Origin of the sequence: Roseivirga ehrenbergii (assembly GCF_001593005.1) — a bacterium.
Classification (GTDB): domain Bacteria; phylum Bacteroidota; class Bacteroidia; order Cytophagales; family Cyclobacteriaceae; genus Roseivirga; species Roseivirga ehrenbergii.
The window spans coordinates 173,015-230,685 of sequence record NZ_LQZQ01000051.1 but is presented as its reverse complement, the minus strand read 5'-3'; the positions used below and the strand labels follow the sequence as shown (position 1 = coordinate 230,685).

Annotated in this window: 51 protein-coding genes (2 of these 51 running past the window's edge); 26 read left to right on the top strand and 25 right to left on the bottom strand. The window is 38.7% G+C overall.

Translation table 11 applies throughout. The annotated features are described in order from the left end of the window. Together MB14_RS18325 and MB14_RS18320 are read left to right on the top strand one after the other, a co-directional pair. Window positions 1-1,067, top strand: partial view of a TonB-dependent receptor gene (locus MB14_RS18325; protein ID WP_062594194.1) — the final stretch only. Its footprint begins 1,897 nt before the window's first position; only the last 1,067 of its 2,964 coding nucleotides appear in the window; its start codon lies off the left edge, out of view; it ends in the stop codon at window positions 1,065-1,067. Window positions 1,068-1,173: 106 nt separating this feature from the next. Next, window positions 1,174-3,897, top strand: coding sequence for an outer membrane beta-barrel protein (locus MB14_RS18320; protein ID WP_172796120.1), 2,724 nt, complete (start codon window positions 1,174-1,176; stop codon window positions 3,895-3,897). A 6-nt stretch (window positions 3,898-3,903) separates the two neighbouring features. Here the strand turns inward: MB14_RS18320 and MB14_RS19030 are convergent, their stop codons facing one another. The 8 genes from MB14_RS19030 to MB14_RS18285 form a co-directional block, all read right to left on the bottom strand. Beyond that, on the bottom strand, window positions 3,904-4,092 hold the full coding sequence (locus tag MB14_RS19030) for a hypothetical protein (RefSeq protein WP_132644138.1): 189 nt from the start codon (window positions 4,090-4,092) through the stop codon (window positions 3,904-3,906). A gap of 71 nt (window positions 4,093-4,163) precedes the next feature. Then, window positions 4,164-4,922 (bottom strand): hypothetical protein, encoded by a 759-nt coding sequence (locus tag MB14_RS18315; RefSeq protein WP_062594190.1) that lies wholly within the window; start codon window positions 4,920-4,922, stop codon window positions 4,164-4,166. Between the two features lie 3 nt (window positions 4,923-4,925). Beyond that, the gene (locus MB14_RS18310) at window positions 4,926-5,312 is read right to left on the bottom strand and encodes a hypothetical protein (protein ID WP_062594188.1); all 387 of its coding nucleotides are present in this window, start codon (window positions 5,310-5,312) and stop codon (window positions 4,926-4,928) included. 33 nt (window positions 5,313-5,345) lie between these two features. Then, window positions 5,346-5,867, bottom strand: a complete 522-nt coding sequence (locus MB14_RS18305) for a hypothetical protein (protein WP_062594186.1) — start codon at window positions 5,865-5,867, stop codon at window positions 5,346-5,348. Window positions 5,868-6,184: 317 nt separating this feature from the next. Continuing rightward, entirely contained in the window at window positions 6,185-7,120 is a 936-nt protein-coding gene (locus MB14_RS18300; RefSeq protein ID WP_062594184.1) for a hypothetical protein, read from the bottom strand. Between the two features lie 44 nt (window positions 7,121-7,164). Continuing rightward, window positions 7,165-8,025 carry a hypothetical protein gene (locus MB14_RS18295; RefSeq protein ID WP_062594183.1) on the bottom strand — a complete coding sequence of 287 codons (861 nt, stop codon included), beginning with the start codon at window positions 8,023-8,025 and terminating at the stop codon, window positions 7,165-7,167. Between the two features lie 3 nt (window positions 8,026-8,028). Further along, complete coding sequence (locus tag MB14_RS18290; protein ID WP_062594182.1) at window positions 8,029-8,490, bottom strand: hypothetical protein; 462 nt, start codon at window positions 8,488-8,490, stop codon at window positions 8,029-8,031. 105 nt (window positions 8,491-8,595) lie between these two features. Next, window positions 8,596-11,553, bottom strand: coding sequence for a hypothetical protein (locus tag MB14_RS18285; protein ID WP_062594176.1), 2,958 nt, complete (start codon window positions 11,551-11,553; stop codon window positions 8,596-8,598). Window positions 11,554-11,826: 273 nt separating this feature from the next. Here MB14_RS18285 and MB14_RS18280 point away from each other — a divergent pair, with 273 nt between their 5' ends. Beyond that, the gene (locus MB14_RS18280) at window positions 11,827-12,948 is read left to right on the top strand and encodes a DUF4221 family protein (protein WP_062594175.1); all 1,122 of its coding nucleotides are present in this window, start codon (window positions 11,827-11,829) and stop codon (window positions 12,946-12,948) included. A 20-nt stretch (window positions 12,949-12,968) separates the two neighbouring features. Here the strand turns inward: MB14_RS18280 and MB14_RS18275 are convergent, their stop codons facing one another. The 3 genes from MB14_RS18275 to rocD all read right to left on the bottom strand — a co-directional run bounded on the left by MB14_RS18275 (window position 12,969) and on the right by rocD (window position 17,244). After that, window positions 12,969-13,586 (bottom strand): response regulator, encoded by a 618-nt coding sequence (locus tag MB14_RS18275; protein ID WP_132644139.1) that lies wholly within the window; start codon window positions 13,584-13,586, stop codon window positions 12,969-12,971. Window positions 13,587-13,674: 88 nt separating this feature from the next. Then, on the bottom strand, window positions 13,675-15,873 hold the full coding sequence (locus tag MB14_RS18270; RefSeq protein WP_165899501.1) for a tetratricopeptide repeat-containing sensor histidine kinase: 2,199 nt from the start codon (window positions 15,871-15,873) through the stop codon (window positions 13,675-13,677). A 135-nt stretch (window positions 15,874-16,008) separates the two neighbouring features. Continuing rightward, window positions 16,009-17,244 carry an ornithine--oxo-acid transaminase gene (gene rocD / locus MB14_RS18265; RefSeq protein WP_062594171.1) on the bottom strand — a complete coding sequence of 412 codons (1,236 nt, stop codon included), beginning with the start codon at window positions 17,242-17,244 and terminating at the stop codon, window positions 16,009-16,011. Window positions 17,245-17,320: 76 nt separating this feature from the next. Between rocD and MB14_RS19205 the strand changes: the two genes are divergently transcribed. The 7 genes from MB14_RS19205 (at window position 17,321) to glsB (ending at window position 24,135) form a co-directional block, all read left to right on the top strand. Then, window positions 17,321-17,482 (top strand): C1orf53 family protein, encoded by a 162-nt coding sequence (locus tag MB14_RS19205; RefSeq protein ID WP_165899502.1) that lies wholly within the window; start codon window positions 17,321-17,323, stop codon window positions 17,480-17,482. Continuing rightward, entirely contained in the window at window positions 17,479-18,015 is a 537-nt protein-coding gene (locus MB14_RS18260) for a PH domain-containing protein (RefSeq protein ID WP_062594169.1), read from the top strand. Before MB14_RS19205 ends, MB14_RS18260 begins: the two co-directional genes overlap by 4 nt. Further along, entirely contained in the window at window positions 17,996-19,504 is a 1,509-nt protein-coding gene (locus tag MB14_RS18255; protein WP_062594167.1) for a PH domain-containing protein, read from the top strand. Before MB14_RS18260 ends, MB14_RS18255 begins: the two co-directional genes overlap by 20 nt. A gap of 81 nt (window positions 19,505-19,585) precedes the next feature. Continuing rightward, complete coding sequence (locus tag MB14_RS18250; RefSeq protein WP_062594165.1) at window positions 19,586-20,692, top strand: PAS domain-containing protein; 1,107 nt, start codon at window positions 19,586-19,588, stop codon at window positions 20,690-20,692. A gap of 71 nt (window positions 20,693-20,763) precedes the next feature. Further along, window positions 20,764-22,122 carry a DNA recombination protein RmuC gene (locus MB14_RS18245; RefSeq protein WP_062594161.1) on the top strand — a complete coding sequence of 453 codons (1,359 nt, stop codon included), beginning with the start codon at window positions 20,764-20,766 and terminating at the stop codon, window positions 22,120-22,122. A 254-nt stretch (window positions 22,123-22,376) separates the two neighbouring features. Then, on the top strand, window positions 22,377-23,189 hold the full coding sequence (gene glsA / locus MB14_RS18240) for a 1-acyl-sn-glycerol-3-phosphate acyltransferase (RefSeq protein WP_062594159.1): 813 nt from the start codon (window positions 22,377-22,379) through the stop codon (window positions 23,187-23,189). 16 nt (window positions 23,190-23,205) lie between these two features. Continuing rightward, window positions 23,206-24,135 (top strand): glycine N(alpha)-acyltransferase GlsB, encoded by a 930-nt coding sequence (glsB, locus tag MB14_RS18235; RefSeq protein WP_062594157.1) that lies wholly within the window; start codon window positions 23,206-23,208, stop codon window positions 24,133-24,135. A 74-nt stretch (window positions 24,136-24,209) separates the two neighbouring features. Here glsB and MB14_RS19025 read toward each other — a convergent pair whose 3' ends face one another. Both MB14_RS19025 and MB14_RS18230 read right to left on the bottom strand, forming a co-directional pair. Then, complete coding sequence (locus MB14_RS19025) at window positions 24,210-24,347, bottom strand: hypothetical protein (protein ID WP_157716616.1); 138 nt, start codon at window positions 24,345-24,347, stop codon at window positions 24,210-24,212. 11 nt (window positions 24,348-24,358) lie between these two features. Continuing rightward, window positions 24,359-25,816 carry an NAD(P)/FAD-dependent oxidoreductase gene (locus MB14_RS18230; RefSeq protein WP_062594155.1) on the bottom strand — a complete coding sequence of 486 codons (1,458 nt, stop codon included), beginning with the start codon at window positions 25,814-25,816 and terminating at the stop codon, window positions 24,359-24,361. Between the two features lie 353 nt (window positions 25,817-26,169). Here MB14_RS18230 and rpmB point away from each other — a divergent pair, with 353 nt between their 5' ends. The 5 genes from rpmB to ftsY all read left to right on the top strand — a co-directional run bounded on the left by rpmB (window position 26,170) and on the right by ftsY (window position 29,535). Then, on the top strand, window positions 26,170-26,409 hold the full coding sequence (gene rpmB / locus MB14_RS18225; RefSeq protein WP_053224772.1) for a 50S ribosomal protein L28: 240 nt from the start codon (window positions 26,170-26,172) through the stop codon (window positions 26,407-26,409). 28 nt (window positions 26,410-26,437) lie between these two features. Then, window positions 26,438-27,910, top strand: coding sequence for an aminopeptidase P N-terminal domain-containing protein (locus MB14_RS18220; RefSeq protein WP_062594153.1), 1,473 nt, complete (start codon window positions 26,438-26,440; stop codon window positions 27,908-27,910). Window positions 27,911-28,167: 257 nt separating this feature from the next. Next, window positions 28,168-28,350: a 50S ribosomal protein L33 gene (rpmG, locus tag MB14_RS18215; protein WP_053224769.1), complete on the top strand. Its 183-nt coding sequence runs from the start codon at window positions 28,168-28,170 to the stop codon at window positions 28,348-28,350. Window positions 28,351-28,352: 2 nt separating this feature from the next. Beyond that, window positions 28,353-28,508 carry a DUF4295 domain-containing protein gene (locus tag MB14_RS18865; protein ID WP_082338205.1) on the top strand — a complete coding sequence of 52 codons (156 nt, stop codon included), beginning with the start codon at window positions 28,353-28,355 and terminating at the stop codon, window positions 28,506-28,508. A gap of 73 nt (window positions 28,509-28,581) precedes the next feature. Further along, a complete protein-coding gene (gene ftsY, locus MB14_RS18210) occupies window positions 28,582-29,535 on the top strand; it encodes a signal recognition particle-docking protein FtsY (RefSeq protein WP_062594151.1) in 954 nt (317 codons plus the stop codon). A 28-nt stretch (window positions 29,536-29,563) separates the two neighbouring features. Here the strand turns inward: ftsY and MB14_RS18205 are convergent, their stop codons facing one another. After that, on the bottom strand, window positions 29,564-30,658 hold the full coding sequence (locus tag MB14_RS18205) for a hypothetical protein (protein ID WP_132644140.1): 1,095 nt from the start codon (window positions 30,656-30,658) through the stop codon (window positions 29,564-29,566). 198 nt (window positions 30,659-30,856) lie between these two features. Here MB14_RS18205 and MB14_RS18200 point away from each other — a divergent pair, with 198 nt between their 5' ends. From MB14_RS18200 to MB14_RS18185, 4 genes are all read left to right on the top strand, one after another. Beyond that, on the top strand, window positions 30,857-31,117 hold the full coding sequence (locus MB14_RS18200) for a hypothetical protein (protein ID WP_062594149.1): 261 nt from the start codon (window positions 30,857-30,859) through the stop codon (window positions 31,115-31,117). Window positions 31,118-31,167: 50 nt separating this feature from the next. Next, window positions 31,168-32,478 carry a 30S ribosomal protein S12 methylthiotransferase RimO gene (gene rimO, locus MB14_RS18195; RefSeq protein WP_053224761.1) on the top strand — a complete coding sequence of 437 codons (1,311 nt, stop codon included), beginning with the start codon at window positions 31,168-31,170 and terminating at the stop codon, window positions 32,476-32,478. 82 nt (window positions 32,479-32,560) lie between these two features. Next, window positions 32,561-34,144: a bacillithiol biosynthesis cysteine-adding enzyme BshC gene (gene bshC / locus MB14_RS18190; protein WP_062594148.1), complete on the top strand. Its 1,584-nt coding sequence runs from the start codon at window positions 32,561-32,563 to the stop codon at window positions 34,142-34,144. Beyond that, window positions 34,141-34,710 carry a 5-formyltetrahydrofolate cyclo-ligase gene (locus MB14_RS18185; protein ID WP_062594147.1) on the top strand — a complete coding sequence of 190 codons (570 nt, stop codon included), beginning with the start codon at window positions 34,141-34,143 and terminating at the stop codon, window positions 34,708-34,710. The genes bshC and MB14_RS18185 overlap by 4 nt, the downstream gene beginning before the upstream one ends. Before the next feature lie 61 nt (window positions 34,711-34,771). On the opposite strand, the gene MB14_RS18180 is transcribed toward MB14_RS18185, so the two are convergent. The 6 genes from MB14_RS18180 to MB14_RS18155 form a co-directional block, all read right to left on the bottom strand. Next, window positions 34,772-37,741 carry a T9SS type A sorting domain-containing protein gene (locus tag MB14_RS18180; RefSeq protein ID WP_084376144.1) on the bottom strand — a complete coding sequence of 990 codons (2,970 nt, stop codon included), beginning with the start codon at window positions 37,739-37,741 and terminating at the stop codon, window positions 34,772-34,774. A 123-nt stretch (window positions 37,742-37,864) separates the two neighbouring features. Continuing rightward, on the bottom strand, window positions 37,865-42,163 hold the full coding sequence (locus tag MB14_RS18175; RefSeq protein WP_062594144.1) for a T9SS type A sorting domain-containing protein: 4,299 nt from the start codon (window positions 42,161-42,163) through the stop codon (window positions 37,865-37,867). Window positions 42,164-42,169: 6 nt separating this feature from the next. Continuing rightward, complete coding sequence (locus tag MB14_RS18170) at window positions 42,170-42,607, bottom strand: hypothetical protein (protein WP_062594142.1); 438 nt, start codon at window positions 42,605-42,607, stop codon at window positions 42,170-42,172. A gap of 80 nt (window positions 42,608-42,687) precedes the next feature. Further along, window positions 42,688-43,365, bottom strand: coding sequence for a tRNA (5-methylaminomethyl-2-thiouridine)(34)-methyltransferase MnmC2 (gene mnmC2, locus MB14_RS18165; RefSeq protein ID WP_062594140.1), 678 nt, complete (start codon window positions 43,363-43,365; stop codon window positions 42,688-42,690). Continuing rightward, on the bottom strand, window positions 43,366-43,842 hold the full coding sequence (ispF, locus tag MB14_RS18160) for a 2-C-methyl-D-erythritol 2,4-cyclodiphosphate synthase (RefSeq protein WP_062594138.1): 477 nt from the start codon (window positions 43,840-43,842) through the stop codon (window positions 43,366-43,368). It lies immediately after the preceding gene. Then, complete coding sequence (locus MB14_RS18155; protein ID WP_062594136.1) at window positions 43,839-45,083, bottom strand: M16 family metallopeptidase; 1,245 nt, start codon at window positions 45,081-45,083, stop codon at window positions 43,839-43,841. The genes ispF and MB14_RS18155 overlap by 4 nt, the downstream gene beginning before the upstream one ends. 99 nt (window positions 45,084-45,182) lie before the next feature. Here MB14_RS18155 and MB14_RS18150 point away from each other — a divergent pair, with 99 nt between their 5' ends. Beyond that, window positions 45,183-47,156 carry an alpha-ketoacid dehydrogenase subunit alpha/beta gene (locus MB14_RS18150; RefSeq protein WP_062594135.1) on the top strand — a complete coding sequence of 658 codons (1,974 nt, stop codon included), beginning with the start codon at window positions 45,183-45,185 and terminating at the stop codon, window positions 47,154-47,156. Between the two features lie 5 nt (window positions 47,157-47,161). Beyond that, window positions 47,162-47,530: a bacillithiol system redox-active protein YtxJ gene (ytxJ, locus tag MB14_RS18145; RefSeq protein ID WP_089082187.1), complete on the top strand. Its 369-nt coding sequence runs from the start codon at window positions 47,162-47,164 to the stop codon at window positions 47,528-47,530. Between the two features lie 263 nt (window positions 47,531-47,793). Here ytxJ and MB14_RS18140 read toward each other — a convergent pair whose 3' ends face one another. Together MB14_RS18140 and MB14_RS18135 are read right to left on the bottom strand one after the other, a co-directional pair. After that, a complete protein-coding gene (locus MB14_RS18140; protein WP_062594133.1) occupies window positions 47,794-50,172 on the bottom strand; it encodes an endonuclease MutS2 in 2,379 nt (792 codons plus the stop codon). A gap of 20 nt (window positions 50,173-50,192) precedes the next feature. After that, window positions 50,193-50,537: a DUF4296 domain-containing protein gene (locus tag MB14_RS18135; RefSeq protein ID WP_053224750.1), complete on the bottom strand. Its 345-nt coding sequence runs from the start codon at window positions 50,535-50,537 to the stop codon at window positions 50,193-50,195. A gap of 151 nt (window positions 50,538-50,688) precedes the next feature. Here MB14_RS18135 and MB14_RS18130 point away from each other — a divergent pair, with 151 nt between their 5' ends. From MB14_RS18130 to MB14_RS18115, 4 genes are all read left to right on the top strand, one after another. After that, window positions 50,689-51,567: a DUF58 domain-containing protein gene (locus MB14_RS18130; RefSeq protein WP_053224749.1), complete on the top strand. Its 879-nt coding sequence runs from the start codon at window positions 50,689-50,691 to the stop codon at window positions 51,565-51,567. Continuing rightward, window positions 51,560-52,459, top strand: a complete 900-nt coding sequence (locus MB14_RS18125) for a hypothetical protein (protein WP_062594131.1) — start codon at window positions 51,560-51,562, stop codon at window positions 52,457-52,459. Before MB14_RS18130 ends, MB14_RS18125 begins: the two co-directional genes overlap by 8 nt. Continuing rightward, window positions 52,452-53,501, top strand: coding sequence for a vWA domain-containing protein (locus tag MB14_RS18120; RefSeq protein WP_053224747.1), 1,050 nt, complete (start codon window positions 52,452-52,454; stop codon window positions 53,499-53,501). The genes MB14_RS18125 and MB14_RS18120 overlap by 8 nt, the downstream gene beginning before the upstream one ends. Before the next feature lie 146 nt (window positions 53,502-53,647). Continuing rightward, window positions 53,648-54,142 carry a hypothetical protein gene (locus MB14_RS18115; protein WP_062594130.1) on the top strand — a complete coding sequence of 165 codons (495 nt, stop codon included), beginning with the start codon at window positions 53,648-53,650 and terminating at the stop codon, window positions 54,140-54,142. Here the strand turns inward: MB14_RS18115 and MB14_RS18110 are convergent. The 3 genes from MB14_RS18110 to MB14_RS18100 are packed head-to-tail and all read right to left on the bottom strand — an operon-like array spanning window position 54,139 to window position 56,929. After that, a complete protein-coding gene (locus tag MB14_RS18110; RefSeq protein ID WP_062594128.1) occupies window positions 54,139-54,735 on the bottom strand; it encodes a DUF6992 family protein in 597 nt (198 codons plus the stop codon). The two genes, MB14_RS18115 and MB14_RS18110, sit on opposite strands and share 4 nt — an antisense overlap. A 2-nt stretch (window positions 54,736-54,737) precedes the next feature. After that, the gene (locus MB14_RS18105) at window positions 54,738-55,376 is read right to left on the bottom strand and encodes a LysE family translocator (protein ID WP_062594126.1); all 639 of its coding nucleotides are present in this window, start codon (window positions 55,374-55,376) and stop codon (window positions 54,738-54,740) included. Then, complete coding sequence (locus MB14_RS18100; protein WP_062594124.1) at window positions 55,376-56,929, bottom strand: GH3 family acyl-acid amido synthetase; 1,554 nt, start codon at window positions 56,927-56,929, stop codon at window positions 55,376-55,378. Before MB14_RS18100 ends, MB14_RS18105 begins: the two co-directional genes overlap by 1 nt. 116 nt (window positions 56,930-57,045) lie before the next feature. Between MB14_RS18100 and MB14_RS18095 the strand changes: the two genes are divergently transcribed. After that, window positions 57,046-57,671, top strand: the 5' portion of a protein-coding gene (locus tag MB14_RS18095; RefSeq protein ID WP_062594122.1) for a YggS family pyridoxal phosphate-dependent enzyme. Its footprint extends 52 nt past the window's final position; the window shows 626 of its 678 coding nt (coding positions 1-626); it begins with the start codon at window positions 57,046-57,048; its stop codon lies beyond the right edge, outside the window.

The window sequence follows — 57,671 nt, the reverse complement described above, 5'->3', positions numbered from 1 at the left end:
ACTTTCTTCCGAATGTCAATTACCGTTATAGTGTAGGTCGTACTGAAAACATAAATATTAGCTACAGAGCGAGTACGCAAGCTCCATCGGTAAGTCAATTGCAAAACGTAATTGATAACTCAAATCCGCTTTTCATTAGTGCTGGTAATCCAAACCTAGACCAAAACTACCAGCACAACGCAACAATTAGATATACTAAAACAAATACAGAAAAATCAACTACATTTTTCGCAACACTGAACACTACTTACTCTGATAACTACATTGGTAACAATACCATTATAGCTTCACGAGAAAACACAGTAGTGGGTGATATCACATTAGAGCCAGGAGCACAATATTCTCAACCAATGAATTTGGGAGGTTATTATAGTGTTAGAAGTTTCCTTTCATTTGGTCTTCCAATGGGCTGGGTTAAATCGAACTTGAACTTAACAGTTACTGGAAATTACAGCCGTACGCCTGAAATGATTAACTCAGTAATGAACCACTCTTCTTCTCCTAGTATAGGTTTGGGAGCAGTGTTTAGTAGTAACATTAGTGAGAAAGTTGACTTCACGCTTTCTAGTAATTCTAGCTATAGCACTACCAGCAATACGGTTCAAAGTCAGACCAACACTGAGGCTTTTACGCAATCAACACGCTTGAGATTGAACTGGATTTTTGGACCTAGCTTTGTATTCAGGTCTGAAGTAAACCATACCGCTAACCCAGGTCTTAGCGATGGTTTTAACCAGAGTTATTTGGTTTGGAACATGGAGTTTGGCAAGAAGCTAATTAAAGACAAAGCTGAATTGAAACTGACAGTATTTGACCTTTTAAAGCAAAATCAGCGCATTTCAAGAAGCATTAACGGATCTTATATTCAAGATAGTTACTCGCAAATACTTACCCAGTATGTTATGCTAACTTTCACCTTCAACATCAGAAGCTTTGGCAGTGGAACTGTTCCTAATCTTGAAGACAGACAGGGTTTTGATCCAAGACAGCGCTTCGGTGGAAATGAAGGAGGTGCTGGTGGAGCTAGAGGCGGCCGTGGCGGAATTGGAACAGGCGATATGTACTAAATTCAACCTTCGCAGGGAAGGATCTAAAAATTAAGTTTTAATTTTAACAAACTAAAATTTAAGTTTTCGAATATTAATAACTAGTTTCATGACAAGGTCACAATTCATGAAACTAGTTATTATTTTTTTATACTCAATCTTGTGCTTTTCATATTGCATATCTCAAGAGGCTACAGTTTCTGGCACAGTGCTAGACAGCGCAGAACAAAAGCCCCTTTATTTAGCCAATGTGATACTTCTGCAACAAAAGGACAGTACTTACAAAGCCACAACCACATCAGAACAAGGCGAATTTAAGTTTTCGAAACTGAGCCAAGGCACCTACAAAATCGACATTACCTATGTAGGCTTTAAGCCCTTCTCTAAAACCTTCGAGTTCAATAATGAATCAATCGATTTGGGTCGAATATTTCTAGGAGAAGACCTTACACTTCTTGACTCTGTAAGTGTGGAGGGCATTGCCCCTGCTGTAGTTTTGAAGCAGGACACCGTTGAATTTAACTCCTCTGCATATAAAACAACTTCCGAAGCCAACCTTGAGGATTTACTCAAAAAAATGCCTGGTTTAGAAGTAAAAGATGGAAAACTGACTTCTCAGGGAGAAGTAATCAATAAAATTATAGTAGACGGAAAACCCTTTTTTCAGAATAGTCCCGAATTTACATTGAAGAATTTACCAGCAGATATGGTAAGTAAAATTCAGGTGATAGATGAAAAAAGTAAGGAGGCAATCTATACAGGTCACGATGACGGTAAAAGAGAAAAAGTACTGAATGTAGTAACCAAGCCCGAAAAAAGAAGAGGCTACTTTTCCAATTTGGGTCTTACTTACAGCCCTCCTGAACGATATAATGCTAACGGAAACATAAATTTTATTCGAGGAAAAGATCGTTTTTCGATTACCGGTGGTTTTAACAACCTAAGTTCAGGCCTGAGCCAACAGTACATTGAAATGGACGGAGGAAGAACAATGGTGTCTGTAGGTGGACCAGGTGCTAGCGGAGGTATATCACAACAAAGTAATTTTAGTACCTATTATTATTCCGAAATTGTTCCAAAACTTACAGCAAATGCCTCCTACTCTTACAGAGGATCGATCACGAAATCCATTAACGAAACCTCGCAACAATACATTCAGGCTGCTGACTCGGGAAGGGTCTACAATCAAAGATCGGAGCGTGAATCCAATAACCTAGGCCATAGCGCATCGCTAAGCTTAGAATACAAACTCAATGATAATAATCGGTTTACGCTAAGACAGAGTTTTTCATTAAGCGAAGCCGAAAATTTATCGCACACCACAGGAAACACCTTTATGAATGGTGAAGAAATTAATAGTACCGACAACCGAAATTTTTCTGAGCGAGATGGAAATAACTTCGGAACTACCTTTAGCTGGTGGCATAAATTTGCAAAGAAAGGAAGAACCCTTTCTATAAACTCTAGCCTAAGTCAAAGCGAGTCAACCAGTATCGATTCTGTGCGGTCTATAAACCGCTTTAATACAGGTAATGTAAGTAACCAAGATTTCGATCAATTCAGCAAACCTCAAAGTTATAGTCAAAGGTTTTCAACACAGGTTTCTTACACCGAACCTATCGGAGAAAAACAGAGCTTGAAGATTGCTTATAGAAGAGAATTAGACAAAACGGATGACGAACGACTACTGCTTAATTACAATAATAACGAATCGAATTATACAGACATTGATACACTACGATCGAGTGACTTCGACAATCGAGTGACCAAGGACGAATTTAGTACGGGAATTCAGTTTAAAATCGGGGAAATCAATATTTCAACGAGCGCAAAATACCTTCTTCAAAGAATTGAAAACGACCAGATCTTTCCTACTTCAACTGCCTTTGATAGAGGTTTTCAAGGCTTTCTACCTAATATCAGCTTTTCTTTCAGAAATAAAGAAGGCAAACAAGTAAGGCTGAATTACTCTCGAAGCATGGGGATTCCGCAGGCCAGCCAATTACAAGATGTACTGGATAACAGAAATCCTTTATTTCTAAGAAAAGGCAACCCACAGCTCTCTGAAAGTTACTCTAACAGATTAGGACTAACCTATTCCTTATTCAATAGGGAAACTAAATCTTATATTTCTCTCAACGTATCTGGAGGAACCACTGAAAACAGCATTGTAAATAGTACGATAATTGGGAACGGAACAAACAGCCCTGATGGTGTTGAGCTACCCGTAGGCGCAAGATTAAGTATGCCAGTAAATATGGATGGCAGAAGAAATATGAACGGGAACATCAATATTTCAAAGCCAATAGAAAAATGGAAGATCAATGTTAACCTTAGTGGTTCGGCCAGCTTCAGCAGAAACCCTCAATTCTTAAACGGTGTAATTCAAGTTTCAGAAAATGCTAATTATGGGGTTGGCCTTGCTATCAACAGTAATTTTAGCGAAAAGCTCGATGTATCGTTAAGCGTAAGGCCGGGTTTTTCAAACGTAAAAAACCCGACTAATGAAGCCGGAAACAGACGTTACTCTCAAATGACTTCTGTGATACGCGCTGCGTACAAGTCGGAAAGTGGCATATACTTTACTACTTCTCTTGGCCATCAACAAAACGGTAAGGTGGGTAATATTGATGGTACGAGTCAACTTATTTGGAACATGTCGTTGAGTAAGTCTTTCTTCAAAAAGAAAATGGATTTTAGCATAACTGCCAATGATTTACTTCAGCAAAGTTCGGTGATTAATAGAAATGTAACTTCGGAATACATTCAAAACTCTGAGACCAATGTGTTGCGCCAAGTTTTTAGGTTTAGGCTAGGATACAAACTGAATAAGTTTGGTGGGGCTAAATAGAAAGATTTAATAAGGTGCGGCCTCCTCCTCTTTACTCGAATCTGTTATCAGACTATTTTTTTCAGATTGATTCTTTAGCAATTCCATGGCGTGAGATTCTTTGGTAGCCTTATAGTTAGAATAGCGTCCCATTAGGCCATAAATCACCGCAGCAATGGCTAGCAACACAAAACAAAGGTTGATTATTCTTCTCATTAGTGGTTTAAGGTTGATAACTAACAGGACTTGTTTACAACAATTCTGCCAGATATCTTAATCACTTTAATTTAGGTAATTTGGTTGTAATAAGAAACCAACTTTTTTGCTTCTTCTGCCTTATCAGATGGTATTGGGATTGAATAACTCAGGCTTGATTTCCTATGACCTATTCCAGATTCAATGGTAAATACCATCACATTCATATTGAATTGCTCTTGGATTGTAATTTGATTCGGACGATACCCAAACTCATTCACAAGAATAAGCTTACTGTTATAAATGATGGAGGATTTGGCAAAATGGATTTCGGCCACTTGAATTTGGCTTTGCCTATTTAAATCAGATCTCGCCTTCAGAATTGCCAAATATTTACCCACTAGAAAGGAAATACTTGAAACAAGTATTATACATACTATCACCTCTATTAACTCAAGCCTATTCCAAAGCGAAAACCCTGAAACAATCCCCATTAATGCAGCGGCAGCCCAGCCAAAACCAGAAGCATCTCTGATGCTATCTTCATATTTAGCTTTATAAAAGCGCCTCCATTGTTCTGAATCGATCTCCCATTTGGTAACAACTTCCTCATCGCCATTCCTCACATCCTCTGCTCTCTGCTGGCTGTAACCACGATTATTCTTTATAATCGCCTTTAGGCTGAATGTGGTAATCAGTATTCCTAGAAAAAGAACCATGCCTTTATCAAGGGTTACTCCATCGACAGACATAAAAACCACCATTAAGATGCAAGCGCTAAGGCCTGCAATCATTAAAAGGCTTAACCCAAATATTGCAATTGTAAATCGAGGTTTTTCAGTAACTCTCATTTTCTAATAGGTACGAAGGGTTTCAAAAGTATTGGAACATGCTTCTAATTCAACTGGGGCGCCATCAAATACCTGCATTGAAATAAGCATGGCCAAAGCTTTAAAGCTTATATCTTTTGTGCTGTCTTCAGTTACGCCATCAATCACCACCATTCTAAACAGATAGGTAGAGTCTCTTTTGGTCAGTTGAACAGATTTTCCGTTGCCATCGGCAAACTCAGAATCGACCAAGTACTCACCAAGTCTTTGGGCATCAGCCTCTGTTACCAAATCAGTGTAGTAAACGTCTGTGCCATTAAATTCTAGTTTTTCTCCATAGCCCGAGGAGCTAAAAACGAAGTATGTGATTACAGCAATCACAAGGAAAATTCCAGATAGTACCTTTTTCATTTTTCTATTTTTATGGTGTTATAAAATCGGTTTTTAGGGTAGAATATGGCTGGGTATTTGTCCGGCTGAGAAAACCACAGGGCGGTTTTTCTTATAGTAAGGAACAAGCCTAAAAAAGAGTATGGCTAAAAAACTAAGGGCAATAATCCATGCACCAAACATGGTCAAAACAATAAGCATAAGCCCAAAAAAGATGGTTGAGGCAATAACCTCTAGCCAATAAGTAGACTTAGACTTACCTGAACTAAAGTTTGTTAGTCCATTCACTTCTAAGCGCTGCAACAAGGAACTTACAAACTGACGATAATCATCCGATTGATACTCAAAATTTGCAGGCCCAATATACCTTCGGTTGCTCAAAACAATTTTACCCGACCTTGTTTCTATTGCACATTGATAAATATTACCGTAATGCCTCGTTGGCTTAAAGCTAAGGTGAACACCATGAACATCTTTCAGGTCCCATTTTGAATGTTCGTTGGAGATAGCTCCATCGTCTAATGTGTAAACCTGTTCCTTATCAAAAGCACTAATCCGATTCAAGTAAGTTCCCATAGCTAAACTATTTGGGGCTTCAACCCATTAACTACTTGATAAAACTAGACGATATAGAAGCCTTTTAACATCCCTTTTAAAAGGCAAAAGCGAGTCAGTGCTAGCACTGACCCGCTTAATAAGCAAGAAAGCCTCGCTCCCGAGGCTTTCCGAATCGACCACTATTTAAGGCACCCAACTCGAGCCAAAAATAATCTTGGTATACTGACAGAACCATAGCGCAAGCCAACACCAAGAACCTCAATCACAGTGTGGCTTTGCTAGGGTTTCAATCAATAATCAACAAACGCTTCCCTTCTGGAATGCAGTTATTTTTATTACAAACTAGCTTTAATTTCGGCCACAATGGCCCTTTGAGCATTAAGCACAATTTGTCTTAACTCTTCTATATACTTGGCTTCATCTGCGTGGATAGAATACTCACCTTTTGAAGAAAGCCCCCAAAAAGAACCATCTCTTGAATCAGTTTCTACCAAACCCTTACTCCAGTCATTATTGCCTTCAATTTGCTTGTTAAATGCAACCCAACCCCAAGCAGCTTTTGGGTTGATGATTGAAATTGTTGGTTGAATAGACAAACCAGCAGAAGTAGTTAAAGTGTTTCTGTTCGTGTTTTTACTACCATCAAAAGAAGCAAAACGAATCATATAGCTAATGCTAATCATATTGACGTTGGCCTTTTTAGCTTCGTTATTGTAAAAATTACCAGGTACCTTGGCTGTTGTTAAGAACACATTTTTGTTATTCGGCCTAAATGTATTTTGTTCTTTAATGTCTGGAGTATTATCTAAAAGTCCACTTTTTTCATACATCACAGTACCATCGGTTTTACCAATGATCGAGTTTTTCCGGTCAGCCTTTCCGTTTGAATTTGCATTATCAATTACTTCTTGGCCATCGGTAATATTCAATCCTATACCTTTCAACTCAGCTACAAACTGAGCGTGCAACTCATCTACAAGTTTCTGAAGAGCCTCAGCGCTTACTCCAGCCAAAGCCGCTTCGCCAAACACCGAACCGACCCCTTGTTTCTGCATGACTCCTGCTTGAGATTTTCCTTTCATCAGTGAAGCCTGCGTAATAGAGTAATCATTCAAGAAAGTGGGTTCACTTTTTAAAGACTTGGCAACACCTCCCGGTATTTTTGTCTTAACATTATACTTTTTCACAAAGTCTACTTTAGACCAGTCTGTTTGTGCATTTAAGCCAATGGTGGCTACTGCAAGCATTAATAATAGAGTTAACTTTTTCATGGTGGATGTGTTTAAAATGTAATCTTTTAAGCAAGCTGACCTGCTTAGAATTTCTTGATGATGTAGCCTACCGAAGCAGTAATTACTGCACCTTCATATGGCCGGGTACCTAGTTCTCCTATGGCAAACATATTCCCGAAAAAACCCTTTTTCCTTCCAAAATTATTTTCGCTGCTGTATGGGCTATTATACCATTTCACCCCTAGCCTCCAGCCAATAAAGTCAGAGTCATCGTAGGCAGGGTTTTTTATACTGGTAGGCAAAATGAGCACATCTGCATAGAATTTAAAGATGCTTCCGAGGGCAAAGCTTTCTTGAGTTTCTTCACTCTTAAACTGAAAAAAAGTACCTCTTGAAATGCCTATTCCAGCATAACCGCCTGAATGTGTGATTGTACTTAGGCCAGAAGTAAGTCCCGCCTCGGTAGACTCATAGCTGCTATTTCTAAAATAGCCTCCACCACGAACAAAGTATTCAGTTCTCACATGGCCTGGCATAGTTAGCGTACTGGTTCTTGTGGTTGTAGTACGAAATGAACTGGATTGACTGAAGCTCATAAGTACTTTGAGGTCTTGCTTTAATTTAGTTTTCGAAAATAAATTTTTGCTTACACCCGCCTCCGCCGCAATGGCTAGGTCTCCAGAAGAATCGATTTTAAGCAAAGGGGTTCTTAAACTTCCTTCTAAACCGAGTGAAGGCAACAAAGGGTAAAAGATGTTAACCCCTAGTGCCCAAACATAGGATCCACTTACATTGTCCATTCCTGAATCAACAGTCAAATACTCTAAGGCAACATGTCCTTTGATAAGCTTTGAAGGGTCATCATTTAACACTTCATAGCCTTGACCATAAATAGAATGACCAAAAAGGCCGATCAGAAAACCGATAGTAAGAACCTTTTTCATGGCTTATTTCACCGTAAACTGACCGTAAAAACCTGTTCCGCTCGCTTTCTCTAAATTGATTTCATTTAATGACCCATCGGTATTGGCAGAAATATTGAAAGCGATATCGTCAATACATGCTGCTTTGAATGTGTAGTTGCCAGAAGTTGGAGTGGCACCAAAGCGATGAACTGCATTTTCTATACTAAAACAGTCTCTACCATCGATAGATACGACAAGCTTGGTAGCTGAAATAGTGAATGTAGCTTCTGTACCTAAAGCTACTGGTGAATTAGATTCTGCATAAGTTAGTTTTGTAACGAAAGTACCATGAAGGTTTGCAGGTACGGTAGCGGCAGTTTCATCTGTGCCTACAGTGGCAGTGCATACTTCACCTCCACAGTCGTCTGCAGTAGGTTTGTCATCTTCTCCACATGCCGTAAAAATTAATGCTGCGAAAGCTAGAATTGCGAGTTGTTTTTTCATTGTTGCAGTTTTTTTGTTCTTCTCAAAGCTGAGAAAAACAAACCTGCAACAACATACAGCCTACTAAGGGTTTTAGCGTCCGTGCTAGCACGGACAGGTTAGTTATTATTCATTTCCGCCCTTACCCTTTTCGGCATTTATTTTCTTCAACAGCTCATCTAATTCAGATCGAGAGATGGCTTCAGGAAGAATAAGCCCTAAGTATTCAGCTTTTTCGAAGCCCTTAAATCTGTATACTTTCTGTGTTCCGCTATTGTCGATATAAATAAGATCTCCTTGATATAGCTCTGTTGTAAAGTTTGTATTTTTTTCAATCACCCCTTCTACAATTAATGTGAACTTACCGTCCTTCTGCTTAACTAAAACAGTTTTTTCATTATCGGCCAGAAGCTTATTTAGCGCGCCAAAATAGAACCCTTCCTTTTGCGGATACTCGGCAAAAAAAGTGGAGTCGCTATGCCTATCATAAATCACCTCGGCCCACATTTCCGACTCTACTTGGTTCTTTACATATACACGCTTTACATCAACTATCGATTTTCCATTTATGAAAAACGCAACATTTTTATCACCCCATTTTAACACCTTATAGTCGGTAGGCCCCATAACTATTCTACTTGTGCCTTCTATATTATCTTGGGTAAAATAGTCCTTGAGCTCGTAGGTTATACTTCTTGCTGTATCACGCACATAGGCATCGGGGCTACCTAGGTTACCAAAAAATTGCAAATAGTCTACCACTGGCTCTCCGTTTCCGTCCCATAGGTTATAGGTATTTCCTATTCTCTTAAAAGTATTTGGTTGAGCTTTTTTAACTACTGGTTTTTCTTTAGGCTTTGAAGGGTCCACTTTTAATTTAGTTGCTAAACTTGCCACCTCATTATCTGGCACCAACTCAGCTGGTAGAAAATCGTCTGGTTCAATATTTTTAAAGCCTTTGAAACGATAAGCCTTCACTACATTCAGCGCATTGGTATAAAAATGAACAACATCATCACCATCCATTAGACTGTAATCATAATTACCAATTCCCTCACCCTTTTCAAAAATGACCCATTGCCCCTTTTCAAATTTCATGATATAGGTTTGAGCTGAATTCCAAGGCAAAGCCTTCATTGGGCCAATCTTAGTTGTTCCATTCAAATCGTATTGCATGCCGTAGCTCGCGTTCGTGGTTGAATCATAAACTACTGCACCGTATTTTAACTGATCGGCATACAATTTACGAGAACCTAAATTACTCTTGATTAAACGTGTGCCTCCTACAAAGTAGGTGATGTTCTTATTCTCGTTATATAAGTAGTAAATCGATTTCTCGCCCTTTGACAGTAAGGTTACAGGTTGATTTGTAAATTCCTTATCATCTGCTTTATCATAAAAACCATCTAACCTATAATATGACGAAGTAAGCGGAAAGTATAGAACTTGTTGTTTATCTGGAGCCCAAGTGGCTGTTTCGGCAATACCAGAGACTACGGTGCCATCAACCGTTTTTAATCGATATTTATTTTGGGGAAGGTTGTCATAAACAATACTGGTAAAATTAATAGAGGGATAGCGCTCTTTTAATTGCTTAAGAGGCTCCTCTAAGTATTCCGTATTGTGTATATCACCTGGCTTACCTTCATCAAATTTTGTTCTATAATCAGGCAAGATAAACCAACCATCAGCCCCACCAAGGTATGACAATATCAACTTATCCCCTCCATCTAGTTCTAGTTGTTTTCTGATAGTTACACCAAAACCTTTTGAAACCAAAACATAGGTACTATCTGTCATTTTAGCCCAAAACCGATTATCTTCTAATAACTCTGCCTTCTTAAGCCCAGGCTTTTCTTCTGCCCCTTTAATAGCCAAGAATGATTTATTCTGACTGGTTAAATAATTAATACTATTAGTCCCTACATCATACCTGTATTTTCCCGTTGTTACAATAAGCCCTTTTTGGAAAATAGTTGGGTAATTAGGCCCACCTGCCCAGAAAATATCTTCAGGATTATGAGATACAATTACTCCCTCATGCCAGGTGGTATGATTCGATGATTTGTTATAGCCCTTTAATATAACCGTAGCATTTATTGAGGTTACATAAGTAATGTAATCGTCCGTACCAGAAATAAGGTTAGGACTGGTAGCGGGTACTATTTTACCGTTAATAGCTACACTTACATTAGAATATTGTCTAAAATATTGTGCTCTATTGTCTTCTGGAACCATTTCAGTCCTACCCGTAATTTGTCCATCGGCATAAGTGATTTTGCGTAAGACTAAACTAGACCTTCCAAATTGCTCATCTAATACCTCACTTTTAATCCAGCTTCCTTGAGCATCACTTTCATAGTAATGCTTCAAAACAGATTGCTGGTTATTCCCTAAGTTCTTAGTGGTTTCTTGTACTTTAAGCTTTGTTGTTTTATCGGTTAGCGTAATGATGGTGAATGTACCATTTGCAGTTGCGCGGGTTTCGCCAGTTACTTCATTTCCTCCCTCATCTTTATACTCATATATAGAAATAACCCTAGCACTATCTTCTCCTTGAAGTTTTTGAGAGGTTTTAGTAATTCTATTTAGCTCATCTCTTTCTGTGTATATCGCTCCTTTCCACTCACCATTTTCGAGCACCTCTGTTGCTATTAGCTGATCCTTGTTATTATAGCTATAATTTTTAACCGTAGTAATTAAACCTTGTACTTGTGTAGTTGTAGTTAAAAAGCCCTTTTTATAATCATACTTGGTGTTGCGCAGATTTAAGCCAGTAGCCCCGTTCGAGATTTTCTCTACTTCCAAAACTCCCTTTTTATCTAATTCATAACTGTATTCATACTTATTGCCAGTCAATAGTTCATCTCGGCTAATGCTTATCAAATTGCCTTTTTCATCATACTTCTCAGTTTCGATTATGGCTTTTTGAAGGCCTTTTTCAGCCACAAACTCATAGTATGTATTTACAATACTGGTGGCTTTACCTTTTACTCCTTTAGATTCTAAAGTAACCGCTTCAAATAATTGAGCCTTTGCAGAAAAAGCATAAAGCAGAAATAAGAGTAAGATGAAGTTTTTCATGAGTACAGCATTTAGTGGTCAATCAGGGCCATTATAAATCAAGCCTTGGTATTAATGTAAAATTAAAACCACTCTGTACGGGAAGGAATACGCTAGGCGTGGGGTATTTGCATCCGTGCCAATACGGATGCAAAGAGTAAGTCAACAAGTAGCTAAACTCATCACTCTTCTTTAACCATATCGGGAATAAATAAAACTTTTAAGGAAAAATACTTTGAGGTCAAAATTAATTACGCTTAATTAAAACTAATTCAATAGTTCAAACAAGCAACCATGAAAAACACATTTTGGCCAATTTTAGCTACTATCCTATTCAATGTTAGTTGCTCTAAGCAGGCCGAAAACATCGAAAACAAAACTACTTCGCTTAAGTACTTTGGCGAAGTTGCTTTAAACCACGGTGAGCTTTTGCTTTCAAGTTATGGGTTCTCTAATAATATTGTCGGACAGGACAGCCTTTTGATCTACGATCAAGGGTCTAAACTATTGGTACTATTTGATCTCCAGAAGAAAATACCTATCCACACTATTGCTGTGAACTTAGACGGCCCTGATTTTTTTGACCCTCCATTTCAAGATGCCGAAATCAGAAATGACTCTCTTTTTCTGCTTTCTCGCAATTCGTTTAACATCTACAATCTTGATGGCAAAGCATTAATGCGTTTTAGAACTGAAGATTTACAAACACATAAAATTTCATCATTTGTATTCGATTTTCACTTAACTGACTTTCAACTATTGGAGGAAAATAAAGTCCTGTTCTCGAAAGTACCAATTGATGTCATCGTTACTAATTTTCAGTCACAAGAAAAACCAAAGCTCTTTTTTACTTTAAACTTACTTACAAAGGAAATTTCCGAAATACCCGTCTTTTCACCAAAAGAGTCATTAATAGACGACAGAACTATAGGCTATTATAACGATTTTTCATTTCATAGCATGGTTATCAATCATGACTCCATTATTTACAGTTTCCCTTTTACCTCAAAAACCTTTATCTATGATATGGGCACCAAAGAGCAAACGGAAATTGAAGCGCCATTTAAATTTGCTGAAAACTTAAGGGAACCCATAAGTGCGGTGGATAATAAAAATACTGAAAAATGGGTGGATTATGTCTATTCAGGACCAAAGTTCTCAGCCATTGAAAGAGATGACGAGACGGGCTTCTACGTAAGGGTAGTTATGCAAAATGAAAAACTTAGTAACGGAGACAAAAAAGATGATAGATACCTTATGTTACTCAATGAAAAGCTTGAGGTTATTGAAGAAATTAAATTGAAAGAAATGGTGTTTATAGAGCCAGCTGTATCTAACGGAATTATTTACTTGTATTTAGGAAACCCATCCGTAGAAGGTGCCTATTCATTTGTCGCATATGAGATTGTGAAGTAAGACTTTCCATATAACAGTTATTAAATCAAATTATTCGCGTAGGCAAACTTGATAAGCCCTACCAAAGAGCTGGTTTTTGTTTTGCGGAAAATGTTTTTTCTGTGGGTTTCAACAGTGCGTTCGCTGATAAAAAGTTCTTCTGCAATCTGCTTGTTGGAATATTCCTGAGAAATCAGTTTGAGAATTTCGCGTTCTCGTGAAGTCAAAAGTTTACCTTCATCGGGTTCGTAAAGGCTTTTCACCAACATGGCATTAATATCGGTAGACATGTACATTTTCCCTCCTCTTACCGCATATATGGCCTCAATCAGCTCTGCCTTGGTGTCTTTCTTCAATACATAACCATTCACGCCTTCTTTCAGGATTTCCTTTACCAAATGGGCTTCATCATGCATACTTAAAATGATGAACTTCATATCGGGAAAAAGACGTTTGGTTTTTTGCACCAAACTCAATCCATCATCATCTCCTAGGTTGTAGTCGGTAATTACCAAATCGGGTTTGTGTTTGTCGATAGAACGGATGGCATCTGGAACAGAGCCCACAGCATCTACCACAGAGAGCATTTCATCTTCTTCAATCAGCTTTTTTAAGCCATCCAATAATATGGAGTGGTCATCGACAAGGAGGATTTTCATCGTTTCTGCTATTTGTTCCTTGCCCACAAAATTGAACAACCATTTCATTGGAGCAAGGTATTCTTACTAATCTATTAAAAATATCCGACTAAGCGGTGATTTGTTTTTCAGTGCTAGTGGGTATTCTCTTAATCGAAGCCTCATGCAAATTAACCGTCATCATAGTGCCTCGCCTATCAGGGTGACTATCCAAATCGAACTCTCCTTTGATTAAATTCAAACGTGTTTGAATATTCTTCCAGCCGTTACCTTTACCATTGTAAAAGAGTTCCGTATCAAAGCCTTTTCCGTTGTCTTCTACTGTTAGTGTAAGTTCGGTTTCATCTCTAGTAAGCTGAATTGTGATGTGACTTGCGTCTGCATACTTCATGACATTATTCACCCATTCTTGGCAAATTCTGAAAAGGGAAATCTCAACAATTTCCGGAAGACGCTCTTTATTGCTGAACACAATGACCTCGCAAACCACCTTTTTACTTTGAGTAATGCGATCTCCAAATTCTTTTAAGGCAGTAGTTATCCCCTTTTTCACCAAGGTTTGGGGCATTAAATCGAAGCAAATGGATCGAAGTTCGGCATACATATCGTTGATTACTGATTCTCCATTTCTGAATACCTCTAGTCTCTTTTCTGGATGTTGGGCGTCCTTATCATTTAATCCTGAAAGGTTAAGTTTGAGTACAGAAATGAGTTGACCAAAACCATCATGTAAATCTCTAGCAAAACGGTTTCGCTCCTTTTCTTGAGAGTTGATTACCGCGTTTAGTTCTGCTTCGCGAAGTTTAAGTTGTGCCTCTTGAAGTATGAGCTGCTCATTTTTTTTTGCTCGGTTGCGCACCAGAAAAATAATAGCTAAAAATAGAATAACAATCAAAACTAAGCCGATCATCAACAAGCGATTTCGTTCAAGTTTCAATGCTTGTTCACCAAGTTGAGCTTCTTGCAAAGCAATTTGCTGCTCTTTCTTTTCAGTTTCGTATTGGGTATTGAGTTCTGCAATTTTATCTAGGTTTCGGTCATTGATCAATGAATCGTCCAACATCATAAACTTTTCTAGATAAGCAAGTGAGTTCTCAAAGCGATTGATCTGTTTTTGAAAAAGATACATCTCTTGATAAGCCTTTCGCTTAGTCACTTTATCATCGGTTTGTTCAGAGAGTTTAATTCCTTCCTGATAATATTTATCAGCCTTTTCCAACTCACCTAAACTCTTGTAAGTGCTTGCCAAAGTTATACTCACTGAGGCCAAACCTGTAATGTCACCAATTTTAGTCTTCAGTTCATGTGCCTTCGAAAGGTGATTTACAGCCGTATTATACTCTTCTTCTGCCCTAAAAATATCTCCTAAATTATTGTACACCATAGACAACAAATACTCGTTTTGAGCAGCTAAGGCATATTTTTCAGCCTCTTTAAACATGAATAGCGCAGAGTCATTTTGCTGTTTAGCCTGATATACTCCGCCAATTCCATTGTAAGAAAAAGCAAGTAGCTGAGGGTTTTTATTTCCTTCAAGTAGAATATCCCTACTTTGTATAAATCTCCTTTCAGCATCTTCTAAGCGCTCTAGTTGTACAGCAACCGTTGCCATATTTATCAAAGCATAAGGCATCATAGATTTCAAACCCAGTGCTTCATACTCTTTTAGCGCATTTTGAAAACTTACGTAGGCAGAATCCATAGCGCCCAGACTGTTTAGAAGATTGCCTTTATTAAGGTAGGAATCTGCGGCACTTCTCTTGTCATTTGATGCCAAATAAATTGAAATACTCTGATTGATGTACTCCATCGATTCATCATACCTCGATAGCCTTTGAAGAACAGTTGCAATATTATTCATAGAAGCCGCTTGCGCCTGTTCATCGCCAGCTTCAATACGATATTCTAATGCTTTTTTATTGTAAAACAGGGCGCTATCAAACCCACCGGTATTATTAAAAATACTCCCGTAAGTACTGTAAACATCAGAAATCACCAACGGATCATTCTGCTTTTCAGCGTATTCAAGGGCCTTTTTCACATACAGCTTAGCTGAATCGAATTGAAATAGGTTCTTGAATGTCCAAGCAATTTGATTAGTCGCAGAACTCTTCTCTGAATTTGATGAAGCAAAGCTCAAAGCTTGTGTAGCGTAGCTTAAGGATTGATTATTATCTTGAGATACCTTTGCTAAATTGATAAGAATCCTTGTTCTCTCTGAACCTGAAGCTTCTTTCAAAGCTAACTTTAGGCTGTCTTCAACAGATTGAGCGTACGCAAAATTTATGGCTCCCAAAAAACAACTCAAAAACAACGAAGTTCGAAGCATCACCCCTCTAAAATTCGAATCACTACACATACGCTCACATATAAAAAAACCGACTTAAGATACTCCAATTATATAGAGTTCAAAAGTCGGTTTTTAAAACGAGTTTAAAATTGCTTAAGCAGCAAATTCTCTAATTGTTTTCTCAATAATATCACAGCATTCGTGTAATTGCTCTTCTGTCATTACCAAAGGAGGTGCAAAACGAATAATGTTACCGTGGGTTGGTTTGGCCAATAATCCGTTTTCTTTTAAGGCCATACAAATATCCCAAGCGGTTGAACTGTCTTCGGTATCGTTAATCACAATCGCATTCAAGAGCCCCTTGCCTCTTACCAAGGTAATTAGGTCGGTAGTTTTAATAAATGCGCTCATTCTTTCTCTGAAAATTTCGCCCAAACGCTGCGCATTCTCAGCAAGTTTTTCATCTTTAATTACCTCTAAAGCAGCTATAGCCACTTTAGCTGCCAGTGGGTTTCCTCCAAAAGTACTTCCATGCTGCCCTGGCTGAATTACTTCCATAATAGGATCGTTGGCCAATACAGCCGACACCGGATACACACCACCAGAAACAGCCTTACCTAAAATCAATACATCTGGCTTTACGTTTTCATGGTCACATGCCAAAAGTTTACCTGTTCTGGCAATGCCCGTCTGTACTTCATCGGCTATAAAAAGTACATTATTCTCTTTACACAAACGGTCGGCTTCTGTTAAATAACCGCTATCCGGAACATACACTCCTGCTTCGCCTTGTATAGGTTCTACTAAGAAACCTCCTACATTTTCTTCGGCTAAGGCGGCTTTCAAAGCATCAATGTCGTTGTAAGGTATTTTGATGAACCCTTTGGTGTAAGGGCCAAAATTTTTCTTAGCTACTGGATCGTTGGAGAAAGAAATGATCGTGGTGGTTCTTCCGTGGAAGTTATCTTCACAAACAATAATTTTAGCTTCATTTTCAGGAATTCCTTTTCGCTCGTAAGCCCATTTTCTACAAAGCTTAATGGCAGTCTCAACGGCCTCAGCTCCGGTATTCATGGGTAAAATTTTATCAAACCCGAAATACTCGGTCATGTACTTTTCATACATTCCTAGTACATCGTTATAAAAAGCGCGAGAAGTTAAGGTAAGAGTTTCGGCCTGATCTTTCAAAGCTTGAACAATTCTTGGATGACAATGCCCTTGATTTACAGCACTATAAGCAGACAAAAAATCGAAGTACTTTTTCCCTTCTACATCCCAAACATAGACACCTTCGCCTTTGGCCAAAACAACCGGTAGCGGATGGTAGTTATGCGCGCCATACTTGTTTTCTAGATTAATTGCTTGTTTGCTATTTTGAACTGTTTCCATCTGTATTAAATTTTATCTTTGCTACCCAAAATCAGGGGTAGGCCAAAGGTAAACAAACTAATTTAGCCCAAAAAAGATGTCGAAAGATTCTAAATCAAAACCAACATTTGTCACAGAAAAAGAAGATTATTACCTTGACGAACTGGGCAGAATGGTTTTTACCGCAAAATATCACCTTAAAAGAGGCTATTGCTGTAAAAATGGTTGTAGACACTGCCCTTACGGCTATAAAAAATGACAAACCATTTCGAGAATCTCTCCATTGACCCCAATGAACTTCCGAGTTTAGAGGAAGTCAATTTTAAACCAATAGACCCCAATTACCTCAAAGTAAGTCTGATTTCATCAGCCCTGTTTTTCGTAGTTCTAATTGGAGCCGCCATTGCTATTATTGAGCTTTCTGATTTTGAGGAGAAAATGAATGGCTATCTTATCTCAATGGGGGCTATACTTCTTTTTTCGGTCGCTAATATCATACTGACCATTCTCGGTTTTAAAAAGAAAAAATATGCCCTCCGCCAACGCGACATCATTTATACCAAGGGCCTAATTTGGTCGGTACGCACCACTGTGCCCTTTAACAGAATCCAACATGCAGAACTAAAGCAAGGGCCAATAGAAAGGTTGTATAAAATAAACAGCTTAAAACTATTTACGGCAGGCGGACAAAGTAGTGACTTGGTTATTCCGGGTTTACCAGATAATGAAGCCCTCTCGATGAAAGATTTCGTACTCAAGAAAACCGAAGAGGATGGAGCAGAACAATCATGATTTTTCTATTCCGCAGCGCCAACCTTCTGTAGCCATTGGTATTATTCTGATCAAGTTTTTCAGAATGACAGTCAAGGCCATGTGGCCTATTCTACTGTCCCTGGTTATCGGACGCAGAGCAGGTTCTACCTTCGATGACATTATCCTTTATGTAGTTATTGGTTTTGCTGTTTATAACCTCTTGGGGTCTATTCTTACTTACTTTCGTTTTTACTATTACATTAAAGACAACGCCATAGTGTTAGACAAAGGGGTGTTGAAAAAGACACGGACAAATATTCCATTCGAGCGTATTCAAACTATAAACTTTAGTCAAAACCTACTTCACCAATTATTTAATGTAGTAAGCGTAGAAATTGATTCGGCTGGCGCGAATAAATCCGAAATAAGTATCGATGCCCTTAGAAAAAATGAAGCCATTGCTTTAAGGGATTATATTATGGCCGAGAAAAAACAACTGATTGAAGAATCAGGAACAGAAGAAGAAAAAACCATTAGTGCCGATAAAAACCCTTCTGATTTACTACTCCACTTAAAGCCTGGGGATTTAATTAAAGTAGGAGTAAGTCAAAACCATTTGCGCTCCATGGGCATTATTTTCGCCTTTGTTTTTACTACCATAAATGAGATTACAGATAACATAAGCGATTTTATTGCCGATCAATTGGGCCAATATGAAAGTTATGTTGTGGATAACACCCTTTTTGCTTTTGTAGCTTCTGTGGTGCTCGTAACGGTAATTTCGTTCCTCTTTTCGCTGGTCAATTCAATTTTAAAATATTACGATCTCAAGCTATGGCTCAGTAATAATGGGTTGAAATTGGTGAGAGGCTTACTCAATCGCGAAGAGGTAACTATAAATAAAAACAAGGTGCAAATGGTGTCTTGGTCTACCAATCCTATCAGGAAAATTTTTAAAATGTACACCTTGCAAATTGCACAAGCTTCAAGCAGCGAAGTAAATGCACAAAAGTCTAAAATCAACGTACCAGGAAGTTACAAACACCAAATATCGAAGGTGATTAATATGGTTTTCCCTTCTGAATATTTAGGTGCTGAAGCCAAACACTTTATCAGCCCACTTATAAAACTTCGAATTATTCTTTTCTATGGACTTATCCCATCAGCACTTGGCTTGAGTACTTGGTTTCTCATTGGAGAAGCGGCCTTTTATTTCTTACTCATTCTTCCGCTTTCCTTTTTCTTAGGAAGAGCATATTATAAAAAGAGGAGTTACGAAATCAATGAAGAGCTTATTAGAAGTAACAGTGGAATAGTAGGAACGGAAAATGTGTTAACACAAATTCATAAGGTACAAGCCGTCCGAGTAAAGCAAAGCTGGTATCAACGCAGAAAACAACTCGCCACAATAAAAGTATATACCGCAGCAGGCGAATTAAGTATTCCGTTTATTAGTCTCAGCGAAGCACTTCAATTGGAAAGCTTTATACTTTATCGCATCCAAACAGATAAAAGAGAGTGGATGTAAGAAAAAACCACTCTTTCGAAAATGAGCTTTTAATCCCCTTATCACGATAGGTTCTAGAACCTTGATTTCATATATTGAAAAATGGAGTCCACGTTGCCATTTATCTTAATTACTGCAATTGCTGCCTGCTTAGTAGTCATTTGGCGAATGCGTGTATTATTGATCGAGCAGAAAAAAACAAATAGTAATCTTCAACTTACCCAAAACGAGAAAAAATTTGAGTCACTAATAGAAAATGGTGCTGACTGTGTAATCATAATTTCACCAAATGCTGAAACCATTTACGTTTCTAGTTCAATTAAAAACATACTTGGTTATACTCCTGAAGAAGTAATGAATATGGAAATTTGGAATTTAGTACACCCTGAAGACCAAGCTGGTTCCAGCGAAGCCATTAATATTTGTATGCAAAAGCCGGGGGTGCCGGTTCAAGGCCACACTTCTCGCATCAGACACAAAGATGGATCTTGGCGTTGGGTAGAAGCCGTGGTTACTAACTTGCTTCATGATCCTGCTATCAATGGTATTGTTGACAACTTTAGAGACGTTACAGACCGGGTAAAAGCGGAAGAAGAACTCAAGAAAACCAACCAACGCTTCTCATTAGCCACTAGAGGGTTGAAATTAGGGATTTGGGACCACGATGTGATCAATAACAAACTGATTTGGGATGAAAACATGTATGAAATTTTTGGCATTTCACCTCAATCCTTCAATATAACCTTAGAGTCTTGGGTCACTTTAATTCACCCTGAAGACAGGCACATAATCACAGACTATGGAAAAAAAATTCAGTCCAAAATCAAAGAAGTAGATATAGAGTTTAGAATCATTCATCCGGATAAAACTATAAGATATATACGATCCTTATCTAATATTCATCGTGATGAGGCTGGTAAACCAATTAGGCTTATAGGTACAAACTTAGACATTACAGACAGCAAAGAATATCAGCTTACACTAGAACAAATCCTTTTTGATATATCGCATATTATTCGAAAACCAGTAACCAATATTATGGGACTTTCTAATTTAATTGAATTAGACGATATGGATGAACCAACTTTAAAACAATTGGCTACATACATGAAGACTTCGGCAAAAGAACTTGACGATTTCACCATTCAGCTTACTCATAACTATATAAGTAAAAAGGTATCATTTGAAAGAGTTTCAAAAAAAAAATAACAAATCATAGTTTCTATTATGCTTCTAGTAAAACTCATTTTCTTCACCTATAATCTAAAAGCAAGTATACCATGATTGAAAACTTATTGATGATTCTAATAGGCCTATCAATAGTCAATATCGGAATCAACCTCATTAAAAAGCCTAAAGTCGATATTAAACCGCAACTCAAGCAGGTAGAAGACTTAATGGTAAAATTCGATTTGACCTTAGAGCGAACGGAAAAGTCGATCAAAGATGAATTTCAAAGAAACAGAACGGAATCAAACTACCTATCTAAAGCTAACCGAGAAGAACTGACCAATAGTCTCAAATCATTTGAAGGGAAATTCACAGAAAACATTAAAGAGTTAAATGAATTGCTACGACAGAAATTTGGTGATTTTTCTATTCAACAAAACGAAATCAATAAGCAAACCACAGAGAATGTAAAAGAAGTAAAGCTGTCGGTAGAAAACCAACTCAAATCTATTCGTGAAGATAACACCAAGCAGCTTGACGAAATGAGGAAAACGGTGGATGAAAAACTCCAAAAAACATTAAATGAGCGCTTAAGCCAATCTTTTGAAACCGTAGGAAAACAATTGCAGGCTGTTCAAGAAGGCCTTGGTGAAATGAGAAGTTTAGCCACCGATGTGGGCGGTCTGAAAAAAGTATTAAGTAACGTAAAAATGCGTGGCGGGATTGGTGAAATACAGCTTTCCATGTTGTTAGAGCAAATTCTAGCCCCAGATCAATACGAAGCAAATGTTAAAACAAAAGCTAGTAGTGCCGATTTAGTCGAGTTTGCGATTAAACTGCCCGGCAGAGATGATTCTGGTACGAATGTATGGCTTCCCATTGATGCGAAATTCCCGAAAGACATTTACGAACAACTTCAAGAAGCCTATGACGAAGGAGACCAAGCGCGGATTTTAATTGCACAAAAAAACCTTGATAACACCATTAAGAAAATGGCTAAAGATATCAGTGATAAATACATTGATCCACCTAACACTACCGATTTTGGCATTATGTTTTTGCCTTTTGAAGGAATTTATGCCGAGGTAGTTCGCAAGGCAGCTTTGCTCGAAGATTTGCAAAGAAATTATAAAATCATTGTTACTGGCCCTACTACCCTAGCGGCTATTCTCAACAGTTTACAAATGGGATTCAAAACCTTGGCCATACAAAAACGGAGTAGTGAGGTTTGGCAAGTTCTAGGTGCTGTTAAAAAAGAGTTTGAAAACTTTAGCGGAATTATGGAAAAGGCACAAAAAAATATTCAAACTGGCCTTAATCAATTAGATGATGTAATGGGCAAAAGAACCCGCGCCATCCAGAGAAAACTAAAAGGAGTTGAAGCCCTAAGCGAAGCAGAAACCAAGAATATTTTACCTGAGCTTTCTGATGGCTCTTTGCTTCTTGAAGATGAGAATGATGACTTGTAAATATCAACTCACAACATTCCATTTAAACTACTTTTCGCTTCAGCCAGTTTACTCTTAAAATCAAAGTTAATTAAAGAGTCATTTTTGAATCATTAGAGAATTTCAATAATATAAGGGGAGTCAAATGCGTCCTTTGGCTGCCAAATTTTGAGGTTCAAACCTAACTTGTTGAAAATCAGAACAACTGGATAGAAGCATATTTATCCCATTTTAAAAGATATCTTTTTACTTTGCAGCTTCTTAATTAGACACACGTGAGTGATAAGTTTATTGACATAGAAAAGGTGATTGGCGAAAAAAACCCGAGCCTCTTAAAATGGATGCCCGGTTTCATAATTCGTTACATCAAACGCATTATTCATCAACAAGAAGTGAATGAAGTAATTCATGACTTCTCAAATTTGAACGGTGTCGACTTTGCCAATGCAGTGTTAGACCGCTTTAACATTAAAGTAGACATTCACGGCATTGAAAACATTCCCAAAGAAGGAGGAGTTGTTTTTGCAGGAAACCATCCTTTTGGAGGTATCGAAGCCCTAGCCCATGTAAAAGCCATTCAACCCATAAGGCCAGATATTAAATTTTTGGTGAATGATATTTTGCTTAACTTAAAAAATCTCAATCAACTATTTGTGGGCATAAATAAACATGGGGCAACCCCCGCAGATTCCGTCAAACAAATGAATGAGCTTTTCGGGTCGGGTCATGCTGTGTTTATTTATCCTGCCGGATTAGTAAGCAGAAGAACTAAAGGGGTGGTAAAAGACCTCCAATGGAAAAAAACTTTTATAACCAGATCTAAACGATTTAAAAGCCAAGTAATCCCAGTATATACTGGTGGTGCTCAGCTATCTAACTTTTTTTACAATCTTTCTAACTTCCGGAAATTCTTAGGTATCAAGGCCAATTTAGAAATGTTTTATTTAGTTGATGAGATGATGAAACAAAAGAATAGTACTTTTAATATTGTTTTTGGAAAACCCATTGACCCCACAACTTTTGATCGATCAAAGTCAGATCAAGACTGGGCAGAATGGATGAAAGAAAAAGTGTATAAACTCCAATAACTGAAACTCACTCAATTTGGACAAGAATTTAGACTACGTTATTGACTCAGTTGACAGAAAACTTTTGAAGTCAGAACTCACTGCAGAGCGTTTTGTACGCAACACCCAAAAAGGGGGCAATGAGATATACTTTGTAAACGCCCACAACGCACCCAACACAATGCGTGAAATAGGTCGTTTGCGAGAAATATCCTTTGCTAGCGCTGGCGGGGGCACTGGTAAAGAAGTAGATATCGATGAATACGACCTCTGTGAGAACTGCTATCAGCAACTAATTGTATACTCACCAGAAGACGAAGAAATCATTGGTGGATACCGCTTTATAGATTGTAGTACTTTAGATCTTTCAGACCCAAAACACATAGCCATTTCAACGGCACACTACTTTTCTTTCTCCGACCAATTCGTAAAAGACTACCTGCCATACGCCATTGAGCTTGGCCGATCATGGATTCAGCCAAAACATCAACCAAACGTAGATCCTAGAAAAGGAATTTTTGCCCTTGACAACCTTTGGGACGGCCTTGGCGCCATAATTCTGCGCCACCCCAACATGAGGTACTTTTTTGGAAAAGTTACCATGTATCCGAACTATAATATAGAGGCGCGCGATGCTGTCTTGTATTTTATGGAGCGTTTTTTCCCAGACAAAGATGGATTAGTAACTCCCAAAAACCGACTTCTACCGGCTACGGACATTAGTAAATTGGAAGAACTCTTCGAGGGGAAAGATTTTAAGAGTGGAATGATTACTTTAAACTCTTATACTAAAGCCAGAGGCGAACGTGTTCCTCCACTAATTAAAAACTACATGTCTTTATCTCCTTCCATGAAATCGTTCGGAACAGCCGAAAACCCTGATTTCGGTAGCGTGGAAGAAACAGGTATACTTGTCACTGTTTCTGACATTTATGGTGAGAAAAAGGATCGTTACACGACTTATTAAGTATTTAGCCTAAAGAGGTTATACCCAATTGGGTTGGAATCATTAATAGTTTTGAAAGTTTACGTGAATAATTATTATTCACGGTTTCTTGTTCCGCCATGGCCACCCTCCACGATAAAAAGAATTTTCAGACTTAAATAGATAAACCTGAAAAACTGAATAACAGGATTAGTCATTTTTCTTTTTTGAGATTCTGTGATTTTCGCTTCCATATTTCTAAGATTTATTCAGGGATTAACCACCAAAAAGGTTTCATTTTGGCTTTATATATAAAGGCATAATGTAAGGCCAATTTCAACCAATGACCTGCTAAACCAATCTCACCAAAAGTTTTACCGAGCTTACGCCCCTGTGTATCAGGATACTTTTTATAGTCGGGAACAATGGGAAAAGTAGTAATACTCACCCCACTTCCATCCATCATGCCAAAACCTGCCGATGCGATACAAGCAGCACCCATATTGCCTAAACTACCTTTATGATTTAGCTTTTTATTGTTGTGCTTAATCATATCGATAATATTGTCTGCTACCAACTTAGCGGTAATTCCAGACGGCATACCGGTTCTGGGAGGCGCAGGTGAAATGGGCGTTCCATTCTTGCTTACCCTAGGTTTTGAAATGGCGTGCGGTGGAGCAAAGGCAATTCCAGGGGCAAAAATATTATCGTAAGAAGGGTTTTGATAAGTTTCTGGCCAATCTTGAACAGACCATTCCTCATAGGGCTTTTTAGTATAGTCTGCATCAACTATCATAAAACCTCTGAACAATTTTTCGGTGTTTTCTATCCCATTCCTATCGAATGACTTAAAGCCATGCCCAGAAAAAGAAGGAATTAACATAGCAAAATCGAACACCTCCGTTTTAAATTCACCTTCTAATGTTTCATAATGAGCCAAACCTTCTTCCACTTTCTGAACAGCGCTACCCAAAATCCACTTAATTCCGCGTTCTTCAAAAACCATCTGAACCATTTCGCTAGATTTCATAGCGCCCTTACCATAGCTCAACATCATTCCATCCATCCCGAAATCTCCAAGCTCATATTCATTCGATATCCAAGTAATTTCTGCCTTGTCTCTTACCTTATGTTTTCTTAATTCTTGTTCTACATTTAGAATATATTCAAAAGCAGCACCTTGACATGTAGATTGACCATGTCCTGTGCCAATCAATATTCTTGCTGTTTTACCATTTTTCATTTCCTGAATCAATTCACTCAATCCTTTCCAAGCATGATTCGCATGAGTATAAGTACAGACAGAGTAAGTTTTATTTTTGCCAGGAATCAAGCCTTCAGTAGCCTCAAAATTGAGTTTCGGACCAGTAGCATTAATTAGGTAGTCATATGTCACCTTTTCAGATTCCCCTTTATTTGCTCCCGCTACGTACTCACAGGTTACGTAAGGCTTATCAGTATTATCATCCCCTTCAGGATGGAACTCTATTGCCTTTGCTTGAATAAAGCCAATGTTTTTCCTTTTATATAATGGCGCCAAAGGAAACAGAATGCTCTCGGATTTCATCCGTCCTACCCCAACCCAAATGTTACTTGGAATCCACTGATAATTACTATTGGGAGAAACAACTATTATTTGGTGCTGCTTCGAAAGCTTCCTCCTTAAGTGTGCTGCTGCCACATGGCCGGAAATTCCGGCTCCTAATACCACTATTTTTGACATTTGTTCCCTTATTGATTCAAATGCTAATGTAAGCCGCTTTGTTCTAGGTTTTTGTGACAAATGTTACTTAACTGCGACCTCCAAAAACATCAATACGCTGTATCTTATAATAACGACTTCTTAAACATTCATGAATTTGAAAATGGACGATCGAAATAACTATAGTTTACAATTAATAACGAAAAGCTTAAGCTGTGGTCAAACACAATAATAATTAAGGATAATATGAGGACTGAGTGGTTTTAGTCAAGAGTCAAACTTTTAAGTAAAATATATTAACTCAGGTTGGTGTCTTTCCAAATAATTACGATATTTGCATTCCGTTTTCAAAAGCGACTAAATTATATTTACCCATGGCAAGAGTTTGTGACATCACCGGAAAGAGAGCACGTACAGGAAACAACGTTTCTCACGCTAACAATAAAACAAAGAGAAAATTCTACCCGAATCTTCAGAAAAAGAGATTCTACCTTCCTGAAGAAGACAAATGGGTTACTTTAAAAGTATCTACATCAGCTTTAAGAACCATTAATAAAAATGGCATTACCGCTGTACTAAAAAAAGCAAGAGAAAACGGTAACGTTTTAGTATAATAGCGTTCTAAAACGTTATTATACTACTATGAAGTTTTCTATTAAGACTTTAGCAATCCTGATGACGTTTATGTTCTCAGGATTTTTCATTTTACAGGCTCAAGAGAATGTAAGAAAAGACTACTTAAGTGCTGACTTCCACAAAGGAAGAAGAGATGCATTACGAGCAAAGCTGCCCGATAACTCTGTAGCAGTTTTCTTTGCAAACCCGGTGCGCAACCGCGCGAATGATGTAGACTTCATCTATCATCAAGATCCAGACTTATACTATCTAACAGGATATAAAGAGCCTCATGCTGTTTTATTGGTTTTCAAAAACATGCAAACTGATAAAGCAGGAAATCAGTACAATGAAATTTTCTTCGTTCAAACCAGAAACGCACAAGCCGAACAGTGGACAGGCCGAAGACTTGGTTCTGCAGGCGCCCAAGAAAAGCTGGGGATATTAAACTCCTTTAATAATACAGAATTTAAGGCTTACGATATAGACTTCGAAAAATTCGATAAAATTCTATTCTACGAATTTCAGAATGATGTAAGAGATAATGCTCGTGACGAGAGTGATTTATTTAGCCTGATTCAGCAATTCAAAAGTAAAGTAGGTTATGGTGTAGAAGCCAACAATCTTGGTGCCGAGCCTAAAAAGAACAACTTAGATTTGAGAGGTCTCAACACCATTATGGGTGAGCTTCGTGGTATTAAAACCAAAGATGAGCTAGACCTATTACGAAAGGCAGTATTTATATCGGCCGTGGGTCAAGCAGAAGTAATGAAAGCCATGCACCCAGGAATGACCGAAGCCGAAGTACAGGGTATTCATGAGTTTGTGTTCAAAAAATACGGTTCTGAATACGAGGGCTACCCTTCGATTGTAGGGGCGGGGAATAATGGCTGCATTCTTCATTATATTGAAAATACAGAAATAGACATCCAAAGTGATCAGATGATTTTAATGGATTTGGGTGCAGAATATCATGGCTACACTGCGGATGTAACTCGGACCATCCCGATTGACGGCAAGTTCTCTAAGGAGGAAAAAGCCATCTATGACTTGGTGTACGAAGCTCAAGAACAAGCCATTCAAATGGCCAAACCAGGGGTTTCAATGGCTGAGATGGGAAATTTGGCAAAAGATATTATTAATAAAGGGTTAGCAAAGCTAGGCATAATCGAAAGTGAAAATACTCCAAACAGATATTTTCCGCACGGACTTTCTCACCACATTGGACTTGATGTTCACGACAAAGGCCCAAGAGGGCCACTTCAAGAAAATATGGTAATTACGGTAGAGCCGGGTATTTACATTCCTGACGGCAGTAAATGCGACCCAAAATGGTGGGGCATTGCAGTTAGAATTGAGGACGATATTCTTATTACCAAAGATGGTTCTGAATTACTTTCTGGCTATGCACCAAGAAAATCAGAAGACATTGAGGCTTTGATGAAACAAAGTAGCCCATTGGCGCAATTCACTTTGCCAGCCTTAAAAGGAAATAAATAGTACAATTTTACATTGAAGTATAAAAGGCCGGCTTTGCTGGCCTTTTCCATTCCTATATTTATTATGTCTCATGAATGTATAAAACCATATTTTAAACGACAGCAGCCACCTATTTTGTGAGATTAAAATGAATCGAACATGAATAAACAACCTCCATTCAGTCTATAATAAAACACTTAAAATATTTCGTCACCATGGGTTTTATTATAAAAAACAGTTAGCTATATTTGCAATCCGAATTTTAGAAGCATAAAGAAATGGCTAAGAAAGGCAATAGAGTTCAAGTGATCATGGAATGCACTGAGCATAAGACAAGTGGAATGCACGGTACGTCTAGATACATCACTACTAAGAACAGAAAAAACACCACCGAGAGATTGGAGTTGAAGAAATACAACCCGATTTTGAAGAAATACACTATTCACAAAGAAATTAAGTAATAATGGCTAAGAAAGTAGTTGCAACCCTGAAAGTACAAGGTGGTGTAAAATACGCCAAAGTAATTAAAGCAGTAAAATCTCCAAAAACAGGTGCATACACCTTTAAAGAAGAGATTGTTACTGAGGATATGGTAAAAACAGTGCTTGCTGACAAGTAAGAAATTGCACTTTTAATAAATATATCAAAGTCCCTCAAGAGGGACTTTTTTATTGTTAATTTTACGTACAGTTATGGGCTTATTTGGAATCTTCTCGAAAGAAAAAAAAGAATCGCTCGATAAAGGGCTTGAAAAAACCAAAGACGGTTTCTTTTCCAAGCTAAGTCGTGCTGTAGCCGGTAAATCAAAAGTTGATGATGAAATACTGGATGAATTAGAAGAAATTCTAATCACATCCGATGTTGGTGTTGAAACCACCATCAAAATTATACAGCGGATTGAGGAGCGTGTTGCTAAAGACAAATACCTCAACACAACTGAACTCGATAGAATACTTCGAGAAGAAATTGCAGAGCTTCTTTCTGAAAACAACTCTGAAGACCTTACCGAGTTTACCATTCCATCCAATCACAAACCACACATTATCCTTGTAGTGGGTGTAAATGGCGTAGGAAAAACAACTACCATTGGAAAACTAGCAGCGCAATTTAAAAAACAAGGTAAATCTGTAGTCTTAGGTGCTGCCGATACTTTTAGGGCTGCTGCCGTAGATCAACTTAAACTTTGGGGTCAGCGTATTGATGTACCAGTTGTTGCTCATGGCATGAATACCGATCCTTCTGCAGTAGCTTTTGACGCAGTAAAAAAAGGAGTTGAAATGGGGGCTGATTTGGTTATTGTAGATACCGCTGGTAGACTACACACCAAAGTGAATTTGATGAATGAGCTTACCAAGATCAAACGGGTAATGCAAAAATTCATTCCAGAAGCTCCGCATGAAATCTTATTGGTACTTGATGGTTCTACTGGTCAAAATGCATTTATGCAGGCGAAGGAATTCACCAAAGCTACAGAAGTATCAGCCCTAGCGATTACTAAACTAGATGGCACAGCCAAGGGTGGAGTAGTGATTGGCATTTCTGACCAATTCAAAATCCCTGTAAAATACATTGGTGTAGGCGAACAAGTAGGCGACCTCCAGGTATTTAATAAAGGTGAGTTTGTTGATTCCTTGTTTAAAAAGTAGAAAAAACTAGTCACTCGCTTTTCCCTTATTATAAATACCCTTTGATATTGTAGCGCATCAATTTCTCTTGCGTATACGAGCCTCCATATAAATAACCATTCTCCTCGTCTACAGAGATATTCCAAAGATGATCTGGGCAATTTAGCTCGTGCTTTAAATTTCCATCCCAGTCAAACACTCTGATTATTGTGGGGTATATACCTTCATATTCAACCCTTTTTACATCATAATAAAGTGTGAAAAGAAGATCGTTTGTAGCGTATGCTCCTACATAATAGAACTTCACCCCCTCTTTCATGGCCATGTCAGAATAATATATATCATTAACATCATAGGTTTTATAATTCTCCACATCGCGATTAGAGTTAATTAATTCGCCTTCCTTATCAAGTATATCCAACCGATCATAATGCAACATACCTACAGCAAACCTAGATTCATCGGGTTTCATTATCAGTCTAACACTATTGAAATTGCGACCGCCATTCCATTCCGGAAACTTATCGGAATTCGTCACCAAAGGGTAATCTCCATAACTACTGAGTTCTCCATCTTTATAAATATTTAGAGGTTTTATATTCGAACCTAGGTGAAATCCAGGCTGATTCCCCGCTAAATTCACTAAATCAACCACAAATAGAGCATTCATAAAATCAAGTTCTGGATCATGCTGAATGTACCTTTCAATAACAGTTTCTTTCTTTTTTAAACTTTGGGTGATATTAATGGCACTAATTCTAAATTTCGGTGGATCATTTACCCAAATGATATAGTCACCATCATTTTCATAGAATTGGCCCGAGTAATTGACTCCATAAAAAGTATTTGGCCCTTGCCTTCCCCTAAGGCCTACATTACCCAAAAAACTCAAATCATCAAGATCGTAAACTTTAAAAACCACTTTATCATTATTATCCTGACCCTGCTTCGTTAAGAGGTACGGACCAACTACATGAACAATCAAACCCAAGTCATCTTTCAATATTTGATCACCAACAAGCAAGTTCTTTACTTGTGTTTCATTATTCGTATTATTAGCATCTTTACCTTCTGACTTTTTCGAAGAACAGCCGAAAAGAAGAGCTAAGGACATTAATATCAAAAAGAAGAATTTATGTTTCATGTATGAAAAATAACATATAAAAATTAAACATCATACTAGCAAACTTGGTCATGATCGAACATTTAGCTGCCCTATAACGAGCACTCATTAAACCTTCATTAGAATAAACAACTGTAAATCAACAAAATAACTTCTTGGCACTACCCTTGTTAAAATATAAGTGGATAGAAAACATTTGTTCATTAACGCACATAGATTATGGGAGCTATAGCCATTAACATTCCTCAAATCACTGGAGAGCAAGACATTGAAGTTGAAGTAAGAATCAACGGTGAGAAAAAATCCTACAACTACCGAGTAGAAGTATTCCACTGGGCCGACTGCGAAAACCCTAGTGAAGACCGAGTAGACTGCATTCGTCAGATATTAGCCAAATACGACCCCGACTGGGAGCTTTACCAAATAGGAATGCCAACTGACGAAGTTGTTCCAATTACCTTTAGGAAGAAGAGAAAATAAATTACCAAGCCTTTAGAATTCATTACCTTTGCGCATTAATACAATAAGGAATGAAAACGAAGGGACTGAAGAAGGACAAGGTGAACATTGTAACGCTAGGTTGCTCAAAAAACTTAGTGGATTCAGAAGTGATGCTTACTCAATTGAGAGGCAACGGAATCAAAACAACCCATGAGTCTAAAAAAGACAATGCTAATATTGTTATCGTAAATACCTGCGGCTTTATCGATAATGCCAAGCAAGAGTCCATCGATACCATTTTACGTTATGCTGATGCCAAAGACGATGGTGAAATTGATAAACTTTACGTAACAGGTTGCCTTTCTCAGCGCTACAAAGATGATCTAGAAACTGAAATCCCTCAAGTAGACGCCTTCTTCGGCACCATGGAGCTTCCTGCGCTTCTTAAGAAATTCAAAGCAGATTATAAGCACGAATTGGTAGGCGAGCGTATTATCACCACCTCTAACCATTACGCTTATTTAAAAATATCGGAAGGCTGCGACAGACCCTGCTCCTTCTGCGCCATTCCTTTGATGCGTGGTGGTCATAAATCTCGCCCAATTGAAGAATTGGTTTTAGAAGCAAAAAACTTGGCCAGAAACGGCACCAAAGAATTGCTTCTTATTGCTCAGGATTCCACTTACTACGGATTAGATATTTACAAAAAACGAAACCTAGCCGAATTGCTTGAACGTCTTTCTGATGTGGAAGGCATTGAATGGATTCGTTTGCATTACGCTTTCCCTACTGGCTTTCCAATGGATGCACTTAAAGTAATGGCGGAGCGCGACAACATTTGCAGTTATATAGACATTCCTCTTCAACACGGTTCTACCAAAATGCTGAAATTAATGCGTAGAGGGACTACCCGTGAAAAAACTGAAGCACTGATCGAAGAAATCAGGGCTAAAGTTCCGGGTATTGCCATTCGAACTACTTTGATTGCGGGCCACCCTGGCGAAACTGAAGAAGACTTCAATGACATGGTCGACTTCGTGAAGAAAATGCGTTTCGATAGATTGGGTATTTTCAACTATTCGCATGAAGAAAACACACACGCCTATTCTTATGTTGACGATGTTCCTGACGAAGTGAAACAAGAAAGGGCGAATATCGTAATGGGCATACAGGAAGAAATTTCTAACGAAATTAACCAAGAAAAAATTGGTAAGACTTTTAAAACGCTAATCGATAGAAAGGAAAGCGGAAACTACTATGGAAGAACAGAACACGACTCCCCAGAAGTAGATAACGAAGTAATCATCGATGCGAAAAAACATCACTTAAGAATTGGCGATTTCGCGAATATTAAAATCACAGATGCTACAGAATTCGATCTTTATGGTGAACCAGTTTAAGCACTTTTCATGTTTATGCTGCATTAGATTGAATTGCTGTCGAGGCTGATCTAACAATCAAAACCCTTTGTAACAAACGACTATGGCTGTTTCCGAACTATCGCAAGTACTATTGAGCAAAATACCTTTCAATAAAACGAACAGCTTTTCAAGGTCATTTTTAGATTATATAGAAGGAAAAGAAGCATTAACCAGCTTCTATAATCGTTTACCAAGCATTGAAAACTTTAAGCTTCAGATTGAAGAGAAGCACTTCAGCAATGAAAACCGAGCGGTTCTATCGAAAGTATTGCAAAAGCAATACGATGAATTTGAGTTAAGCGAAGCCACAGTACAGAATATAGAACTTCTAAAAGCGGGAACCACTTTTACTGTCACTACGGGTCATCAGCTGAATATTTTCACGGGCCCACTTTATTTTATTTATAAAATAGTGACCGTAATAAATGCCTGTAAAGCTTTGAAGAAGCAATATCCAGCTTACGATTTCGTGCCTGTTTATTGGATGGCTTCTGAAGATCATGACTTTGAAGAAATTAGCTACTTCCGTTTTAATGGTAAGAAATTCAGTTGGAAAACTGATCAAACAGGAGCCGTTGGACGCTTTGACCCAAAATCGCTCAAGCCAATTTTTGATGAGATTATTAGCCTACCTGATTTTTTCAAGGAAGCTTATTTGAAGAGAAACACCCTAGCCGAAGCAGGAAGACATTATGTAAATGCACTTTTTGGTGATGAAGGTTTAGTGATAATTGACGCAGATAATACTGAGCTTAAAAATATACTCAAGCCTGTGATGTTTGACGATATATTCAAGCATTCAGCCAATGACCTTGTTACCGAAACTTCGGCACAGCTGGATAAAGCAGGTTATAAAACACAGGTGTTCCCAAGAGAGATCAACTTCTTCTATTTAAAAGAACACATACGCTCACGTATAGTAAAGGAAGATGGTGTATTTCATGTACTTGATACCGAAATCCGTTTTTCAGAAAGCGAATTACGAGCAGAGATAGAAAACCATCCTGAACGCTTCAGTCCAAATGTGGTTTTAAGGCCGCTATATCAGGAAATGATTTTGCCAAATTTGGCTTATGTCGGTGGCCCATCAGAATTGGTATATTGGCTTCAATTGAAAGAAGTTTTCACGCATTTCAAAACACCTTTCCCGATGCTAATGCCGCGGAATTTTGCTGGAGTTGTTACTCCTAACATTCAGCGCAAAATTGAAAAGTCAGGACTGAGCTTCGAAGACATCTTCAAACCAGAAGAAGCCTTGACTCAGGAGAAAGTAAAGGAGAATACCACGAATCAACTGAGTCTAAATCAAGAGTTGGAGCATCTGAAATCTATTTTTGCAGAGGTTTTAAGTGTTGCCAAACCAATTGATACCACGCTTGAGAAGTTAGTAGCCGCTGAACAGAAAAGGGCAGAGAATTCTATTCAAAAAATTGAGAAGAAGTTACTGAAAGCCGAAAAACGAAATCAGGAGGTTTTAGTGAACCGTATTTCGGCCATTAAGGAAAGTTTATTCCCTGGCGGAAGCCCTCAAGAGCGAAAAGACAACTTCTTAAACTTCTACCTTAGCGACCCTGCATTTATTCAGAACTGTTTAGATAGCCTAGATGCCTTCGATTACCAGTTTCACTTGATTGCCGGCTCATGACTAAACAAGTGCTCAGAGAAGTGTTCTTAGAGAAGCGTAAAACACTTACGCAAGAAGAACATGCACTCCGATCGGCATTGGTTTGTGAACAAGCATTGAAACTCATTACAGAACGACAGTTCAAAAATATCCACCTTTTCCTTCCGCTTATAAAACAGCGTGAAGTCAACACCTTTCCACTTTTTGAGAGACTCATTGACCAGCCTGAGTTTCAAGTTGTACTGCCAAGGGTGAATGGAAAAACGAAGCAATTAGAGCACCTTGCATTCACCACCTCCACCAAACTGCTTAAAGGAAGTTTTGGCGTTACTGAACCTGATGGCGAAAATCACTTCGATATAACTGACCTTGATGTAGTATTCGTGCCCTTAATTAGCTTTGACCGAAAGGGCTTTAGAATTGGCTATGGCGGTGGTTTTTATGATAAATTCTTCTCGCAAGCGAGTAATGATATGATCAAAGTCGGCTTAGCGATCAGCCCTCCTTTGGATCATATTCCTTATTCAGAACCGCATGATATTCCGTTAGATTATTGCATTTCACATCACAGAATATATTCGTTCTAAAACAAAAAAAACGGCTGTAATTTCTCAATCACAGCCGTTTCAATATTCTCTTTAAGTTTTCTTAATTCGTTTGTTTCAATAGCTTAATTACATCCCTGCGTTTGTCATTATTCACATTTAAGATATACAAACCATCAGGCATTGAACTCAAGTTTACTTGGAACCTCTCTTCTGTATTATAGAATTCCTTCTTGCCTGTCACTACTTGATTGCCATTGCTACTCACTATAGAATAATCAAATCCAGTTGTGTATGCAGCATCTAAGTTTACATTAAAAACACCGTTGGATGGATTTGGGCTAACCTGAGCATCCACTTGAAGAGGATCATCGATACTTGCCACTACATCAAAATCAAAAGACACCTCATTTGTAAAGGCTACCGGCCCTAATTGATCTGTTACTTCGCACTTATAAGTACCTGTTGCAGTTACTACCAGTTCAGCACCTGTTTGCCCAGTAATCACTTCACCATCTTTAAACCACTTAAAGCCAAATCCTTCACCTGTATTGTAGGATTGATTGGCACGTAATACGGCACTATTCTCGCCCGTCATAGAATAATTAATCTCTGGGTTAAAGCCTGTGTCATAGTATCCAACAAACACACCACTACCATGAGTTGCTGCGATTACCTTGCCGTCTATCGGCCTTACTTTCACCATGTTTACAATGCTGTTCCCTATAATATTAGGGGCTTGCTGCGTCCATACCGTGCTTGCTCCATTTAAGCTACTAGTCATATACAAGCCAGTAGAAGTACCCACAAACACCTTTTCTCCGGAAGTGCCGTTTGGCAAAATTTCGATTGAACGAACAGATGAACCATTTCCACTGCCGTTAGCGTTTTCTTCCAAATTTCCAGAAATAGAAGCCCATGTTTGCCCCCCGTCTTCCGACATCCAAACACTTATTATCCCGTAATTTCCAAATGTAACAAACACTCGACTTGCATCTCTCGGGTCAACAGCTATACTAGTAATCGAAGCGTTCTGAGGTAAATTACTTGCTGAGATATTCTCGACAGTTGTAATTTCTTTTGTATTGGAAATTTTCTGAAGCCTTCCAGTAGTTGTTCCGAAATAAAGTACACCTTCAGGTTGTACTGAAGTAGCTAAAGCAGAAACTGGTTGGCTAGTAATACCCGTACCGTTAATCTCTTCCCATTCTCCTTTTCCAGGGTTTTCTCTAATATCATAGGTGTAATAAATTTTACCCTTTGCCGCGACATACATACGATCTTGATTAACCCTATCAACAATAAATGGATTAATGAATAAAAACTCTTCATCGTCATCACTTGGCGAAATATTTTCTGAGGCCTGGTAAGTGTTGTCTACAAGCTCAAATCTTCCCATTTGTCCTTCTTGTGCCGAAGCATACAAAGCATTATAACTTATTGCAGAAAAAGCTCCATCACCGCCATACGCTTGTATCCATGAACTTGTAGGATCATTTTGAAAAAGTGCCCAAGTTCCGTTATCCTGCATACCTCCTATAATTTGATTATCACCACGATCACCGCGATAAAGGTCTACCGTATAAAACTGAGAAGTGACGTAACCATTATTAAGAGAACTCCAAACCACTGTACTGGCAGTATTATCATTCGTTTTATGAATTCCACCGTCTGATCCAGTAAACATTTTTTTAGCGTCAGAAGGTAAGAATGAAAGTGTATGAATATCTGGGTGATGATTTGTGTAGGGGCCAGCAGTTCCAGTGCCTGTATACCCACCAATATGCTTCCTATCAGTTGCTGTAGTGAAACCATTTGGAGACCTTAACAGGTTTGTTCCGCCTACATAAACTGTATTTTGATTTCCTGGGTGTACGGCTACTTCAAGGTTATATCCGCCCTGTGCGTCAAAACCTTGAACTGACTCCTCATTTACATTAATATTGTCTGTTAGGGTAGTCCAAGTCGAAGTACTTCTATCATATTTGTAGAAGAAGGTTTCTCCTAAGGCATAAAAGAAATTTTCATCATGCGGATCAAAAGCCAATTCTACTCTTCTGAAAGTAGATGGCCACCCTGCAGGTAGGGTTATCGATGTCCAAGTAATACCATCTGGAGAGATGAAAATTCCTTCTTCCGGGTTTGTTCCATTGCTCGACTTATTGGGAATACTGGCAATTACCGTCCCATCAGTTGCTATGGCTATATCAGCAGAGTTTCCAACACCTGTGTTGGGAAGGCCTAATACTGTCGTCACCGTTTGAAAATCGTCTAGAGTTCTATAAATCTTACTTAGACCAGCTACGTAAATCTCTGTTTCTGTTTGGTTTGAATAGTCAATAGCGATCTTATTCACCAAGCTAAACTTTCCTAAGGTCGTAATAGAATTAGTTGCTGTGCCTTCTAGTAAACTCCACGAAACTCCACCGTCAGTGGATTTATAAATACCATCTCCTAAGTAGAATGCCCCTGTTTCAGAAACTGAGTTGCCAATATTCTCACCTGTGGCATAATACCAATTTGCTGTTTTCCCAGCTCTTTTATCTTGAACAATAGTAGTAACGGAAGGGATTTGATCGAAATTTGTAGTGCGAGTCCATGTAGCACCTTGATCAGTACTTCTCCAAACACCACCAGAAATTCCTCCCGCAATAAGAATATTTTCATCAGTAACATCAATGGCTAAAGCTCTGGTTCTGCCTCCAATATTGAATGGCCCAAAATTAACAAATGGAGATGCGTTAGTTTGAGAAATACCTGCCGCAGAAGACCTGATATTAATTCTTTCAATTTGATTCAACTCTCGAACATAGGATAATTCTTTATGACGAATGTCGAAAGGTATTTTGCCTGTTGATGGATCTTTGAGCATATCCATTTCATAGGCCAGTCTTTTCTGAGGGTTTTCCGATTCGGCTTCAGCCTCCTCATTTAAACCTTCGTTCTGATTAATGGTAAATTGAGGCTCAGTATTTACTTTGAAAGACCTAAATGATTGGTACTCGAAGTACATTAAAAACAGCACTACGATCGCCCCCACAACTCCCAAGTTTCGCAATCTAGTCTTTTTCATATAAGTGTAGTTTAAGGTATTTCTGTTTTGATCTACGTTTTTAGACCTACTAGTGGATTATCTACTTTCCAAATAGAAGTAATTCCGAAAAACGGTTTTTCTGACGAATACTAAAGATATATTTTATCGTTGTTGTTTCAAGAGTTTTGCACTAATAAATCCATATTTAGTCTCCACTCTTAACACGTATACACCGTTTGACACAGCGCTCAAATCCAACATCATCACTTCATCCATGAAGTAACTGTCCTTTTTCCCTTCCAAAACTTTAGCCCCTTGGCTGTCTGTAATAGAATAACTGAAGCCTAAAGGAATATCTGCATTCAACTTAATTCTAAAAACACCTGAAGAGGGGTTCTCCTGTACTGTAATGTTCAAATCATTTATCAGCACATCATCAATTCCGGTAATAATATTTTCAATGGTGTAGGTTTCATCTAGCGCAAAATTTCCATTAAATCGGTTGCCATCAGCATTTTCAATATTGTGGGAAGGTTTAATATCCAAATCCACCAAGCCGTCAGATTCAATATCTTCAATTATTACCAAGTAACTGGTATTTGAAACGCTTGAAAACACACCTTGAATCACTGCTGTTACCGATGTTGATGACAACTCGAAGTCACTTAAATCAACATTTGTTACTCCTTCAGAAAAAGTAATTTCAAAGGTAACTTCTGTCAGGTTGGTAGTTTCTAACAAAGGAGATTTTCTTGTAATACTTGCACTTGGCCCCACTGAAAAATCGACTGTATAAGTTTCTTCCTCTGTAATACCTCCGACAAATACGTTCCCTCCATTATTTTCAATTCCTGTAGTGCTAGTAAAATCGAGGTCTATTAAGCCTTCTGTTGAAAACTGATTTACCTTAACAAAATATTTGCTCGGTGAATCTTCTGTTACTTCTGCTATTGTGGCCTGAATACTTGTAGAACTCAATTCAAAATCAGTAATATCAACATTGCTTACATCTTCTGAGAATTCAACCACGAAGACCACATCTGGACGATTGATTGAAGCTACTGTTGGTGCATTGCGCTTAATTGTAGCGGTTGGTGCCAATGCGGAGTTGATCGTAAAAGTCTCTTCTGAAATAAGGTTTGCATCAAAAGCATTGTTGGCTTCATCTTGAATATCGGTAGTTGCTTTGAAATCTAGGTTTACAAGCCCATCGGCAGAATAACCATTTACAAACACCAAATAGTTGGAAGAAGAACTGGATGTAACTCTGTCGATATTTGCAGAAATAGAACTAGAGGACAACTCAAAATCTTCTACTCCTACATTCTTCACAGGTTCATTGAAATCTACAGCAAATACAACCTCTGTTCTGTAGGTTTCTTCAGACGTAGGTTGCGATCTTGCTATGCTTGCTCTAGGTTCTGTTAAGTCAAGAATTGTATATGTCTCTTCACTTAATATTGAACCGGCAAACGCATTTTGGAACAAATCGGTAATTCCAGATTCTGATTTGATATTCAAATCCAAAAGCCCTGTTCCACTGATATTGTCTACCTGAATATTGTAAACTTTAGCAGACACTGAAGTAACAGATGCGATGCTGGCCGATGCCGTTCCTGCCAATTCAAATGATGAAGTTGACAACCCTTGTACTGCTTCATCGAAAGTAATTTGAAAACTCACCTCTGTTGTTTCTATTTGTTCTTGCGTTGGGTTTAGTCTCACAATGGAGTTTACCACTGGCGCAGTTTTATCTAAACTGATATTAATTGCATTCGACACCGCCACTGGCCCCAACTGATCACTAACCCTAAGTTTATATACTCCAGATGTTGTAACCTGTAACTCAGAACTCGTTGCTCCAGTAATGTCCTGATCATCTTTAATCCATTGATAGGCAAATCCCGCCCCTGATGTATATGAGACCGGCCCTCTGAGTGTTGCTTCTTGAATTGAGTAATCGATTGAATAGTTAATATTTGGTGAGAAAGCTACATCGTAACTGGCTTGAAAAACACCATTACCATGGGTTCCCACTAATACTTGTCCATCTAATGGGCGAACTTTAATCATGCTTACTATTGAATTACCGATAATATCTGATGCCTCTTGTGTCCAAACAGTGTTATCACCATCCAAAACAGAGGTTTTATAAAGCCCTAAGGAAGTACCTACAAAATAGATTGGTGAAGCTCCATTCGGCATTATTTCAATATATCGTACCGAAGGACCGCCACCCGATCCGTTAGCATTTTCTTCTAAATTACCAGAAATTGAAGCCCAAGTTTGGCCCCCATCATTACTCATCCAAACACTGATAATTCCGTAATTTCCGAAAGTAGCGAATACTTTATTTGCATCAGTTGGATCGACAGCTAGACTTGTGATAGCTCCAATTGGCAAATTAGCTCCAGTGATTTCTACCGCTGCTAAATCAGTATTTACATCAGCCACCTTAAATATCTTTCCATTTCTGGTACCGAAATAAAGTACCCCTTCAGGTTCGATAGAAGCAGCAAGTGCCGATACAAAGTCATTCACTCTTGACGCACCCATTGAAATTTCTATCCAATCTCCATCTCCTGGGTTTTGGCGTATATCGTTGGTATAAAACACCCGGCCTCTCGCCCCCACGTACATCCTATCTTGATTTACGGGATCATAAATAAATGGATTGATGAATAAAAAGTCATCTTCATTGGTAGTCGGAGAAATATCTCCTTTGTATTCATAGCTGTTGCTTTCAGTATTCAGTTCAAACCTTCTCAGTTGCCCTTCTTGAGCAGAAACATACAATGAGTTATAAGTAATCCCATTATATGAACCATCACCACCAAAAATTTCAACCCAATTGGTATTTGATAGATTTTCATTTGCTCCCCAAGTTCCATTATCCTGCATTCCTGCAATCAAAAGTTCTTCTCCTCTATTAAATCTATAAGCATCAATAGCATAAATTTGTGTGGTAAGGTAGCCATTGTTCAAAGACTGCCACGTTACTGGGCTACTACTACCAGCCGCACTATTATTTAGCGTAAGGTGAACCCCACCATCCGAGCCAGAGAGCATTTTATTAGGATCTGAAGGGTAAAACACTAAAGCATGAATATCGGGGTGGTGGTTATTGTACTTCGGGAAGTTATTCGAATTGTTATCTTCACGATAACCACCAATATTCACTCTATCAGAACTTAGCCTAAAACCAGAAGTACTACGTAAAAGATTTGTTCCACCAATAAAAATAGTATCTGAACTCGAAGGGTGAACTTTCATTACCAGATTATAGCCGCCTTGGGTATTATGCCCTTGTCCTGAATCTGAAGAAATACCCAAATTACCCGTCAGGCTCACCCATTCTCCGGTACTGATGGTATGTTTAAGTAAGAAGCTAGTGCCCACAGCATAAAAAACGTCCTCATTTTGCGGGTCAAATGCTACTTCAATTCTTTCGTATGAACTCGGCAAACCAGATGGCGGATTGATATTAATCCAAGTTAGTCCGTCATCAGATTTGTAAATCCCTTCCTGAGCATTGGGGCCATTATTCACATTATTAGCGATGGTTGCTATTAATACGCCAGAACTAGAAATGGCCAAATCAGTATAGGAAAAACCTGTGTTATTAGCTCCTAAAACGGGGGTATAAGTAGCAAAGTCGTCAGTAGTTCTCACTATATTCCCCAATCGAGCCGCATACATTTCACGAACATCAGTATTCGAATTATCTATTACTATTTCCCCTACCAAACCAAAGTCACCTAAATCAGTATTATCGTTTTGGGTTGTAGTGGGAATAACCGCCCATGATAATCCTCCATCGGTAGATTTAAAAATCCCATCTCCTAGGTAAAAAGCCCCCGTAACAGAGGCCGAGTTTCCGAAAAACTCACCTGCGGAGTAAAACCAAGTATTGGTATTTCCTTCACGTTGATCTTGAACCAAAGCTGAAACAGCAGGTAGCTGCATTACGGTTGAAGTTCTGTTCCATGTTTGTCCAGCGTCTGCCGATCGCCACAAACCACCCGAAACTCCACCTGCCAAAATCACATTTTCATTTGATATATCTATTCCCAGTGCGCGGGTTCTTCCTCCTATATTAAAAGGCCCCCTGCTCACAAATGATGACGCCTGACTTTGACTAGTACCACTTGCTTGCATTCGAATATTTAAGTCCGACAACCGATTTTGTGTTTTGGCAAAACTCAGTTCTTTTTCTCTTATGCCTATAGGGATTTTGCCGGTGATAGGATTGGCAAGCATTTCATATTCAAACTCAAGCCTTTTGATTGGATTCTCAAACTCAGCTTCTTCATCCTCCACTTGAAGCGAATCTGGGATTGACTCAAACACCAATGATTGGCGGTACTCTGCAGTATGCCATTGGTCATCATTCTTAAAAATAAAGAAGGCAGCTACAGACAATACAACTACTAGGAGTCCGGCTTTCCAGAAGTTTTTCATGGTTTCTTAATTTTGAACCATTGTGGCGCTAAGCATTTCTTTTGTTTTGGTAATTGGAGTTAATACATCTATTAACACTTTATCGCCTTTGCTAAACTGAACATCAGCTGGGGTTTCGAGACTTATTTTTTCACCCACTGCTGGCGCAACGGTAGCAAAAGTTGCTCCGTATTTTACAATTTCCTCAACTTTGAAAACATAAGTATTTCCGCGATCGGAAGTACCTTTAACTGACTCAATCTCACCTTTTAGCCTTATAGCATCTTTGATCATATTAGAAGGCGCTACTTCTTTCACCCCTTCGGTATTTAGAGAAAATTCACGAGCGTTTTTCACTGTAAACTCAGGCGTATTTTTCTTTTCGGCTGATTTGCAGCTAGCCAAGAAAAATAGCACAACAAAAAGATTATAACTGAGTAGTTTGTATTGGTTTGCTTTCATCATCAAGAATTAAAAACTGCTTCAATATACGATTTATCAAAATGCAATAGGAACTTGGGTGCAAATTTAAAGCCACTTCAGCCTTAGCGCTTTACTCCTCTTACCATTTCCTTTTTACCTGGAGGGCCAGGAAGGGTTTCAACGGTTAGTCCAACTGCTTTTAAATCTCTTTTTAGCTGTCCTTTTGCACAATAGGTGACAAAAACACCATTTGAGTCGAGCAGTAAAGCCGTTTTTTCGATCACCTCTAAATCCCACATTTCGGATTGTTTGCTTGGGGCGAAAGCATCGAAAAAAACGATATCAAAAAATGAATTGTTATTAAAGTCTTGCAGTTTGTCTTCTGACTTTAGTATGGTGAAAAATTCGTTTTGCTGAAACTCCTGTTCCCAATCGGCCTTATGAAGCTCTAAAAACCGCTCCTTCACAGTTTTATCATCAAAAAATTCGTGGTAGTTCAGTGCTTCAAACACTTCACTTTTTAAGGGGAAAGGCTCTAAAGTGGTGTATTCAACTCTCACCTCATGTGCCACCGCCCATTCTGAAGTAAGTATGGCATTCAAACCCGTACCGAAGCCAACTTCAAGCACCCGGATGTTATCCAAATCAAAACTAGACAGAAGAAAATCGAGTCCTTCTTTCAGAAACACATAACGCGACTCTTGCACCGCTCCGTGAAAAGAATGATAAGTTTCGTTCAGTTCGGCATGGTACAGCGAATGAGAACCATCTTCGGTGACTATAATTTTAACTTCGGTCATTTACTTTTGAATCAGCACTGTAGCATAAGCAGCTACACCTTCAGCCTTACCTACAAAACCAAGTTTTTCAGTGGTGGTGGCTTTGATGGAAATATCTTCTTCGTCAATTCCCATTACGCCTGCAAGGCATTTTTTCATTTCAGGAATGTGTGGATTCACTTTTGGTAATTCTAAACAAATAGTGCTATCAATATTGCCAATAGAAAAGCCTTTGGCCTCTACAAGCGCCACTACTTCCTTCAATAAAATTTTGCTATCGATCCCCTTGAATTTCGGATCCTTATCTGAAAAATGAAAACCGATATCTCGCAGATTGGCTGCGCCTAAAAGCGCATCGCAAATTACATGAATCAGTACATCTGCATCTGAATGACCAACGGCTCCATGTGTATGAGGCACCTTAATTCCACCCAACCAAAAGTCTTTTCCTTCTTCTAAACGATGTACATCGTATCCAAACCCTACTCTGATTTTCATATTTCGTTTTTTGCTTTATACCTTAATACTGAAGCGTTTGTTTTCACTAATATTTTTTCGGCCTGCTCCTTAATATCTTCTTCCGTAACGGCCTGAATTTTCTCGCCCTCATGATTTACCATGTCGGGATCGCCCAAAGTCCAAGCATGCGCCAAATTCATGGCTCGGTTTAGTAATTCAACTTCGCCAAAAACAATGGTCGACTCCGCTTTGTTTTTCACCTTCTGCAAAGTAGCGGCTTCAACCGAAGTGTTTTTAAAATCCTCAATCAAATCCCAAACTGCTTTTTCAGCCTCAGTCAGCGAAACACCAGCACTCAATTGCCCATTGATAACGAGTAAGCCAGGGTCACTAGAACCCATTACATAAGCCCCAATCGAACTAAACAGTCTTTGTTTTTCTACCAATTGATCGTGCAATAATGACGACTTACCACGCCCTAAAATATCGCTCAATAAATCAGTAGCGTAATATTTTTCATCCGCTCTACCTTCCATATGGAAAGCCATATACAGCGAGTCTGCCGGCACAGGCGCTTCTACCTCTAACTCTCTATATTCAGTTTGAACAGGCTCTTGAGGTAAATTTCGTACATTGGTTTCGCCTCTAGGAATTTCCCCAAACCACTTTTCGCTCAGTCGTTTTACTTCATCCAAAGTAGTATTTCCAGCCACCACTAAAACTGCATTATTGGGTTTGTAGAAACGATGGAAGAAATCCTTCACATCATCCATGGTGGCCTTTTCAATGTGCTCAATCTCCTTCCCAATAGTGGCCCATTTGTAAGGATGTTCTTTATAAACCAACGGCCTTAGTTTCAGCCAAGCATCACCATAAGGTTGATTCAAGTACCGTTGCTTAAACTCTTCGATCACCACAGAACGCTGTACTTCCAATACTTTCGGGTCGAAAGAAAGGCTTAGCATTCTGTCCGATTCCAACCAAAATGCAGTTTCCATATTTTCGGCCGGAAGCGTTATGTAGTAGTTTGTAATATCTGGGCTTGTGAACGCATTATTCTCGCCCCCAACCTTCTGTAATGGCTCGTCATAATTGGGTACGTTTAGTGAGCCGCCAAACATTAAATGCTCAAAAAGATGAGCAAATCCGGTGCGCTTTTCATCTTCATCTCTCGACCCCACATTGTAAAGTACATTTACCACCACCATAGGTGAAGTAAGGTCTTGGTGAAAAATGACCTGAAGGCCGTTTTTTAGTTCAAATTGTTCAAATTGGATCATATACAATTGGGTAGGCTGGCAAAAATAAAAATAATGCACATTAATTTCGGCAATTGAGGGTTTACTTTAATTTTGCTTCGCACTGCACTCAAAACAACTATGATTTTTAAACGAGAAGGTTACTCCAAGCAAGAACTTTTACACCTCTACGAGCAAATTCTTAGACCACGCATGATCGAAGAAAAAATGCTCATTCTGCTCCGTCAGGGAAGAATTTCTAAATGGTTTTCTGGAATTGGACAAGAAGCAGTTTCTGTTGGAGCAGTGAATGCCATCGACCAAGAAGAGTATATTTTGCCTATGCACCGAAATCTTGGCGTTTTTACAGGTAGAAACATTCCGTACAGTCGCCTTTTCGCACAGTTTCAAGGCAAATTAAGTGGCTTCACAAAAGGAAGAGATCGCTCCTTCCACTTTGGAACGAAGGAATTTAACATTGTGGGAATGATCTCGCATTTAGGTCCACAAATGGCCTTGGCTGATGGAATTGCCTTAGCCGACAAACTTAAAGAAAGCAAAAAAGCTACTTTAGTCTTTACAGGAGACGGTGCAAGTTCGGAAGGTGATTTCCACGAAGCACTTAACGTAGCAGCAGTTTGGGACTTGCCAGTAATTTTTGTGATTGAGAACAACGGCTATGGCCTTTCAACTCCTAGCGAACAGCAGTTTAGGTTCAAAAATTTTATAGACAAAGGCCCAGGCTACGGCATTAAAGCAGTAAAAGTAGATGGCAATAATTTGCTTGAAGTACATTCTACCATAAAGCAATTAGCAGAGGAGGTTAGAAAAGAACCTAAGCCAGTGATTGTGGAATGCATGACTTTCAGAATGCGTGGTCATGAAGAAGCCAGCGGTACTAAATACGTTCCAAAAGCTTTGATGGAAGAATGGGCGAAGAAAGACCCTGTTGAAAATTATGAGTCCTTTTTAAAGAAGGAAAAAATACTGACCGCAAAAGCAGAAAAAGAAATTAGAGCCAAAATCAAAGCCGACATTGAAGAAGGTTTAGAGTTGGCTTATGCAGAAGAATTACCTCCGGCTACGCAGATGGAAATTGACGACATGCATGCACCATTTGTTCAGGAAGTGATTGAACTAAAAAGCGATGCAACCTCAGAAAAACGTTTTGTAGATGCGATTTCGGATGGATTAAAGCAAAGCATGGAACGTTTCGACAACCTCGTGTTGATGGGGCAAGACATTGCTGAGTATGGTGGTGTTTTCAAAATTACTGACGGTTTTTTAGAGAAATTCGGAAGTGGAAGAGTGCGTAATACACCTTTGTGCGAATCGGCCATTATTGGTACAGGGCTCGGGCTTTGTATTAATGGTTATAAGGCTATGGTCGAAATGCAGTTTGCCGATTTTGTTACTTGCGGTTTCAACCAAATTGTAAATAACTTAGCGAAAAGTCACTACCGTTGGGGGCAAAATGCAGATGTTGTAGTGCGTATGCCTACGGGTGCTGGCGTTGGCGCTGGGCCATTCCACTCACAATCCAACGAAGCTTGGTTTTTCCACACGCCTGGTTTAAAAATCGTTTACCCTTCTAACCCAAAAGATGCGAAAGGACTTTTGGCAGCAGCCATCGAAGACCCAAATCCCTATTTATTCTTCGAGCACAAGGCCATGTACCGTTCTGTAATCGAAAATATCCCTGACGATTATTACACGGTTGAGGTGGGGAAAGCTGCCATTGCCCAAGAAGGTGATGATATTTCCATCATTACTTATGGTATGGGTGTGCACTGGGCGAAAGAATTGGCTGCCGCTACGGAGGCTTCAATTGAAATTCTAGACTTAAGAACTTTATTGCCTTGGGATAAGGAAGCTGTTGAAGCTACGGTGAAAAAAACCAATAAAGTAATTGTATTGCACGAAGACACGCTTACAGGCGGCATTGGTGCCGAAATAGCCGCCTGGATTGGCGAGAACTGCTTCCAACATTTAGATGCTCCTGTAGCTAGAGTGGGCAGCCTTGATACTCCTGTTCCTTTCGGAAAACACTTAGAAGAGAACTTTTTACCAAAACAAAGACTTGTAGAGAAGTTGAATGACTTGATAAATTACTAAGTTTTATGTTTTGGAATAAGAAGAAAGAAGACACTGTTGAAGTGCCATGGAATAGATTGGAGCGTTTAGATCAACTTTCTGAAATCATTGAAGAGAGCAAAAATCAAACGGTTGTGATTTACAAGCACAGCACCCGTTGCAGCATTAGCAGCATGGCGCTGAACCGTTTGGAACGCAACTGGACGGCAGAGGGAAACCAGCTGAAAGTTTATTACTTAGACTTGATTCAATTTAGAGAAGTTTCTAATGCTGTGGCCGAACAATTTGGTGTACAACATGAATCTCCACAAGCCATTGTAATTAAAAACGGTAAGGCTGTTCACCATAGTTCGCACATGTCAATTGATTATGATGCGATGTTGAAGTTGATTTAGGGTTGATTTAGCTCAACGGCAGTTTATCCAACAGATTCTTTCATTTTATCCTGACTCACATCAGTCTAAAATTTCAGAATGACGCCAAAAACAACCGTCACTGCGAACGCTTACGCCTTAGCTTCAGCGTTGGCGCAGAAGCAGGCCATGCGGTAGCAATGGGCTGTAACGAAGCAGTCTCTAGGTGGCAGTTTCTGTAATTTGAAAAAGTGAGATTGCTGCTCACTCCCACTAACTAATAACCAATACACTCATAACTACCCCTACCTCATCGTAATCACAGTTATCCCTGCGCCTCCACGGTCTACATGTTCGTCTTTCATTTGAGCAATTTCTTTGTAAGACGAAAGGTGAGTTCGTACGATTTGCCTTAAAACGCCATTACCTTTTCCATGTAAAATATGGAGTTCGTTAAAGCCCAGCAGAATGGCTTCGTCCATATATTGTTCAAGCTTGGGAATTACTTCTTCAGCACGATATCCACGGATATCTAACTTCTGAGAGAAATTGGCCATTTTATCGTTGAGAGAAACACCGCCCTTCACTGAAATTGAATTGGCTTTTTCACGGGTTTCTTTGCGGGTAATTTTCTCTAAACGATTCAGTTTAACCATAGAGGTTAATGCTCCAATACTCAATTCTACATCCTTGCCTTTGATCGAAATTACTTTCCCTGTAGTTTCCTGCCCTTTAATACGGACATAACTCCCTACTTCAATGGCGCCAGATTCTGTTTGAACTACTTCTTTTTCTTGCGAAGTGATTTTAGTTTTCTTCTTGGCTGCCTCTAAACTTTCACGAGCTTGCTTTACCCTTTCTTTATCTGCTTGGGCTTCTTTGATTTCGCGAATCACACGCTCTACTTCCTTATTAGCGCTATCCAGCAACACTTTAGCTTCACGCTTGGCGTTGTTTAGAATTTTCTTCTCTTGGTTTTCCAAGTGAGATTTTAACTCGGCATATTGAGTCGTTAGCTCATCCAATTCCTTCTCCTTGGCCTTTACTCTTTTTTCAGCCTTTTCAACTTCGTATTGTTGACTTTCTAGCTGGCCTAAAAGCTGATCTACGGAAACCTGCTTTACCCCTACTTTTGATTTTGCGTATTCTATGGTCTGATTTGAAAGACCAATTTTTCGGGCAATTTCTAAAGCGAAGGAACTCCCGGGTTTTCCAATTTCTAATTGATAAATAGGCTGAAGGTTCTTTAGGTCATACTTCATAGCCCCGTTTACCAGGCCTTGTTGCTTGTCGGCATATTCTTTTAGGTTGCCATAGTGCGTAGTAATTACGCCCATACCCTTCGAACTACGAAGTTCATCCAAAATGGCTTCGGCAATAGCACCACCAAACTGCGGTTCGGTACCAGTTCCAAATTCATCAATCAAAAACAAGCTGCCTTTGTTTACATGACCCAAAAGGTTTTTCATGTTCACCAAATGCGAACTGTATGTACTTAAATCATTTTCGATGGACTGTTCATCGCCAATATCAATAAAGAGATCTTTGTAAATGGTAAAGCGTGAAGTTTCATTCACCGAAACCAGTAAGCCACATTGGAACATGTACTGCAATAAACCCACGGTTTTCAGGCAAACACTCTTTCCTCCTGCATTTGGTCCAGAAATGACCAAAATTCTTTTTTCAGCATCGAGCGAAATATTGAGTGGTACTACTTTCTTCCCCAACTTTTTAAAGGAAAGATAAAGTGACGGATGTCTCGCCTCTTGCCAAGAAAAGCCCTTCGTTTCGTTCCAAAGTGGTTTTATGGCATCAATATCTATTGCAAAACGGGCTTTGGCTCGAATAAAATCGATGATGCCCAAGAACTTCATAATTCCTGAAAGGTTTTCCAATTCTGGACGAACCTCATCGGTGAGAGCCGTTAAAATTCGAATGACTTCCCGCTTTTCTGCGTACTGCAATTCACGTACTTCATTGTTGATTTCGAGCACTTCGCTAGGCTCTAGATAAACCGTTTGTCCCGTGGCAGATTCGCCATGCACAAAACCTCGCACTCTTCTTTTGTATTCCGCCAACACCGGAATTACCATTCTACCTTCCCGAATCGTAATGGAAACATCATCAGGCGTAAAGCCATCTTTTTGCGCTCTTCTTAAAATACCATCAAGTACTTTTCTAAGCCTTTGCTGTTCGGCATTAATCCCCTTTCGAATGTCGGCCAATAAAGCCGAAGCATTGTCTTTTAATTTGCCTCGCTCGTCAAACTTTCGGTCGATTGACCAGAGCAATTCATCATTCCAAAGCAAAGGATGAGTAAGCTGAACCAATTCAGGGTAATCTTCTCGTTTTTGGCTAAAAAAGCTCAAACATTGGTCGGCCGTTTTAAAAACCAGCAACAAATCAAAAAACTCTTCCTCTAAAAGAAATGAGTTTTCCATCTGCACCTTTTTAAGGTGTGAAGAAACATCTATATAATTGGCGTTTGGAAAAAGCTCTCCACTTTGAATAATTCTCGTAAACTCGTGGGTTTGTTCTAACCACTTATCTATGGAATTGCGATCTGTGGCGTATTTTATTTTCGAAACAAACTGGGCGCCTAAATTGCTCTCGCACTTTTCGAGCAAAACGGCCCTGATTTTATCAAAACCTAACTTTTCTTCTAAATTTGGGGGGTAAAGCATTCGGTAAATGGGGCTTATTCTTATCTCAGGTTTGTATCTCTTTCTTTCATAACACTGAGGCTATCTAGTGTGGTAGAGAAGATGACAGAGGCTTTTTCTGGATGAAGCAAATAGTACTGATAGCTTTTTTTGTAGGCTACTGTATCTACATTGTGTTCTTCGAAAATCCTCTTTTCCAATATCTTAAATACCTTTTTTGCGGAGTCTGCCGGAAGCAATAAGTGGGTCACCTTACCTTCAGCTACTCTAATATCTACCATGATGTCGATCATCTCAGATTCAGACAATAATCCTTCTGGCAACTCCTCTTTACTACCGCAGGTAAAAAACAAGCAACAAACCGCCAACAAAAAAAGCTTTTTCACACTCAATTCTCAATTTTATTTTCAACTTCGATTTTCAAACGAATTTGTCAAAGGTAACGTATTCTGCACGGTAGCGGAATGCTTCTTAACCAAATTTAAGATAGTTGACGCTGAATAAAACCGATTTAATTCTATTTTTGGCCTTTTAGATATGGAGCACATAATTTCCAAGCTTAGGAAGTACGAAATACAAATCAGAAAAGCCATCAATTCTCGGATGCAAGGAGACTTCCATTCCATTTTTAAAGGATCGGGATTGGAGTTTGATGGAGTGCGCGAATACCACTATGGTGACGATGTAAGAAACATCGACTGGAACAGTTCGGCTAAGGGACACGGAACCTTTGTAAAAACATTTAAAGAAGAGAAAGAACAAACAGTTTTCTTTTTGCTGGATGTAAGTGGTTCGCAAGAAATAGGAAACCCAGGTGCACAAAAAGTTGATGTAGGAAAAGAAATTGCTTCGGTTTTAACCCTTTCGGCTATTAAAGAGCAAAATCGAGTGGGGCTTATTTGTTTTTCAGATCAAAAAGAAAAATTTGTAAAGTCAGGAAAAGGCAGCAAACACGGTTATGCTATTATTCATGAACTGTATAACCTAAAACCAAAATCTGGAAAAACGAATATCAGTAAAGCGATTGGTTTAGCGCTTGAAGCCATCAACAAAAAAAGTGTGGTGATTTTGATTTCGGATTTTATTGATACCGATTACGAGAAGAACCTGAGGACTTTGGCCAACAAACATGACCTTGTGGTGATTCACTTAAAAGACGACCGAGAAACTAATTTACCTAACTTGGGGATAATTCCTGTTTACGACAAAGAAAGCCGAAAAACTGTGTGGGTAAATACTTCGTCAAAAGACTTTAGAAATAAACTAGAAAAACGATACTCTACCAATAAAGATGACTTACAGTTATTTTGCAGAAAGCACCAGATCAATTATGTAGAAATCAATACCAAGGATTATTATATCCCACAACTCATCAAACTTTTCAAACTGCGAAATAAATCAATGAAACGTGATTAAGATCGTTAAACTTACCATTCTAGTCGCCTTATTTTTTTCTGGAAGTCAGGCAATTCACGCTCAGGAAACAAAACCAATTGGTTTTTTCTTGAAAGACAGTGTGAAAATCGGTGAGCCGGTTCCTTTTATTTTCAGTTATAAAGACAAGAAAAACAGGTCTGTTATATTTCCTGATTCGCTTTACAACTTTGCTCCGTTTGAGCTGGTAAGTAAAGAGTATTTCAACACCCAATCTGACGACATTAATAGTATTGATAGTGCGGTTTATTACCTCACTACTTTTGAAATCGATACGGTTCAAAGGCTTTCTCTTCCTGTTTTCTTAATTACAGAAAGCGATAGTATTCCGAATTTTAGTTTAATGGATTCCATCATTCTCGATCAGGTAGTTACGCAAATGCCCGACAGTGTGAATATGGAAGAAAACTCTTATTACAGACCCGTTTCTCTGCAATTCAACTACCCTTATTTCATTATCGCTTTAGTTGTTCTAGGTGTTTTGGCCATCATTGTGTTAGTAGTTTGGGGTAAAGACATTAGGAAAAAGATTAAGCTGTATAGGTTGAAGAAAGGCCTTGAAAAATTCAATGCTGGTTTTGACCAACAGATTGATGCGTTGAGCAATGACACAACCAAAGCCAACATAGAGAAAACACTAAAATACTGGAAGAGCTACATGGAAGGTTTAGAAAACCTGCCTTTCACCAAGCTGACTACCAAAGAAATTGTATTGTTAATGCAAAGTTCTAGCTTAGATGAAACGCTCAAATCTATTGATAAAAACATATACAGTAAGGCTACCGTTTCTGCTTTACAAAATGATTTTGAGTTTTTGAAAGACTATACTCAAGACCGATACAATCACATTTCAGAAGTAATTAAAAATGCTTGACGAATCGAAATATAGCTGGCTTTCTCTGGAGTGGTTTACTCCTGAGGGTTTCAAATCCTTTGATTGGGCATTTCCGATTTTTCTTTATGCCCTTCCATTAGTGCTCATTCTTTTTCTTCTTAAATGGTTAATCGGAACTAAAATAAAGCAGAAACTTCCTGTTGCCCTTCCTAAACAAGACATTGAACGCAGCTGGACAAGCTATTTAAGGGTAATTCCTAACCTATTTACCGCACTGGCTTTGGCCATGTTAATCGTAGCCCTTGCCCGCCCACAACGAACAAACGAGCAAGTTGAGCAATGGACAGAAGGAATTGATATTGTACTCATTATTGATACGTCTGAATCAATGCAGATTGAAGATTTTAAGCCCAACCGACTTGAAGCTGCTAAACAAACCGCACGCGATTTTATCAATGGCAGGTTTCAAGACAGAATTGGATTGGTGATTTTCTCGGGTGATGCCTATTCACTTTCTCCATTGACTACTGATTATGAATTACTAGGTAGTTTTATCGATACTGAAGTAGACTTTGGTAAGATTGAGAACCGAGGAACAGCCATTGGTAGCGCCATTGCCACTGGAACCAACCGAATGACGGAATCATCTGCGGCTTCTAAAGTGATGATTTTATTGAGTGATGGAGATAACACTGCCGGAAATATTGATCCAATTACTGCCGCTGAATTGGCCGCTGCTTATGGTATTAAAATCTACACCATTGGCATTGGTAAGGACGGAAAAGTGCCTTACGGAAAAGACTTCTTTGGCAGACCCAACTATATCGAAAATACGCTGGATGAAACCACGCTTAGAAAGATTGCCGAGATTGGTGATGGTCAGTTCTATCGCGCTTCTGATAATGAAGCACTTTCAAACGTTTTCAGCTTAATTGACCAATACGAGAAAGCTGAAATCAAAGAAACCCGTTATAAGAACACTACAGACTTCTACCCTATTTATGCCAAATGGGGATTGGTTTTCTTTATTCTATTTATGCTCTCTAAAAGTACTTTTGTGAGTAACGTGTTGGAGGATTAAGAATCTAAACCGCTTTAGAAATGCACTCTGATCATTTCTCTATTTAAACTTACAATCCACTAAGACAATACCTAACTAGTATTGTATAGTTTATGTGAATGCCTTAGATTATGATGAATATGAAGTGCATTTCACATAAGTATATAATGTTCGTATTGATAGCCATTTTCTTTGTTGCAGAAAAAGCTCTTGATGCTCAATCTAGTATTTCAGGAACTTACAGAAGTTATTTCGGAGAAAAATTAGAATTAAGATCTGACTCCACTTTTATATATAATTGGAAGTTCGACTTAGCTTCACGATGGTCAATAGGCGAGTGGTATAAAAGCGATAGCTTCATATTCCTAAAAGTCACTCCAGTTTATGACACATTAAGGGTGTCAGATGGAAGATTAAACAAGGAGTTGGATAGTTTGGTATTGTCAGCCGACCAAAGTTCTGGTGTAATAACAATTGAAGATTTTGTTTCAAGTCAATTATCTTCTGGAGGTCAATTGACCGATATCAGGTTTGATAAATTATTCAGGAGAAACAATAAGCTTTTTAAAGTACAAGAAAATGGGCGCTTATCAAGAAAGAGAGTAAGACCTATTTTCGGTCGAAAAAAACGCCCTACATATTTCTTTAGAATTAAAGACTAAAACCTTAAAGCCAGACTAAATCCGTCAGCATTTACGGTTACTGTTTCTATTATTTTATTTAGGCTTTCACTCTTAGATTGTAATAAGCCATACATTACTACATCAAAAGCAAAGAGAAATCCACCTTGCAGGATTAAAGACTTACCGTAGCCATTCAACAGGTCTTGTTTGTTCGGTCGTGTTTTGGCCATTTCTTTCATTAAGAAACCACCCGTAATATAGGCTACATCTAGCCCAGCATTGATCAAAAGCACTTTACCCATTTGGTGATAATCGCCAATGGATTCTGTTAAACTGATTGAGCCAGGGTTGGCAATTAGGGAGTTGCGTAAGCCAGGAACCGCCAGTGCTAAATTGACTACATTCCAATAGATGTTCATCCTATAAAAATGGCCTTGCTCTTTAGTACTTGGGTTTCTTAGTAAAGCCGCATTCGTGGCAAAATTCCCAACAGCCCAACTTCCCAAAACAATCATCCCCACTTTATTCAATTCCAGCCGGTCGGCATTGAATACTGTAAGGTCAGATGACTGGCCAAGCGCCTGAAAGGTGATGAAAACTAAGAACAAGGTAAGAATGAGTGATTTTTTCATGGCTACGCAAAGAGTTCTATTCCAAAACCTTCGAGCAAGAAATTAAGCAAACGAAGGGCAAAAAGGATCAAAGCTACACCTACAGTACGGTTCATGATTCTCATAAAACGAGCCGTTACAATTTCTCTAAGCTTAGTAGCGAAATGCGATTTTAGTACATCTACAATAAATACCGTACCCACTAAAGCAGCAAAAAAACCAAAGGCTTGATTTGAAGTGTATTCAAAATCGATAGATACCTTACTCATAATTCCGATCCAAAAGAAGAGCACGAAAGGATTCACACCATTCAGAAAGAAGCCCTTTAATATTTGTTTGAAACCATCTTTACTACCATTGGCATTTTTCATAGCAGTAATCTTAGGTACAGATTTAAACAAATAGAAAAGTCCAAACACCAGCATAATCACTCCTCCTACCCCTCCCAGCCACATTTTAAAGTTTTCACTTTCTACAAGTTGAGAAACCCCGAAGTAGGTGATGACAATATAAAAGATATCGCTAAGGGCCACACCTATGGCCATGAAGAATCCAGACCAAAACCCCTTTTCTATACTATTTTGGATAAGGGCAAAGAACACCGGACCAATAAGTACACAGAGTAATAAACCAAACAGTAAGCCATTGAGAACAGGATGCATCAGAACTTCTTAGGTTGTTTACTAAGAAAATCAACCCAACTGCTAAGGTGATTTCCTTTAAGTACTCTCGGGAATTTAGATTGCCCACCTTCTTTACCTTCTGAGCGCATCCAATCATAAAAAACAGATGTTGGAAGAATTTCCAAGGTTACATTCTTTAGTGCATGCTTTCGTTCTACGGCATAGTCATCATTAACCACTTTTAGCTGCGCATCGATTCGTTCACAGAGCGCAGTGCTATCTACTTCATCATCGGTACCTACATACCATTTATGCGAGAATAATGTACCATCAGGAACACCCGTAACGGTAAATTCCTTAACGCTAATATTCATTTCTTCGGCAGCCACTTCAATGGCATGATTCATATTATCTACGGAAAGATGTTCACCACAAAGACTTAAGAAGTGCTTTGTTCGCCCTGTAATGATAATTTCAGAGTTTCTTTTGTCTACGATTTTAACGGTATCACCAATTTGGTATCGCCAAGCACCTGCACAAGTAGAAATCAATAAGGCATAGTCTTTACCTTCTTCTACTCCATCAATCATTACGGTTTCTGGGTTATCTACAATCACTCCATCAGGGCTGAAGTTCTTATCATTGAAAGGCACAAACTCATAGAAAATACCATTATTGAGCACCAGTCTCATTGATTTTTTATTGGGCTCAGATTGAAAGGCTAAGAATCCCTCAGAAGCCAAATAAGTTTCTATGTAATGAACCGGCTTACCCAATAGTTTTTCAAAGCCCTTTTTGTAAGGTTCGAACGACACCCCGCCATGCACGAAAGCTTGGAGATTCGGCCAAATTTCATGGATATTCTTCACATGGTACCTTTCAATAATTCTCTCTAAAAGAATTTGCATCCATGCGGGCACACCCACGATCATCCCGATATTCCACTTGGGAGCCGACTCTACGATTTCATCTAGTTTGGCAGCCCAATCTTTGTTCTTTTTAATCTTAGGTGTTGGACGAGAAAAACCTTGAACCCAAAGTGGCAATTGGCCTGTAGTGATACCGCTTAAGTCACCATAATAGAAGTTTCCAGAGAAATTGAGCGAGGTACTTCCACCCAACATAAGCATTCCTGACTGGAAAAATTTATCGGGTAAATCGTATTTAGACAGCGTATAAATATGTCGAGTTCCCGTTCTTCTGATCTGGCGAATCATATCCTTTGTAACAGGAATATATTTTGAAGCGGCACCTGAAGTGCCAGAACTTAAAGCGAAAAACTTGGTTTTTCCTGGCCAACAAACATCTTCCTCGCCTTCCCTTATTTTATGCCACCAGTCGGCATTCATTTTTTCATAATCGCAAACGGGAACATTGGCCTTAAACTTATCAAGAAAATCGTGCCCTCCATGGTTTCTAAATGATTCGAGCACACTTACGAAATCATATTCTCTACCAAATTGCGTGTTTCTTGCGCTGATAAGCAGTTTCGACAATTCCTTTTTTTGAAGCTCATAGGGCGATGTATAGTCTTGTTCGAGCGTTTCCCTAAGCTTTATCCCTTTTTTAAGTATAGTCCCTAATATGGCCATTCAATCAATTTTCATGTGGTCGGTAAGCCCCTTTCAAAGCGAATTTATTCTAACTTTGGAACCTACTGAGCGTTTCAAATATAAACAAAAGTACTACTGAAATTAAGGCAACTCAAATGAGTGTAGAAAACAACATAAAAAAATACCGCGAAATTCTAAAACCATTCGGTGCTCAATTGATTGCAGTGAGTAAGACTAAGCCCAAGGAAGATTTGTTACAGGCTTACGCAACTGGGCAACGTGCATTTGGCGAGAATAAGGTTCAGGAACTTACAGAAAAAGCAGAAGCGCTGCCGAAAGACATTCAGTGGCACATGATTGGCCACTTACAGCGAAATAAAGTAAAGTACATTGCACCTTTTGTACACCTCATTCATGCCGTAGACAGCGAGAGACTTTTAAAGGAAATAAATAAGCAAGCAGAGAAAAACGAGCGCATTATTCCTTGTTTACTGCAAGTATTTATTGCTAAGGAAGAAAGTAAGTTTGGTTTTTCAGAAGAAGAATTGCTTGACTTCTTAAAATCTGAAGCTTTTCAAGATTTAAAGCACATCAAAGTTGTTGGACTCATGGGCATGGCCACCAATACTGATGACATGCAAAGAGTAAAGAATGAGTTTACTGGATTGAAAACACTTTTCGATCAAATCAAAAATGAAATTCATTCCGAAAATTTAGAAATGAAGGAATTATCAATGGGCATGACTAATGATTACCAAGTGGCTTGCCAAGCAGGCAGCAC

Coding starts and splice junctions, on each gene's coding strand:
- MB14_RS18320 (WP_172796120.1), top strand. CDS start 1,174: ATGAAACTAGTTATTATTTTTTTATACTCAATCTTGTGCTTTTCATAT.
- MB14_RS19030 (WP_132644138.1), bottom strand. CDS start 4,092: ATGAGAAGAATAATCAACCTTTGTTTTGTGTTGCTAGCCATTGCTGCG.
- MB14_RS18315 (WP_062594190.1), bottom strand. CDS start 4,922: ATGAGAGTTACTGAAAAACCTCGATTTACAATTGCAATATTTGGGTTA.
- MB14_RS18310 (WP_062594188.1), bottom strand. CDS start 5,312: ATGAAAAAGGTACTATCTGGAATTTTCCTTGTGATTGCTGTAATCACA.
- MB14_RS18305 (WP_062594186.1), bottom strand. CDS start 5,867: ATGGGAACTTACTTGAATCGGATTAGTGCTTTTGATAAGGAACAGGTT.
- MB14_RS18300 (WP_062594184.1), bottom strand. CDS start 7,120: ATGAAAAAGTTAACTCTATTATTAATGCTTGCAGTAGCCACCATTGGC.
- MB14_RS18295 (WP_062594183.1), bottom strand. CDS start 8,025: ATGAAAAAGGTTCTTACTATCGGTTTTCTGATCGGCCTTTTTGGTCAT.
- MB14_RS18290 (WP_062594182.1), bottom strand. CDS start 8,490: ATGAAAAAACAACTCGCAATTCTAGCTTTCGCAGCATTAATTTTTACG.
- MB14_RS18285 (WP_062594176.1), bottom strand. CDS start 11,553: ATGAAAAACTTCATCTTACTCTTATTTCTGCTTTATGCTTTTTCTGCA.
- MB14_RS18280 (WP_062594175.1), top strand. CDS start 11,827: ATGAAAAACACATTTTGGCCAATTTTAGCTACTATCCTATTCAATGTT.
- MB14_RS18275 (WP_132644139.1), bottom strand. CDS start 13,586: ATGAAAATCCTCCTTGTCGATGACCACTCCATATTATTGGATGGCTTA.
- rocD (WP_062594171.1), bottom strand. CDS start 17,244: ATGGAAACAGTTCAAAATAGCAAACAAGCAATTAATCTAGAAAACAAG.
- MB14_RS19205 (WP_165899502.1), top strand. CDS start 17,321: ATGTCGAAAGATTCTAAATCAAAACCAACATTTGTCACAGAAAAAGAA.
- MB14_RS18260 (WP_062594169.1), top strand. CDS start 17,479: ATGACAAACCATTTCGAGAATCTCTCCATTGACCCCAATGAACTTCCG.
- MB14_RS18255 (WP_062594167.1), top strand. CDS start 17,996: ATGGAGCAGAACAATCATGATTTTTCTATTCCGCAGCGCCAACCTTCT.
- MB14_RS18250 (WP_062594165.1), top strand. CDS start 19,586: ATGGAGTCCACGTTGCCATTTATCTTAATTACTGCAATTGCTGCCTGC.
- MB14_RS18245 (WP_062594161.1), top strand. CDS start 20,764: ATGATTGAAAACTTATTGATGATTCTAATAGGCCTATCAATAGTCAAT.
- MB14_RS19025 (WP_157716616.1), bottom strand. CDS start 24,347: ATGGAAGCGAAAATCACAGAATCTCAAAAAAGAAAAATGACTAATCCT.
- MB14_RS18230 (WP_062594155.1), bottom strand. CDS start 25,816: ATGTCAAAAATAGTGGTATTAGGAGCCGGAATTTCCGGCCATGTGGCA.
- rpmB (WP_053224772.1), top strand. CDS start 26,170: ATGGCAAGAGTTTGTGACATCACCGGAAAGAGAGCACGTACAGGAAAC.
- MB14_RS18220 (WP_062594153.1), top strand. CDS start 26,438: ATGAAGTTTTCTATTAAGACTTTAGCAATCCTGATGACGTTTATGTTC.
- rpmG (WP_053224769.1), top strand. CDS start 28,168: ATGGCTAAGAAAGGCAATAGAGTTCAAGTGATCATGGAATGCACTGAG.
- MB14_RS18865 (WP_082338205.1), top strand. CDS start 28,353: ATGGCTAAGAAAGTAGTTGCAACCCTGAAAGTACAAGGTGGTGTAAAA.
- ftsY (WP_062594151.1), top strand. CDS start 28,582: ATGGGCTTATTTGGAATCTTCTCGAAAGAAAAAAAAGAATCGCTCGAT.
- MB14_RS18205 (WP_132644140.1), bottom strand. CDS start 30,658: ATGAAACATAAATTCTTCTTTTTGATATTAATGTCCTTAGCTCTTCTT.
- MB14_RS18200 (WP_062594149.1), top strand. CDS start 30,857: ATGGGAGCTATAGCCATTAACATTCCTCAAATCACTGGAGAGCAAGAC.
- rimO (WP_053224761.1), top strand. CDS start 31,168: ATGAAAACGAAGGGACTGAAGAAGGACAAGGTGAACATTGTAACGCTA.
- bshC (WP_062594148.1), top strand. CDS start 32,561: ATGGCTGTTTCCGAACTATCGCAAGTACTATTGAGCAAAATACCTTTC.
- MB14_RS18185 (WP_062594147.1), top strand. CDS start 34,141: ATGACTAAACAAGTGCTCAGAGAAGTGTTCTTAGAGAAGCGTAAAACA.
- MB14_RS18180 (WP_084376144.1), bottom strand. CDS start 37,741: ATGAAAAAGACTAGATTGCGAAACTTGGGAGTTGTGGGGGCGATCGTA.
- MB14_RS18175 (WP_062594144.1), bottom strand. CDS start 42,163: ATGAAAAACTTCTGGAAAGCCGGACTCCTAGTAGTTGTATTGTCTGTA.
- MB14_RS18170 (WP_062594142.1), bottom strand. CDS start 42,607: ATGATGAAAGCAAACCAATACAAACTACTCAGTTATAATCTTTTTGTT.
- mnmC2 (WP_062594140.1), bottom strand. CDS start 43,365: ATGACCGAAGTTAAAATTATAGTCACCGAAGATGGTTCTCATTCGCTG.
- ispF (WP_062594138.1), bottom strand. CDS start 43,842: ATGAAAATCAGAGTAGGGTTTGGATACGATGTACATCGTTTAGAAGAA.
- MB14_RS18155 (WP_062594136.1), bottom strand. CDS start 45,083: ATGATCCAATTTGAACAATTTGAACTAAAAAACGGCCTTCAGGTCATT.
- MB14_RS18150 (WP_062594135.1), top strand. CDS start 45,183: ATGATTTTTAAACGAGAAGGTTACTCCAAGCAAGAACTTTTACACCTC.
- ytxJ (WP_089082187.1), top strand. CDS start 47,162: ATGTTTTGGAATAAGAAGAAAGAAGACACTGTTGAAGTGCCATGGAAT.
- MB14_RS18140 (WP_062594133.1), bottom strand. CDS start 50,172: ATGCTTTACCCCCCAAATTTAGAAGAAAAGTTAGGTTTTGATAAAATC.
- MB14_RS18130 (WP_053224749.1), top strand. CDS start 50,689: ATGGAGCACATAATTTCCAAGCTTAGGAAGTACGAAATACAAATCAGA.
- MB14_RS18120 (WP_053224747.1), top strand. CDS start 52,452: ATGCTTGACGAATCGAAATATAGCTGGCTTTCTCTGGAGTGGTTTACT.
- MB14_RS18115 (WP_062594130.1), top strand. CDS start 53,648: ATGTTCGTATTGATAGCCATTTTCTTTGTTGCAGAAAAAGCTCTTGAT.
- MB14_RS18110 (WP_062594128.1), bottom strand. CDS start 54,735: ATGAAAAAATCACTCATTCTTACCTTGTTCTTAGTTTTCATCACCTTT.
- MB14_RS18105 (WP_062594126.1), bottom strand. CDS start 55,376: ATGCATCCTGTTCTCAATGGCTTACTGTTTGGTTTATTACTCTGTGTA.
- MB14_RS18100 (WP_062594124.1), bottom strand. CDS start 56,929: ATGGCCATATTAGGGACTATACTTAAAAAAGGGATAAAGCTTAGGGAA.